At 68.8% G+C, this 55,076-nt stretch carries 56 protein-coding genes (1 of these 56 cut by a window edge); 24 read left to right on the forward strand and 32 right to left on the reverse strand.

Annotation, left to right across the window (positions count from 1 at the left end; all coding sequences use genetic code 11):
• A protein-coding gene (locus ABL838_RS28685; RefSeq protein ID WP_418123055.1) for a TPM domain-containing protein crosses the window boundary here: on the forward strand, positions 1-59 show its 3' portion. Its footprint begins 820 nt before the window's first position; only the last 59 of its 879 coding nucleotides appear in the window; its start codon lies off the left edge, out of view; its stop codon occupies positions 57-59.
• A gap of 5 nt (positions 60-64) precedes the next feature.
• Entirely contained in the window at positions 65-616 is a 552-nt protein-coding gene (locus tag ABL838_RS28690) for a TPM domain-containing protein (RefSeq protein ID WP_184642105.1), read from the forward strand.
• On the opposite strand, the gene pdeM is transcribed toward ABL838_RS28690, so the two are convergent.
• On the reverse strand, positions 613-1,215 hold the full coding sequence (gene pdeM / locus ABL838_RS28695; RefSeq protein WP_418125925.1) for a ligase-associated DNA damage response endonuclease PdeM: 603 nt from the start codon (positions 1,213-1,215) through the stop codon (positions 613-615). The genes ABL838_RS28690 and pdeM overlap by 4 nt on opposite strands.
• Before the next feature lie 146 nt (positions 1,216-1,361).
• On the opposite strand from pdeM, the gene trxC reads away from it, so the two are divergent.
• Positions 1,362-1,811 carry a thioredoxin TrxC gene (gene trxC / locus ABL838_RS28700; RefSeq protein ID WP_126025119.1) on the forward strand — a complete coding sequence of 150 codons (450 nt, stop codon included), beginning with the start codon at positions 1,362-1,364 and terminating at the stop codon, positions 1,809-1,811.
• A 2-nt stretch (positions 1,812-1,813) separates the two neighbouring features.
• Here trxC and ABL838_RS28705 read toward each other — a convergent pair whose 3' ends face one another.
• The 20 genes from ABL838_RS28705 to ABL838_RS28800 form a co-directional block, all read right to left on the reverse strand.
• Positions 1,814-4,456: a ligase-associated DNA damage response DEXH box helicase gene (locus ABL838_RS28705; protein ID WP_418123056.1), complete on the reverse strand. Its 2,643-nt coding sequence runs from the start codon at positions 4,454-4,456 to the stop codon at positions 1,814-1,816.
• Positions 4,453-6,108, reverse strand: a complete 1,656-nt coding sequence (locus tag ABL838_RS28710; protein ID WP_418123057.1) for an ATP-dependent DNA ligase — start codon at positions 6,106-6,108, stop codon at positions 4,453-4,455. The genes ABL838_RS28705 and ABL838_RS28710 overlap by 4 nt, the downstream gene beginning before the upstream one ends.
• Positions 6,105-7,235: a ligase-associated DNA damage response exonuclease gene (locus tag ABL838_RS28715; RefSeq protein ID WP_418123058.1), complete on the reverse strand. Its 1,131-nt coding sequence runs from the start codon at positions 7,233-7,235 to the stop codon at positions 6,105-6,107. Before ABL838_RS28715 ends, ABL838_RS28710 begins: the two co-directional genes overlap by 4 nt.
• A 77-nt stretch (positions 7,236-7,312) precedes the next feature.
• The gene (locus ABL838_RS28720; protein ID WP_418123060.1) at positions 7,313-7,843 is read right to left on the reverse strand and encodes a DUF3617 domain-containing protein; all 531 of its coding nucleotides are present in this window, start codon (positions 7,841-7,843) and stop codon (positions 7,313-7,315) included.
• A gap of 77 nt (positions 7,844-7,920) precedes the next feature.
• Positions 7,921-8,631 (reverse strand): phosphatase PAP2 family protein, encoded by a 711-nt coding sequence (locus tag ABL838_RS28725; protein ID WP_418123062.1) that lies wholly within the window; start codon positions 8,629-8,631, stop codon positions 7,921-7,923.
• A 25-nt stretch (positions 8,632-8,656) separates the two neighbouring features.
• Positions 8,657-9,823 carry a Gfo/Idh/MocA family protein gene (locus tag ABL838_RS28730; protein ID WP_418123063.1) on the reverse strand — a complete coding sequence of 389 codons (1,167 nt, stop codon included), beginning with the start codon at positions 9,821-9,823 and terminating at the stop codon, positions 8,657-8,659.
• Between the two features lie 167 nt (positions 9,824-9,990).
• Positions 9,991-10,953 carry a substrate-binding domain-containing protein gene (locus ABL838_RS28735; RefSeq protein WP_418123064.1) on the reverse strand — a complete coding sequence of 321 codons (963 nt, stop codon included), beginning with the start codon at positions 10,951-10,953 and terminating at the stop codon, positions 9,991-9,993.
• Between the two features lie 43 nt (positions 10,954-10,996).
• Positions 10,997-12,022 carry an ABC transporter permease gene (locus ABL838_RS28740; protein WP_418123065.1) on the reverse strand — a complete coding sequence of 342 codons (1,026 nt, stop codon included), beginning with the start codon at positions 12,020-12,022 and terminating at the stop codon, positions 10,997-10,999.
• Positions 11,985-13,529: a sugar ABC transporter ATP-binding protein gene (locus ABL838_RS28745; protein ID WP_418123066.1), complete on the reverse strand. Its 1,545-nt coding sequence runs from the start codon at positions 13,527-13,529 to the stop codon at positions 11,985-11,987. Before ABL838_RS28745 ends, ABL838_RS28740 begins: the two co-directional genes overlap by 38 nt.
• Positions 13,526-14,695, reverse strand: coding sequence for an ROK family protein (locus ABL838_RS28750; RefSeq protein WP_126025128.1), 1,170 nt, complete (start codon positions 14,693-14,695; stop codon positions 13,526-13,528). Before ABL838_RS28750 ends, ABL838_RS28745 begins: the two co-directional genes overlap by 4 nt.
• A 229-nt stretch (positions 14,696-14,924) precedes the next feature.
• Positions 14,925-15,344: a F0F1 ATP synthase subunit epsilon gene (locus ABL838_RS28755; protein WP_019657634.1), complete on the reverse strand. Its 420-nt coding sequence runs from the start codon at positions 15,342-15,344 to the stop codon at positions 14,925-14,927.
• A gap of 12 nt (positions 15,345-15,356) precedes the next feature.
• Positions 15,357-16,757, reverse strand: coding sequence for a F0F1 ATP synthase subunit beta (atpD, locus tag ABL838_RS28760; RefSeq protein WP_126025129.1), 1,401 nt, complete (start codon positions 16,755-16,757; stop codon positions 15,357-15,359).
• Between the two features lie 146 nt (positions 16,758-16,903).
• Positions 16,904-17,299, reverse strand: coding sequence for a hypothetical protein (locus ABL838_RS28765; protein WP_418123067.1), 396 nt, complete (start codon positions 17,297-17,299; stop codon positions 16,904-16,906).
• Between the two features lie 88 nt (positions 17,300-17,387).
• The gene (atpG, locus tag ABL838_RS28770) at positions 17,388-18,263 is read right to left on the reverse strand and encodes a F0F1 ATP synthase subunit gamma (RefSeq protein ID WP_126025131.1); all 876 of its coding nucleotides are present in this window, start codon (positions 18,261-18,263) and stop codon (positions 17,388-17,390) included.
• A gap of 33 nt (positions 18,264-18,296) precedes the next feature.
• Positions 18,297-19,850, reverse strand: a complete 1,554-nt coding sequence (gene atpA / locus ABL838_RS28775; RefSeq protein WP_126025132.1) for a F0F1 ATP synthase subunit alpha — start codon at positions 19,848-19,850, stop codon at positions 18,297-18,299.
• Positions 19,851-19,888: 38 nt separating this feature from the next.
• A complete protein-coding gene (locus ABL838_RS28780) occupies positions 19,889-20,419 on the reverse strand; it encodes a F0F1 ATP synthase subunit delta (RefSeq protein ID WP_418123068.1) in 531 nt (176 codons plus the stop codon).
• A gap of 8 nt (positions 20,420-20,427) precedes the next feature.
• Positions 20,428-20,898, reverse strand: a complete 471-nt coding sequence (locus tag ABL838_RS28785; RefSeq protein ID WP_019657640.1) for a F0F1 ATP synthase subunit B — start codon at positions 20,896-20,898, stop codon at positions 20,428-20,430.
• Between the two features lie 81 nt (positions 20,899-20,979).
• Positions 20,980-21,243: a F0F1 ATP synthase subunit C gene (gene atpE, locus ABL838_RS28790; protein WP_019657641.1), complete on the reverse strand. Its 264-nt coding sequence runs from the start codon at positions 21,241-21,243 to the stop codon at positions 20,980-20,982.
• A gap of 60 nt (positions 21,244-21,303) precedes the next feature.
• Complete coding sequence (gene atpB / locus ABL838_RS28795; protein ID WP_019657642.1) at positions 21,304-22,173, reverse strand: F0F1 ATP synthase subunit A; 870 nt, start codon at positions 22,171-22,173, stop codon at positions 21,304-21,306.
• Between the two features lie 4 nt (positions 22,174-22,177).
• Positions 22,178-22,663, reverse strand: coding sequence for an ATP synthase subunit I (locus ABL838_RS28800; RefSeq protein ID WP_126025134.1), 486 nt, complete (start codon positions 22,661-22,663; stop codon positions 22,178-22,180).
• 157 nt (positions 22,664-22,820) lie between these two features.
• Between ABL838_RS28800 and ABL838_RS28805 the strand changes: the two genes are divergently transcribed.
• The 8 genes from ABL838_RS28805 to ABL838_RS28840 are packed head-to-tail and all read left to right on the forward strand — an operon-like array spanning position 22,821 to position 30,065.
• Positions 22,821-23,729 (forward strand): D-amino acid aminotransferase, encoded by a 909-nt coding sequence (locus tag ABL838_RS28805; protein ID WP_418123069.1) that lies wholly within the window; start codon positions 22,821-22,823, stop codon positions 23,727-23,729.
• Positions 23,726-24,037, forward strand: coding sequence for a YbeD family protein (locus ABL838_RS28810; protein WP_019657645.1), 312 nt, complete (start codon positions 23,726-23,728; stop codon positions 24,035-24,037). Before ABL838_RS28805 ends, ABL838_RS28810 begins: the two co-directional genes overlap by 4 nt.
• Positions 24,038-24,068: 31 nt before the next feature.
• Complete coding sequence (lipB, locus tag ABL838_RS28815) at positions 24,069-24,770, forward strand: lipoyl(octanoyl) transferase LipB (RefSeq protein WP_418123070.1); 702 nt, start codon at positions 24,069-24,071, stop codon at positions 24,768-24,770.
• Positions 24,771-24,777: 7 nt separating this feature from the next.
• Positions 24,778-25,794, forward strand: coding sequence for a lipoyl synthase (gene lipA / locus ABL838_RS28820; protein ID WP_418123071.1), 1,017 nt, complete (start codon positions 24,778-24,780; stop codon positions 25,792-25,794).
• A complete protein-coding gene (locus ABL838_RS28825; protein ID WP_418123073.1) occupies positions 25,791-27,212 on the forward strand; it encodes a glycosyltransferase in 1,422 nt (473 codons plus the stop codon). Before lipA ends, ABL838_RS28825 begins: the two co-directional genes overlap by 4 nt.
• A complete protein-coding gene (locus ABL838_RS28830; protein ID WP_418123074.1) occupies positions 27,209-27,985 on the forward strand; it encodes a hypothetical protein in 777 nt (258 codons plus the stop codon). The genes ABL838_RS28825 and ABL838_RS28830 overlap by 4 nt, the downstream gene beginning before the upstream one ends.
• Positions 27,982-28,938: a Gfo/Idh/MocA family protein gene (locus tag ABL838_RS28835; RefSeq protein WP_418123076.1), complete on the forward strand. Its 957-nt coding sequence runs from the start codon at positions 27,982-27,984 to the stop codon at positions 28,936-28,938. The genes ABL838_RS28830 and ABL838_RS28835 overlap by 4 nt, the downstream gene beginning before the upstream one ends.
• Positions 28,935-30,065 carry a DegT/DnrJ/EryC1/StrS family aminotransferase gene (locus tag ABL838_RS28840; protein WP_418123077.1) on the forward strand — a complete coding sequence of 377 codons (1,131 nt, stop codon included), beginning with the start codon at positions 28,935-28,937 and terminating at the stop codon, positions 30,063-30,065. Before ABL838_RS28835 ends, ABL838_RS28840 begins: the two co-directional genes overlap by 4 nt.
• A gap of 18 nt (positions 30,066-30,083) precedes the next feature.
• On the opposite strand, the gene ABL838_RS28845 is transcribed toward ABL838_RS28840, so the two are convergent.
• Together ABL838_RS28845 and baeS are read right to left on the reverse strand one after the other, a co-directional pair.
• Entirely contained in the window at positions 30,084-30,782 is a 699-nt protein-coding gene (locus tag ABL838_RS28845) for a response regulator (RefSeq protein ID WP_418118196.1), read from the reverse strand.
• Between the two features lie 19 nt (positions 30,783-30,801).
• A complete protein-coding gene (baeS, locus tag ABL838_RS28850) occupies positions 30,802-32,193 on the reverse strand; it encodes a sensor histidine kinase efflux regulator BaeS (RefSeq protein ID WP_418123079.1) in 1,392 nt (463 codons plus the stop codon).
• A gap of 118 nt (positions 32,194-32,311) precedes the next feature.
• Here baeS and ABL838_RS28855 point away from each other — a divergent pair, with 118 nt between their 5' ends.
• Genes ABL838_RS28855 through ABL838_RS28865 form a run of 3 tightly spaced genes read left to right on the forward strand, consistent with a single transcriptional unit; the run spans position 32,312 to position 38,094 of the window.
• Entirely contained in the window at positions 32,312-33,520 is a 1,209-nt protein-coding gene (locus ABL838_RS28855; protein WP_418123081.1) for an efflux RND transporter periplasmic adaptor subunit, read from the forward strand.
• A gap of 12 nt (positions 33,521-33,532) precedes the next feature.
• Positions 33,533-36,667 carry an efflux RND transporter permease subunit gene (locus ABL838_RS28860; protein ID WP_418123082.1) on the forward strand — a complete coding sequence of 1,045 codons (3,135 nt, stop codon included), beginning with the start codon at positions 33,533-33,535 and terminating at the stop codon, positions 36,665-36,667.
• Entirely contained in the window at positions 36,664-38,094 is a 1,431-nt protein-coding gene (locus ABL838_RS28865; protein ID WP_418123084.1) for an efflux transporter outer membrane subunit, read from the forward strand. The genes ABL838_RS28860 and ABL838_RS28865 overlap by 4 nt, the downstream gene beginning before the upstream one ends.
• Here the strand turns inward: ABL838_RS28865 and ABL838_RS28870 are convergent, their stop codons facing one another.
• The gene (locus ABL838_RS28870) at positions 38,095-38,586 is read right to left on the reverse strand and encodes a hypothetical protein (RefSeq protein WP_418123086.1); all 492 of its coding nucleotides are present in this window, start codon (positions 38,584-38,586) and stop codon (positions 38,095-38,097) included.
• Positions 38,587-38,618: 32 nt separating this feature from the next.
• Complete coding sequence (locus ABL838_RS28875; RefSeq protein WP_126025380.1) at positions 38,619-38,861, reverse strand: GlsB/YeaQ/YmgE family stress response membrane protein; 243 nt, start codon at positions 38,859-38,861, stop codon at positions 38,619-38,621.
• 234 nt (positions 38,862-39,095) lie between these two features.
• On the opposite strand from ABL838_RS28875, the gene ABL838_RS28880 reads away from it, so the two are divergent.
• The 10 genes from ABL838_RS28880 to ABL838_RS28925 all read left to right on the forward strand — a co-directional run bounded on the left by ABL838_RS28880 (position 39,096) and on the right by ABL838_RS28925 (position 49,523).
• A complete protein-coding gene (locus ABL838_RS28880; RefSeq protein WP_418123088.1) occupies positions 39,096-40,628 on the forward strand; it encodes a class I adenylate-forming enzyme family protein in 1,533 nt (510 codons plus the stop codon).
• A gap of 52 nt (positions 40,629-40,680) precedes the next feature.
• Positions 40,681-42,153: a sensor histidine kinase gene (locus tag ABL838_RS28885; RefSeq protein ID WP_418123090.1), complete on the forward strand. Its 1,473-nt coding sequence runs from the start codon at positions 40,681-40,683 to the stop codon at positions 42,151-42,153.
• Positions 42,138-43,499 (forward strand): sigma-54-dependent transcriptional regulator, encoded by a 1,362-nt coding sequence (locus tag ABL838_RS28890; RefSeq protein WP_418123092.1) that lies wholly within the window; start codon positions 42,138-42,140, stop codon positions 43,497-43,499. Before ABL838_RS28885 ends, ABL838_RS28890 begins: the two co-directional genes overlap by 16 nt.
• 175 nt (positions 43,500-43,674) lie before the next feature.
• Entirely contained in the window at positions 43,675-44,394 is a 720-nt protein-coding gene (locus tag ABL838_RS28895; RefSeq protein WP_418123094.1) for a hypothetical protein, read from the forward strand.
• Positions 44,395-44,410: 16 nt separating this feature from the next.
• Complete coding sequence (locus ABL838_RS28900; protein ID WP_418123096.1) at positions 44,411-45,670, forward strand: MFS transporter; 1,260 nt, start codon at positions 44,411-44,413, stop codon at positions 45,668-45,670.
• Positions 45,667-46,818 carry an SLC13 family permease gene (locus tag ABL838_RS28905; protein WP_221297806.1) on the forward strand — a complete coding sequence of 384 codons (1,152 nt, stop codon included), beginning with the start codon at positions 45,667-45,669 and terminating at the stop codon, positions 46,816-46,818. The genes ABL838_RS28900 and ABL838_RS28905 overlap by 4 nt, the downstream gene beginning before the upstream one ends.
• A 36-nt stretch (positions 46,819-46,854) precedes the next feature.
• Positions 46,855-47,415 (forward strand): hypothetical protein, encoded by a 561-nt coding sequence (locus ABL838_RS28910; RefSeq protein ID WP_369660567.1) that lies wholly within the window; start codon positions 46,855-46,857, stop codon positions 47,413-47,415.
• Positions 47,416-47,463: 48 nt separating this feature from the next.
• Complete coding sequence (locus ABL838_RS28915; RefSeq protein WP_184642130.1) at positions 47,464-48,171, forward strand: helix-turn-helix transcriptional regulator; 708 nt, start codon at positions 47,464-47,466, stop codon at positions 48,169-48,171.
• A gap of 84 nt (positions 48,172-48,255) precedes the next feature.
• On the forward strand, positions 48,256-49,098 hold the full coding sequence (locus tag ABL838_RS28920) for a DMT family transporter (protein ID WP_418118211.1): 843 nt from the start codon (positions 48,256-48,258) through the stop codon (positions 49,096-49,098).
• A 107-nt stretch (positions 49,099-49,205) separates the two neighbouring features.
• Positions 49,206-49,523, forward strand: a complete 318-nt coding sequence (locus ABL838_RS28925) for a hypothetical protein (RefSeq protein ID WP_126025389.1) — start codon at positions 49,206-49,208, stop codon at positions 49,521-49,523.
• 33 nt (positions 49,524-49,556) lie between these two features.
• Here ABL838_RS28925 and ABL838_RS28930 read toward each other — a convergent pair whose 3' ends face one another.
• The 7 genes from ABL838_RS28930 to ABL838_RS28960 all read right to left on the reverse strand — a co-directional run bounded on the left by ABL838_RS28930 (position 49,557) and on the right by ABL838_RS28960 (position 55,001).
• Positions 49,557-50,600: an NADP-dependent oxidoreductase gene (locus ABL838_RS28930; protein WP_369660564.1), complete on the reverse strand. Its 1,044-nt coding sequence runs from the start codon at positions 50,598-50,600 to the stop codon at positions 49,557-49,559.
• Between the two features lie 378 nt (positions 50,601-50,978).
• Positions 50,979-52,361 carry a HAMP domain-containing sensor histidine kinase gene (locus ABL838_RS28935; RefSeq protein ID WP_126025391.1) on the reverse strand — a complete coding sequence of 461 codons (1,383 nt, stop codon included), beginning with the start codon at positions 52,359-52,361 and terminating at the stop codon, positions 50,979-50,981.
• 29 nt (positions 52,362-52,390) lie between these two features.
• A complete protein-coding gene (locus ABL838_RS28940) occupies positions 52,391-53,086 on the reverse strand; it encodes a response regulator transcription factor (protein ID WP_369660562.1) in 696 nt (231 codons plus the stop codon).
• A 50-nt stretch (positions 53,087-53,136) separates the two neighbouring features.
• Positions 53,137-53,529, reverse strand: a complete 393-nt coding sequence (locus ABL838_RS28945) for a hypothetical protein (RefSeq protein ID WP_418123098.1) — start codon at positions 53,527-53,529, stop codon at positions 53,137-53,139.
• Complete coding sequence (locus ABL838_RS28950; RefSeq protein WP_418123100.1) at positions 53,523-53,885, reverse strand: DUF4260 domain-containing protein; 363 nt, start codon at positions 53,883-53,885, stop codon at positions 53,523-53,525. The genes ABL838_RS28945 and ABL838_RS28950 overlap by 7 nt, the downstream gene beginning before the upstream one ends.
• Before the next feature lie 130 nt (positions 53,886-54,015).
• Positions 54,016-54,480 carry a Spy/CpxP family protein refolding chaperone gene (locus ABL838_RS28955; protein ID WP_126025395.1) on the reverse strand — a complete coding sequence of 155 codons (465 nt, stop codon included), beginning with the start codon at positions 54,478-54,480 and terminating at the stop codon, positions 54,016-54,018.
• 146 nt (positions 54,481-54,626) lie between these two features.
• Positions 54,627-55,001 (reverse strand): DUF4148 domain-containing protein, encoded by a 375-nt coding sequence (locus ABL838_RS28960; RefSeq protein ID WP_369660558.1) that lies wholly within the window; start codon positions 54,999-55,001, stop codon positions 54,627-54,629.
• Positions 55,002-55,076: the final 75 nt, after the last annotated feature.

Consider the following 55,076-nt stretch of genomic DNA (forward strand, 5'->3'; position numbering starts at 1 on the left):
GCTTCAGCTCCGGCGGTGGCGGCAATTTCGGCGGCGGCGGCGCGTCGGGGGACTGGTGAACACGATGCAAAGCACCAACACGAAGCCCTCTGGCAGCGAAGCGGGCCTCTTCACCAAGCTGGGCCGCATCTGGCGCCATCGCTGGATCGATGAATCCGAGGTGCGCCGCGCGATTCCTGCGGCAGCGCTGGAGCGCCTCGCGGGCCGCGTGACCGCGAGCGAGCGGCGCCACAGCGGCGAGATCCGCATCTGCGTCGAAGCCGGCCTGCCGATGTCCTACCTGTGGCGCCATGCGCCGCCGCGCGAACGCGCCGTGACGCTGTTCGGCAAGCTGCGCGTATGGGACACCGCACACAACAACGGCGTGCTCATCTACCTGCTGCTGGCCGAGCACGCCATCGAGATCGTGGCAGACCGGGGTATCGACGCGCATGTGGACGATGCCGAATGGGCCGCCATGGCACAGCGCATGAGCGCGGCCTTCCGCGAAGGCCGCTTCGAGGACGGGCTCACGCAGGCGCTGGAAGAGATTTCCGCGCTGCTGGTCGAGCACTTTCCGCTGGCCGAGGGCGAACTCGACGTGAACGAGTTGCCCGATGAACCGGTGGTGCTCTAGCAGCCTTCGCGCGGTGGCACAGCCCACACCGCGTCGCCACCAACCGCATGAAAGCGCCGCCCCGGCGCAGATTCCATCAGCCACCCGCCCGTGAACTCGCCGAAGGCCGGCAGCACGGCCTGCTGCCCGTCGCTCGCGAAGCAGGGCAGCCGCACGCTGTCGCGCCCTCGCCCCTGAAGCCTGCAGACCGGATGCAGATGCCCCGCGAGCACGAAGTGCGTGGCATGCACCTGCGGATGGTGGCAGCAGGCGAAAGGGCCCAGCAGGAAGGGCTCGTCGACCACCTCGATGCCGAGTTCCGGCGGCGGATCGCCCGCACGGCTGTCGTGGTTGCCGCGCACCAGGGTCATGGCAATGGCCGCGTGGAGCGAACGCCAGGCCTCGACGGCGGCCAGCACCGTACGCGCCTGCGCCGCATGCAGGAAGTCGCCGAGGAAAACGATGCGCTGCGGCTCATGCTTCTGGATCAGCACATCGAGCCGCGCGAGGTTCTGCTGCGTGGTCCCGCCCGGCACCGGCTGGCCGAGCGCGCGATAGGTCGCGGCCTTGCCCAGGTGCAGGTCGGCCACGAACAGCACGCGCCGGCCGGGCCACCACAGGGCACGCTCGGGCAGCAGGTGCAGCAGTTCGCCCGCCCAGTGCACGGCGAGTGGCGAATTGGATGTATCGGGGGATGTCACCCGGCCAGTGTCGCAAAACCTGCGATTGCCTTGCAAAGGCCGTCCAGAGCCCCCATTTGCCTGCCATGACCGAATCGCCCCCGCTGCACATCGTCTGCCCGCACTGCCACACGACCAACCGCGTGCGCGCGGCGCAGCTGGGCAGCGCCCCCGACTGCGGCAGCTGCCACCGCCCGCTGTTCACCGGCCATTCGACGGCGCTGGCGGATGCCGCCACCTTCGACCGCCACATCGCCCGCAACGAGATTCCGGTGCTGGTCGATTTCTGGGCGCCCTGGTGCGGCCCCTGCCGCCAGATGGCGCCGGCCTACGAGCAGGCCGCAGCCCAGCTGGAGCCCTACGTGCGGCTCGCCAAGGTCGACACCGAGGCGGTGCCCGCGCTGGGCGCGCGCTTCAACATCCGCAGCATCCCGACGCTGGCGCTGTTCCGCGGCGGCCGCGAGGTGGCGCGGCAGGCCGGCGCGATGGGCACGGCCGACATCGTGCGTTGGGTGAAGGCGCACGGCGCGGGCTGAGACTAGAGCGGCGGCAGCGGCCTTGACGGCCGCGGCGGCCGCCGGCGGTCGCGCCGCTGGCTCACCGGCTTCGGCGGCTTGCCCGGCCCTTCTTGCCCGAAGGCCAGCGTTCCCTTCACGCGCTCCACGCCGCCGGCCGTGACCGCGCCGCCTGCGGCCTTCTCGAGCTGCTCGACCATGCGCGCGATGCGGTCGGCCACGTTCTCGTTCGACAGCTTCTCGCGGAACAGCTCCACCATCAGCGGAAACGAAAACGGCGTGGGCCGTGCGAGCGGCTTCAGCACCAGCCGCTGCGTGGCGATGCGCTCGAGGCTCGCGCGCAGGCGGCCGATCTCGAGCTCCTGCGCGAGCAGTTCCTGCTCGGCCTGCAGCAGCAGCCTGTTGCCGGGGTCGTACTTGCGGAACACCTCCCAGAAGAGCGACGACGAGGCCTGCAGCTGCTTGCTGCTGCGCTTCTCGCCCGGATAGCCCTGGTAGATGAGGCCCGAGACGCGCGCGATCTCGCGAAAGCGCCGCTGCGCCAGCTCGCCCGCGTTGAGCGATGCCAGCACCTCGTGCAGCAGCGCCGCGCGCTGGTCTTCGCCATCGCCGTGGGGCAGCGTCAGCACCCGCGGCAGCAGCGCCGGCCAGTCGACCTCGGTCGCGCTCAGCAGCTCGAAGCCGTAGTCGTTGACCGCGATCGAGAAGGTGCGCGCCTCGTGCTGCGCGACGCGCCAGGCCAGGAGGCTCGCGAGCCCGAGGTGCACGTGCCGGCCCGCGAAGGGATACAGGAACAGATGCGAGCCCTCGCGCGTGCTCAGGGCTTCGGCCAATAGCGTCTGCGGCGTGGGCAGCGCCGACCACTGCTGCTGTATCTCCAGCAGCGGGCGCACGCACTGCAGCTCGGGCGAGTCGTAGCGACCTTCGCCGGCCTGCGCGAGCTGCTGCACCACCGCGTCGGCCAGGGTGTTCGACAGCGGCATGCGCCCACCGCCCCAGCGCGGCACCGCGGCGCGCTTGCCGCTGGCGCGCCGCACCCAGGCCGTCATGTCGTGGATGCGCACGAGTTCGAGCATGCGGCCGCCGAACAGGAAGCAGTCGCCGAGCTTCATGCGGGCGACGAAGCTCTCTTCCACGCTGCCGATCTTCGAGCCGCCGACGTATTGAACCGAGATGCTCGCGTCGCTCACGATGGTGCCGATGTTCATGCGGTGCCGCCGCGCGAGCCGCGCATCGGGCACGCGCCAGACGCCCTCGGCATCGGGCACCACGCGCTTGTAGTCCGGATAGGCCGCGAGAGACGGGCCGCCCTGCGCCACGAACTCCAGGCACCACTGCCAGTTCTCGCGCGCGAGGCTTTCGTAGGCCGCCGTGCCGCGCACTTCCTCGTAGAGGTCGTCGGGCACGAAGCCGCCGCCCAGCGCGACCGTCACCAGGTGCTGCACCAGCACGTCGAGCGGCTGCTCGGGCGAATGGCGCGCCTCGATGTGCCCGGCCGCGATGGCGACGCGCGCGGCCGAGCCTTCCACCATCTCCACGCTATGCGTGGGCACGAGCGTGATGCGCGAAGGCCGCCCCGGCGCATGGCCCGAGCGGCCCGCGCGCTGCAGCAGCCGCGCGACGCCCTTGGGCGAGCCGATCTGCAGCACGCGCTCCACCGGCAGGAAGTCCACGCCCAGGTCGAGGCTGGAGGTGCAGACCACCGCCTTGAGCTCGCCGCTCTTCAGGCCCAGCTCCACCCATTCGCGAACCTCGCGGTCGAGCGAGCCGTGATGCAGCGCGATGAGGCCCGCCCATTCCGGCTTTGCTTCGAGCATCGCCTGGTACCAGATCTCCGCCTGCGAGCGCGTGTTGGTGAAGACCAGCGTGGTGCTGCTCGCGGCGATCTCCTCGATCACCTGCGGCAGCATCGTGAGGCCCAGGTGGCCGCCCCACGGAAAGCGCTCGGCGACGCCGGGCAGCAGCGAATCGATGACCAGCTTCTTCGGCACCTGCCCCTGCACCAGCACGCCCTCTTCATGGCCCAGCAGCGCATGCATCGCCTCGTGCAGGTTGCCCAGCGTGGCCGACATGCCCCAGATCGCGAGGCCCGGGTTCCAGCGCTTCAGCCGCGCGAGCGCGAGCTGCACCTGCACGCCTCGCTTGTTGCCCAGCAGCTCGTGCCATTCGTCGACCACCGCCATGCGAACGTGGCCGAGCACCTCGTGCGCATCGGCGCGCGCGAGCAGCAGCGAAAGGCTTTCGGGCGTGGTGACGAGCACCGTTGGCAGGCGCTGGTTCTGCGCGCTGCGCTCGGCGGAGGTGGTGTCGCCGCTGCGCGCGCCGGCGCTCCATGGATGCACCTCGGCGCCGAGGGCTTCCAGCGGCTGCTGCAGTGCGCGCAACGTGTCGGCCGCCAGCGCGCGCATCGGCGTGAGCCACAGCACGGTGAGCGGCTCGGCAACGGGCCGCGCGTTCGTCGATGCGGCCGCCTTGCGCGCCCGCACGAAGGCGTGCAGCGCACCCAGCCACACGGCGTAGGTCTTGCCAGCGCCGGTGGTGGCATGCAGCATGCCCGAGCGGCCATCGGCGATCGCCTTCCAGACCTCGCGCTGGAATTTGAAGGGCTTCCATCCGCGCGCGGCGAACCACGTGTCGAGCGCTGTCTTGACGATTCTGCTGCTCATTCGGGCAACAACGCAGCGAGCGTCTGCAAGGTATCGGCCTCCTCAACCGGCTTGTCCTCGCGCCATCGCAGCATGCGCGGAAAGCGCACCGCGATGCCGCTCTTGTGCCGCGTGCTGCGCGCGATGCCCTCGAAGCCGAGCTCGAACACCAGCGTGGGCTTCACGCTCTTCACCGGCCCGAAGCTCTCTACCGTGGTCTTGCGGATGATCGCGTCCACGCGCGCCATCTCGGCATCGGTGAGGCCCGAGTAGGCCTTGGCGAAGGGCACGAGCTTGCGGTCCTCCTGCCCGGGCGGGCCGTCCCACACGGCGAAGGTGTAGTCGCTGAAGAGGCTGGCGCGCCGGCCGTGGCCGCGCTGCGCGTAGATCAGCACCGCGTCGACGCTCAGCGGATCGATCTTCCACTTCCACCACACGCCCACGTCCTTGGTGCGGCCAACGCCGTACTGCGCGTCGCGGCGCTTGAGCATCATCCCTTCCACGCCCATGGCGCGCGCCGCTTCGCGCTGGCGCGCTAGATCGGGCCAGTCGGCCCCGGCGAGCACCGGGCTCGGCAGCAGCGAGGGATGGTCCATGCGCGCCACCAGCTCGTCGAGCAGCACTCGGCGCTGCGACTGCGGCAGCGCGCGCAGGTCGCGCCCCTCCCATTCGAGGATGTCGTAGGCCAGCAGCACCACCGGGATGTCGCGCAGCAGCTTCGCGCCCAGCGTCTTGCGGCCGATGCGCTTCTGCAGCTCGGCGAAGGGCTGCACGCGGCCCTCGCGCCAGACGACGATCTCGCCATCGAGCACCGTGCCGTCGGGCAGCGCCTCGCCGAGCGCGGCGAGTTCGGGGAAGCGCTCGGTCACCAGTTCCTCGCCGCGCGACCACACCCACGCCGCGCCCGCGCGCTTGACCAGCTGCGCGCGGATGCCGTCCCATTTCCATTCGACGATCCAGTCCGAGGGCGGCCCCAGCACCGCGTCGAACTGCTCCAGCGGCAGGTTGAAGGGATGCGCAAGGAAGAAGGGGTAAGGCTGGCCGCTGGTCTTCTGCTCCTGCTCGCTGCCCGTCTCGGGTGCGATGAGCGCCTGGTAGTCGTCGGCCCGCGGCCTTCCTCCGATGTGCGTGTAGCCCATGAGCCGCTGCGCCACGCGCTTGGCGTCGATGCCGCCCACCGCCGCGAGGGCCTGCGTGACCTGCAGCTTCGACACGCCGACGCGGAACGCGCCGGTGATGAGCTTGAAGTACACCAGCCCCTCCTCGGGCGCGAGCTGCCGCCACTGCGCGCGCAGGCGGTCGGGCAGCTCGTCGGGCGTGTTCTTCGCGGCATCGCGCAGCGGCAGCAGGTGCTGCTCGACCCATTCGGCAAGGCCCAGGTCGTGCGCGTCGGTGGGCGGCGGCAGCAGCAATGCGATGGTCTCGGCCAGGTCGCCCACAGCGTCGTAGCTCTCGTCGAACAGCCACTCGGGCAGGCCCGCCGCCTCCTGCGCGAGCAGCCGCAGCAGCTTGACCGGCACCAGCTGGCGCGGCTTGCCGCCGGCAAGGAAGTAGACGGCCCAGGCGGCGTCAGCCGCATCGGCTTCTCGCAGGTAGCGCTGCAGGGCGGCCTGCTTGGCGAGGTTGGAGGTGCTGGCGTCGAGCTCATGGTACAGCGCGGCGAAGGCCTTCATGGCATCTCTCCTTCCCCCTCTGGGGGAAGGTTGGGATGGGGGCTCTCGGCCTCCCCATCGAGCGCCGCCTGCCCCCTCCCCTGCCCTCCCCCGGAGGGGGAGGGAGTCTCTTGATCATCTTCATCACCGTACTCGGTTTTGAACGACTGCGCATCGAGGCCGTTCTCTCTGAGCCACCGCACCATCACCTGCACGCTGCCATGGGTGACGAAGACCCGCTCGGCACCCGTGCCGGCGATGGCCTGCTGCAAGCCGGGCCAATCGGCATGGTCGGACATCACGAAGCCCCGGTCCACGCCGCGCCGCCTGCGCGTGCCGCGCAGCTGCATCCAGCCGCTCGCGAAGGCGTCGGCGTAGTTGCCGAAGCGCTTCATCCACGGCGAACCCTGTGCCGAGGGAGGCGCGAGCACCAGCGCACGCTTCAGCAGCGCGGCATCGACGCCCTCGCCGTCGGCACGCAGGGTGGGCGGCAGCGCGACGCCGGCCGCGCGGTACACGGCATTGAGCGGCTCCACCGCGCCGTGCACGACGATGGGCCCGATGCTCGCGTCCACGCCGTGCAGGATGCGCTGGGCCTTGCCGAAGGCATAGCAGAACAGCACCGATGCGCGGCCGGCTTCGGCGTTGGCGCGCCACCACGCGTCGATCTGCGCGAACAGCACCGGCTGCGTGGGCCAGCGATAGACCGGCAGGCCGAAGGTCGACTCGGTGATGAAGGTGTCGCAGGGCACCGGCTCGAACGGCGGGCAGGTGCCGTCGGGCTCCGTCTTGTAGTCGCCCGAGGCCACCCACACGCGCCCGCCGTGCGCGAGCCGCACCTGCGCCGAGCCCAGCACATGGCCCGCAGGGTGCAGCGAGACGCGCACGCCGTGGTGCTCGATGGCTTCGCCGTAGGGCAGCGTCTGCAGCGCGATGTCGCGTCCCAGGCGCGCGCGCAGCGTGCCTGCGCTGTCGGTGTGGGAGAGATAGTGCCCGTGCCCGGCGCGCGCGTGGTCGGAATGCGCATGGGTGATGACCGCGCGCGCCACCGGCCGCCACGGGTCGATGTAGAAATCGCCGGGCGGGCAGTACAGGCCCTCGGGCCGGGCGACGACGAGGAGGTCTTCTTCCTGCTTTGCGGGAGGCATGGCACGCCATCGTAGGCGCTGCCGGGGTTTGGCGCCGCCGAACGACGGGCGCAAAGCGTTGTGGGCGGGCTCCTACCCTAGGGCCGCTTCGGGCGGTTCTTCGCCATGTCGAGCACATTCATCTTCATGCCGTTGGGCATGACCATGTCGCCCGGCTTCTGGTCGGCCTTGCAGGGGCCGATCCATTTGGCCTCCATCACGCTGTGGCCCTCGGCGCGGCCCATCAGCGGCGGGTTGTAGCTCGACTTGCTCTCCATGCGGTAGGCGGTGCCGAAATCGCCGCTCATCACCGCGTGCGATGTGGCGACGGTGTTGCCGATCTTGCAGACCGAGTCCATGACCAGCTTGCCGCCGTCCGAGCTCAGCTCCTGCTTGGAGCACAGGTCCTTGCCCATGCCCTGGCCCATGTCGCGCAGCGCCTTGTCGCTGGCCGCGTCGATGCATTGCTGCATGGTGTGGCCCGCTGCGGCGTCCTTGCCGCCGCTGCCGTCGCCCGTCCGGATCTCCCAGAGGCCTGGCTTGCGCGCGGGAAAGTCGAGCGCGAGCGCCGGCATCGCGAGGGCACCGGCCGCCAGGCAGGCCACGGCGGCGGAAAGACGGATGTTCATGGCGGGCTCCCCCGGCGGTGGACGACGATGCCCGGTTTTTACCGCGCGCGCCGCCGCGGCGGTATATCGCGATCGGCCTACGCCGGAACAGCCGCCGCGCCGCGCCGCCTCGTGGCAACGCCGAACGCCACGCCCAGGGCGAAGCCGCCGAGCACGTCGATCAGCACGTGCTGTCGCACCGCCATCGTCGAATAGACGATGCCCGCGGCCCAGGCCACGTTGATGGCGCGCAGCCAGAGCGGCGCCCCCACCGCCCGCAGTTGCCGCGCCAGCACCACGCAGCTGAACACCGAAAACGACACATGCAGCGAGGGGAAGGCGTTGCCGGCCGAATCGACCATCTTGAGGAACTGCAGCGAGGTGCCCGGCGTGGTCTCGACCACGAAGTTGGGAATCGCCGTGGGCATGAACCAGAACACGAGCAGCGCCAGCAGCGTCATGGCCGCGCAGCCCAGCGAGAAGCCGGTCAGTTCGCGCATGTCCCTGGCCAGCAGCACCGGCAGCGCGATGTAGCCCCATAGCGATAGATACACCGGCAGCAGCCACGGCCAGAAGGCGATGAGTCGGTCGACGGGCGTGAGGGGCAACACCCAGGCCTGGCCCGCGTTCTTCATGATCCAGAAGTACAGCGGGAAGAAACCGAGCGTGGCGACGGTGTTGCCGACCAGCTTCAGGGGGAACAGTGTGATGCTGCGCTTCCACAATGCCGCGAGCCATGGCGGCACCATCGAGGAAGACGATGCGGAAGAAGACGACGAGGATGTTGCGTCGGACGCGGGAGGTGTCATGGAGGCCTGGGCAGCGCGCCGCGCGCTACCAGGGCGTCCACTTTAATTCGCTTTTCGCCGAAGCCACCGTGCGCTCGATGAAGCGCACGCCGCGCGCGCCATCCTCCACGCGCGGATAGTCCGTAGCCAGCGGGTCGGCAGTACGCCCTTCGAGCCTTGCGCGGATGTCCGCCGCCACGCCCGCGTACACGTTCGCGAAGGCTTCGATGAAGCCCTCCGGGTGCCCGGCCGGCAGCCGGCTCGCGCGTTTCGCGGACTCGCACAGCCACGGCGCGCCGCGCGTGAGTACCTGCAGCGGCCCGTCGTGCGGCAGGTGCACCAGCCGGCTCGGTTGCTCCTGGTGCCATTCGAGCGTGCCAAGCGTGCCCGAAACGCGCAGGCGCAGGTCGTTCTCCAGGCCGGTGTTGATCTGCGAAGCGATGAGCACGCCGCGCGCGCCGCCCTCGAAGCGCAGCAGCAGGCTGCCGTCGTCGTCGAGCATGCGCCCCGGCACCAGTGCACCGAGGTCGGCGCACAGGCTCTCGATGCGCAGCCCGGTGACGGTGGCCACGAGGTTCTCGGCATGCGAGCCGATGTCGCCGATGGCGCCGGCCGCGCCGCTGCGCGCGGGGTCGGTGCGCCAGTCGGCCTGCTTGTTGTCGCCGCTGCCCTCGACGTGGCTCGCAAGCCAGCCCTGGTTGTATTCGACGACGACCTTGCGCACCTTGCCGATGAGGCCCGAGCGCACCATCTCGCGCGCCTGCCGGACCATCGGGTAGCCGGTGTAGTTGTAGGTGACGCCGAACACCGTGCCCTTCTTCGCGACCGTAGCGACCAGCGCGTCGGCCTGCTCGCGCGTGTGCACCAGCGGCTTGTCGCACACCACGTGGAAGCCCGCCTCGGCGAAGGCCTGCGCCACCGGGAAGTGCACATGGTTGGGCGTGACGATCGACACGAAGTCGATGCGCTCGCCCTCGGGGCGCTTCAGCTCGTCGGCCAGGAGCGCCTGCCAGTCGCCGTGGTTGCGATCGGCGGCCAGGCCGAGGTCGCGGCCCGAGGCGCGCGCCTTCCCGGGGCTGGACGAGAGCGCGCCCGCGACGAGCTTGATCTGCCCGTCGAGCGCCATGGCCTTGCGGTGCACGGCGCCGATGAAGGCATCGCGGCCGCCGCCGACCATGGCGTAGCGCAGTTTGCGGGGAGGTGTGTCGGTCATCGATCGTCTCGGCGTTTCCGGAAACTGTTCCCTCTCCCCTTGGGGAGAGGGCTAGGGTGAGGGTGGCGGCATTTGCACACGCACCGTTTTCGCCGTCGCCGCAGGCCCTCACCCCAACCCTCTCCCCGGGGGGAGAGGGAGCAAAGCAGGCCCGCCGCTTCGGGACATCAGAAAGGCGAATTGGGGTGGTAGAAGTCCTTGGCGTTTTCCTTGGTGATGAGCACCGAAGGAATGATCGTGGTCGCCGGCAGCTTCTCGCCCTTCAGGCGCGCTTCTGCCGTGAGCTTGATCGCGTCGTAGATGAACTTGGGCGAGTAGCTCACGTCGGCCGTGATGCGCTTGTCCTTGCCGTCCATGATGGTCTTGACCATGCCCTTGGCGCCCGCGCCGCCGAAGATGATCTTGATGTCGTCGCGCTTGGCCTGCTCGATGGCCTTGAGCACGCCCACGGCCATGTCGTCGTCGGCGGCCCAGATGGCGTCGATGCTCTTGAAGCGCGTGAGGTAGTCCTGCGTGACCTTGAAGGCGTCGTCGCGGTTCCAGTTGGCGTACTTGGCGTCGAGCAGCTTGATGTCGGGGCTGTTCTTGAGCACCGCGTTGAAGGCATCCATGCGCTCGTTGTCCAGCGTGGTCGCGATGCCGCGCAGCGCCACCACGTTGCCCTTGCCGTTCAGCTGCTTCACGATGTACTCGGCAGGGATCTTGCCGAAGGCCGTGTTGTCGCCGGCCACGTACGCATCCTGCGCGCTGGTGTCGGTGAGGCCGCGGTCCACCACGGTCACGTAGGCGCCCTTGGCCTTGACCTGTGCCACGGGCTTGGTCAGCGCTGCGGATTCGAAGGGGAACACGACCAGCGCGTTGATCTTGGTGACCGTCGAAAGGTCCTGCAGCTGGTTGGCCTGCTCGGGCGCGTTGGCGGCCGTCTTGATGGTGATCTTCAGGTCCTTGTGTTCCTTCTCCAGGTCCTTCTTCGCCTGGTTGGCCCAGTAGTTGATGCCGCCCATGAAGCTGTGCGTGGCGGCCGGAATCGAAACGCCGAGGTTGACCTTCTCCGCGGCGAGCGCGGGCAGGCTGGCGAACGCGGCGGCGGCAACCGCCGTGAATGCGAGGCGTCGGGTGAAAGTCGTCATGCTGGATGTCTCCTCTTGGTTGATGGAACGGAACGGGAAAGAACTAGCGCCGGCCGCGCTGCAGGAACGCGACGATGATGATCACGAAGCCCTGCACCGCCGCGTTGAGGTACACGCTGATGATGCTGGTGAGGTTCAGGATGTTGCTGATGACCGAGAGCAGCACCGCGCCCACCACCGTGCCGGTGATGCTGCCCGCGCCGCCCTTGAGCGCCGTGCCGCCCACGATCACCGCGGCGATGGCTTCGAGCTCCCACAGCAGGCCGGTGGTCGGCGAGGCCGAGCCCAGTCGCGGCACGTACAGCAGCGTCGCGATGCCCACGCACACGCCGAGCAGCACGTAGGTGAGGATCTTCACGCGGTCGACGTCCACCGCCGCGTAGCGCGCGACCTGCTCGTTGGAGCCGATCGCCTGCACGTAGCGTCCGTAGGCCGTGCGATTGAGGATGAGGCCGCCCACGATGGCGACGATCACGAACACCCACACCGGCACCGGGATGCCCGCGAGGCTCGCGTAGTACACCGGCGCGTAGAGGTCCGACAGCTCGTTGTCGAGCGTGAGCGCGCCGCCGTCGGCGAAGTACGTGAGGTAGGCGCGGAAGATGCCCAGCGTGCCCAGCGTCACGATGAAGGGTTCGATGCGCCCCTTGGTGATGAGCAGGCCGTGTGCGAGGCCGAACACCGCGCCGAGCACCACCGCCAGTACCGCGCCCATCACCACCGCCAGCAGCGGCGAGCCCGAGGCCGGGCCGGCCCAGTTGATGAACATGATCACGCTGCCCGCGATGAGCGCGGCCATCGAGCCCACCGACAGGTCGATGCCGCCCGAGATGATCACGAAGCACATGCCCACCGCGATGATGCCGATGAAGGCCGTGCGCGTGAGCACGTTCATCGCGTTGTCGACGGTCGCGAAGTCGCCGTTCAGCAGCGTGCCCGCGATGCACAGCAGCACCAGGCCGATGACCGGGCCCAGGCCGTGCAGGCGCTCGGTCCAGCGCGGCTCGGTCTCGCTGCGGTGCGCGGCGGCTTCAGGCTGCGGCTGTGGTGTCTGCTGTTCCGGTGGCATGAGCGATGAGCTCCTCTTCTGTCAAATGCTCCGCGTCAAGCGTGGCGACCAACTTGCCTGCCCGCATCACCGCGACGCGGTGGCACAGGCCGATCAGCTCCATCAGCTCCGACGAGACGACGATCACCGCGAGCCCTTCGCGGGCGAGTCGCTGGATCAGGAAATAGATGTCGCGCTTGGCGCCCACGTCGACGCCGCGCGTGGGCTCGTCGAGAACCACCACCTTCGGCCTGGGCTGCAGCACCTTCGCGAGCGCGAGCTTCTGTTGGTTGCCGCCCGACAGCGACGAGGCCTTCACGTCGAGCGAGCCGGTGCGGATGCCGTAGTCCTTTACCGCCTCGGCCAGCGCGCCGCGCTCGACCTCGGGCTTGAGCCAGGGTTGCGCGTAGCGCTCCAGCGCCATGAGCGTGAGGTTCTGCCGCAGGCCGAAGTTGACATGCAGGCCCTTGCCCTTGCGGTCTTCGCTCAGGTAGGTGAGGCCGTGCCGCGCCGCGTCGCGCGGATTGCGCCAGCCCTTGCCGTGGGGCACGGGCTTGCCCAGCATCTCGACGCTGCCGCCGCTGGCGGGCCGCAGGCCCAGCAGGCCCTCGAAGAGCTCGGTGCGCCCCGCGCCGACGAGGCCCGCGAAGCCGAGGATCTCGCCGGAGCGCACCTCGAAACTCGCGTCCTGCGCCCAGCCGGGCACGCTGAAGCCTTGCACGCGCATGGCGGGCTCGCCGGACATCGTCACCGCATCGCGCGGCGGGTACAGGTCGGCCAGCTCGCGGCCCACCATCAGGTTGGCCATCTGCTGGCGCGTGACATCGGCCGTGGGCGCGCGCGCCACGAAGCGGCCGTCGCGCATGACGATGACTTCGTCGGTCACCTGCTCCACCTCGTCGAGCTTGTGCGAGATGTAGACGATGGTCACGCCGTCGGCGCGCAGCTGGGCGATCAGCTTGAAGAGGCGCTCGGTCTCGCCGGGCGTGAGCGTGGCGGTGGGCTCGTCCATGACGAGCAGTCGGGCGCGGCGGGCGATGGCCTTCGCGATTTCCACGAGCTGCTTCTCGGCGACGATGAGCTTGCGCACCTTGGTGCGCGGGTCGATGTTCAGGCCTACGGCCGCGAGCGCGGAGGCGGCGTCGCGCTCCATGGCGGCATCGTCGAGCAGCCAGCCTTTCTTCTTTTCATGGCCGAGAAAGATGTTCTGCGCCACGTTCAGGTCTTCGGCGAGGTTGAACTCCTGGTGGATCAGCACGATGCCCAGCGCCTCGGCGTCGCGCGAGCTCGCGAACTGCCGCGGCTGTCCGTTGATCTTCAGAGCGCCGCCGGTCGCCGACTCGTAGCCCGACAGGATCTTCATCAGCGTGGACTTGCCCGCGCCGTTCTCGCCGAGCAGGCCGTACACGTGCCCGGGCGCGAGCGCGAAGCTCACGCCGTGCAGCACCTGCACCGGGCCGAAAGCCTTCACGATGCCGTCGAACTCGACAGCGACGCTGCCTTTGCCGCTCATGCCCGCGTCGGTCATGGCGCCACCCCGCGTGCCTTCAGCGTTTCCTGCATCGCGAGCACGCCCGCGCCGATCAGGCCGCCCTGCATGCCCAGCGGCGTGTACTGGATCTCCAGGTGCCGCGTGGAAAGCGCCAGCGAGCGCTGGTACACGCTCTGCCGCACGGCAGCGAGGAACAGCGGCCCGATGCGCGTGATGCCGCCGCCGATGAACACGTGCGACGGATTGAAGAAGTTGACGACCGAAGCGAGCATCTGCCCGATCAGGCTGCCGGCGCGCTGGATGATGGCGTTGGCAGCCGTGTCGCCGCCGCGGCTGGCCTGGCCCACGTCGATCGCGTCGATGCGGCCGTGCTGGCGCAGGACTTCGGCCAGCGCGGCGCTCTCGCCGGCCTCGGCGGCCTGCACCGCCATGCGAGTGATCGCCGGGCCGGCGGCCATCGCCTCGACGCAGCCGAGGTTGCCGCAGTGGCAGCGCGGGCCTTCCTGGTCGACGCAGATGTGGCCCACGTCGCCGGCCGAACCGGCGGCGCCGCGGTACACCTCGCCATGGCAGACGATGCCGCAGCCGATGCCCGTGCCGATCTTGATGACGAGGAAGTTCTGCAGCGAGCGCCTCAGACGCCACAGCTCACCGAGCGCCATGAGGTTCACGTCGTTGTCGACGAAGACGGGGGCGGCATAGTCCTCGCGCAGGTAGTCGCGGATCGAGAAGCTGTCCCATGCCGGCATCAGCGGCGGGTTCACGAGCTGGCCGATCTCGAAGTTGACCGGGCCGGGCACGCCGATACCGATGCCGAGCACGTCCTTGGGGCCGTGGCCACAGCGGGCCAGCAGCTCGCGCATCAGCACGCGCACACGGGCCAGCACGACCGCTGGGCCCTCTCGCACGTCGGCGGGTTCGTCGTGCTGGGCGAGCACGCTGAGGTCGGGCCGCAGCACGGCCACGTCGAGGCTGGTGGCGCCGATGTCGACGCCGACGAGCACGCCGAGTGCGGCATGCAGCTGGAGGTTTTCGGGGCGTCGTCCGCCCGACGAGCGCTGCAGGCCGGCTTCCGCCAGAAGGCCCTGGTCGACGAGGCCGGCGATCAGCCCGTTGGCCTTGCTCTTGGAAAAGCCCAGCTGCTCCGCCATGGCATGGCGCGAACCGCCGGCCGACCAGAAGGTCGTTTCCAGCAAACGCATTTCGTCCGCAGTGATGCCACTCCAGGGTGCCACGCGCCTTGTCTCCGGTGTTCTTTGTCTTGCGCCAGCGGTCATTGCCGCTGGACGAAGGCGAATACTAGGTGGCGGGCTTCAGCCGGACAAGGCCGAACTTCGACCTAATTCAGGCCAAATGACAACGATGCCAGGCGCACGGTGGACGAAAAAAAGCCGCCTCGAAGGGCGGCTTCTTGTGCTCCGACGAAGGAGCTTATTTTTTCTGACGGTACTTGCGCAGCGCCGCGATCTGGGCGGCCATCACGGCCAGCTCGGATTGGGCCATCGCGATGTCGATGTCGCTCTTCGCGTTCTTCAGCGCTTCTTCTGCTGCGGCCTTGGCCTGATTGGCCTTCTCGTCGTCGAGGTCCTTGCCGCGGATCGCGGTGTCGGACAGCACGGTGACTGCGTTGGGCTGCACTTCGAGAATGCCGCCGGCCACGAAGACGAACTCTTCCTTGCCGTCGGCGGTTTCGATGCGCACGGCGCCGGGGCGGATGCGCGTGATCAGCGGGGTGTGGCGCGGGAAGATGCCGAGCTCACCGGCTTCACCGGGCAGCGCGACGAACTTGGCTTCGCCCGAGAAGATCGACTCTTCCGCGCTGACCACGTCCACATGGATGGTGCCTGCCATGGTGATTCCTTCTTAAGCGACCTTCTTGGCCTTCTCGAACGCTTCGTCGATGGTGCCGACCATGTAGAACGCCTGCTCGGGCAGGTGGTCGGCTTCGCCGTTCACGATCATCTTGAAGCCGCGGATGGTTTCGGCCAGCGGCACGTACTTGCCGGGCGAGCCCGTGAACACTTCGGCCACGTGGAACGGCTGCGACAGGAAACGCTGGATCTTGCGGGCGCGGGCCACGGCCAGCTTGTCTTCCGGAGCCAGTTCGTCCATGCCCAGAATCGCGATGATGTCGCGCAGTTCCTTGTAGCGCTGCAGGGTGCCCTGCACGGCGCGGGCCACGTTGTAGTGCTCTTCGCCGACCACATTCGGGTCGAGCTGGCGCGAGGTCGAGTCCAGCGGGTCCACGGCGGGGTAGATGCCCAGCGAGGCGATGTCACGCGACAGCACCACGGTGGAGTCCAGGTGGGCGAAGGTGGTGGCAGGCGACGGGTCGGTCAAGTCGTCGGCGGGAACGTACACGGCCTGGATCGAGGTGATCGAGCCGACCTTGGTCGACGTGATCCGCTCCTGCAGGCGGCCCATTTCCTCGGCCAGCGTCGGCTGGTAGCCCACGGCGGAAGGCATGCGGCCCAGCAGTGCCGACACTTCGGTACCGGCCAGCGTGTAGCGGTAGATGTTGTCCACGAAGAACAGAACGTCACGGCCTTCGTCGCGGAACGACTCGGCGATGGTCAGGCCGGTCAGCGCCACGCGCAGGCGGTTGCCCGGGGGTTCGTTCATCTGGCCGTAGACCATCGACACCTTCGAGTCCTCGAGCTTCTCGAGGTTCACGACGCCGGAGTCGGCCATCTCGTGATAGAAGTCGTTGCCTTCGCGGGTACGTTCGCCCACGCCTGCGAACACCGACAGACCCGAGTGAGCCTTGGCGATGTTGTTGATGAGTTCCATCATGTTCACGGTCTTGCCCACGCCGGCGCCACCGAACAGGCCCACCTTGCCGCCCTTGGCGAACGGGCAGACAAGGTCGATCACCTTGATGCCGGTTTCGAGCAGGTCCTGCGAAGGCGACAGTTCGTCGTACGCGGGAGCCTTGCGGTGGATGGAAGCGGTGAGCTCCTGGCCCACGTCGCCGCGCTCGTCGATCGGGCGGCCCAGCACGTCCATGATGCGGCCGAGGGTGGCCTTGCCGACCGGCACGGTGATGGGAGCGCCGGTGTTGGTCACGACCAAGCCGCGACGCAGGCCGTCGGACGAGCCCAGTGCAATGGTGCGCACCACGCCGTCGCCGAGCTGCTGCTGAACTTCGAGGGTCAGCCCGCCGCCTTCGAACTTCAAGGCGTCGTAGACCTTGGGCATCTGGTCACGCGGGAACTCCACGTCGACCACGGCGCCGATACATTGGACAATTTTTCCTTCAGCCATGGCGTTTCCTTCTGGATGGATCTCAATAAATTTGCGACAGGTTCTTGCAGAAGCGTCCTGCTGCCAAAACGGGCCGCTTTTGCAAGAAAGCCGGACAGGCCGGCATCCTTGAATTTCTCTTTGCAGTCTTCGCTGTCAGTACTTCATCAGCACTTCATGGCCGTCGCCTGTGCGGCGAAAGCGTCCGAAGCAGCCTTGCAGGCCTGGCCCAGTGCAGCCTTGTCGGCGCCCATCGAAGCCCAGGTGGCCTTCGTCTGGTCGAGGCTTGCCTTCATGGCGTCGGCAGCAGCACCGCTTTGCGAAGCGACGCAGGTCTGCACCTTGGCCAGGTAGTCGTTGCATTCCTGCGGCAGATCGGCGGCGGATGCCGTCGGAGCTGCGGCGGGAGCAGCCGCCGGCGCTGCTGCAGGAGCGGGCGCGGGTGCCGGAGCGGGCGCTGCAGGTGCAGCGGCTGGAGCCGGTGCAGGCGCGGGCGCCTCTTCCTTCTTGGAGCAGGCGGTCAGAACGGCAGCAACAGCCACCAGAGCAAGCATCTTCTTCATTTTGCGCAGAGTCCCCTAAAAAAGGCCTTGGGTTATCAGGAGCGCAGAACGCCCCTGATCAGCAACGCGGCCTGTTGCATTGCCTCGATCAAACGCCCGCGGCAGCGGCCGCGCCGGACACGATTTCCGACAGTTCCTTCGTGATGCCGGCCTGGCGGGTCTTGTTGTAGACCAGCTTCAGCTCGTTGATCACGTTGCCTGCGTTGTCGGTCGCGGCCTTCATGGCCACCATGCGCGCCGAATGCTCGGACGCCATGTTCTCGGCCACGGCCTGGTACACCAGCGATTCCACGTAGCGCACCAGCAACTCGTCGATCACGCTCTGCGCATCGGGCTCGTAGATGTAGTCCCACGAGTGATGCGCCGGATCGGCCTGCAGCGTCTCGGCCTTCAGCGGCAGGAGCTGTTCCACCATCGGCTCTTGCTTGATGGTGTTGATGAACTTCGTGTAGCACAGGTACACCGCCGACAGCTTGCCTTCGGCGTAGGCGTCCAGCAGCGTCTTGACCGGCCCGATGAGCTTGTCCAGATGCGGCGTGTCGCCCAGCTGCGTCACATGGGCCACCACGCGGGCGCCGATGCGGTTCAGGAAACCCAGCCCCTTGTTGCCGATGGCGACCGACTCCACCACGTTGCCTGCGGACTGCGCTTCGCGCAGCTTGCTGGTGACAGCACGCAGCAGGTTGGTGTTCAGGCCGCCGCACAGGCCCTTGTCGCTGGTCACGATGATGAAGCCGACGCCCTTGGCGTCGTTCGTCTTCATGAAAGCGTGGGTGTACTCCGGGTTCGCCTTGCCGAGGTTGGCTGCGATGTTGCGGATCTTTTCGCTGTAGGGGCGAGCGGCGCGCATGCGATCCTGCGCCTTGCGCATCTTGGAAACCGAGACCATTTCCATGGCCTTGGTGATCTTCTTGGTGTTCTCCACCGATTTGATCTTGCCGCGGATTTCCTTACCAGCTGCCATGAGAGCTCCTTCTTGCGTCGGTCAAGGCGTCGATCAGGCGAACGACTTCTTGAACGAGGTGACGGCGGCCAGCAGTTCGGCTTCCGATTCCTTGTCCAGAGCCTTGGCCTTCTCGATCTTGTCGAGCAGCGCGGCGTGGCTGGACTTCAGGAACTGGTGCAGGCCGTGCTCGAAAGGCAGCACCTGCTTGATTTCGAGGTCGTCCATGAAGCCCTTGTTCACGGCGAACAGCGACGCGCCCATCAGCGAGATCGACAGCGGGCTGTATTGCGGCTGCTTCAGCAGTTCGGTCACGCGGGCACCGCGGTCGAGCTGCTTGCGGGTGGCTTCGTCGAGGTCGGAAGCGAACTGCGCGAACGCAGCCAGCTCACGGTACTGCGCCAGGTCGGTACGGATACCGCCGGAGAGGCCCTTGATGATCTTCGTCTGGGCCGACGAACCCACGCGCGACACCGAGATACCGGCGTTGATGGCGGGGCGGATACCTGCGTTGAACAGGTTGGTTTCCAGGAAGATCTGGCCGTCGGTGATCGAGATCACGTTGGTCGGAACGAAGGCGGACACGTCGCCGGCTTGCGTTTCGATGATCGGCAGCGCGGTCAGCGAACCGGTCTTGCCCTTGACTTCACCCTTGGTGAAGGCTTCGACGTAGTCGGCGTTCACGCGGGCTGCGCGCTCGAGCAGACGGCTGTGGAGGTAGAACACGTCGCCGGGGTAGGCTTCGCGGCCCGGGGGACGACGCAGCAGCAGCGACACCTGGCGGTAGGCGACGGCCTGCTTCGACAGGTCGTCATAGACGATCAGCGCGTCTTCGCCGCGGTCGCGGAAGTATTCGCCCATCGTGCAGCCCGAGTAGGCCGCGACGTACTGCATTGCAGCCGATTCCGATGCCGAAGCCGCGACCACGATCGTGTAGTCCATGGCACCGGCTTGTTCCAGTGCGCGCACCACGTTCTTGATCGACGAAGCCTTCTGGCCGATCGCGACGTAGACGCAGGTCATGTTCTGACCCTTCTGGTTGATGATCGCGTCGATCGCCACGGCGGTCTTGCCGGTCTGGCGGTCGCCGATGATCAGCTCGCGCTGGCCGCGGCCCACGGGCACCATCGAGTCGATGGACTTCAGGCCGGTCTGCATCGGCTGGTCGACCGACTTGCGGGCGATCACGCCCGGTGCGACCTTCTCGATCACGTCCGTCATCTTGGCGTTCACCGGGCCCTTGCCGTCGATCGGCTGGCCCAGGGCGTTCACCACGCGGCCGATGAGCTCGGGGCCCACCGGCACTTCCAGGATGCGGCCCGTGCACTTGACGGTGTCGCCTTCGGAGATGTGCTCGTACTCGCCCAGAATCACGGCGCCGACCGAGTCGCGCTCGAGGTTCAGGGCCAGACCGAACGACGGAACGCCGTCGGCAGTGGCCGGGAACTCCAGCATTTCGCCCTGCATCGCGTCGGACAGGCCGTGGATGCGCACGATGCCGTCGGTCACCGACACCACGGTGCCTTCGTTGCGGATGTTGGCACTGACCCCGAGGCCCTCGATGCGGCTCTTGATCAGCTCGGAAATTTCTGCGGGATTGAGTTGCATGACTCTTTCCTTCTTTCTTTGTAAGGGGCCGGGAGCCGTCAGGCCACCAGCGCAACTTTCATTTGTTCAAGGCGCGCTTTGACGGAGGTGTCGAGCACCTCGTCGCCGACCACCACACGGATGCCGCCGATCAGTTCAGGCTCTTGGCGAACCGTGACCTGGAGCTTGCGACCGAAGCGCTTCTCGAGCGCGGCCGACACGTTGGCCAGTGCCGCGGCGTCGATCGGGAAGGCGCTGTAGACCACGGCGTCGGACGAACCGCTCTTCGCGTTGGCGAGTGCCCGGAACTGCTTCGCAATTTCCGGCAGCACCGAAAAGCGCCCGTTCTCGAGGAGCGCGGACAGGAAGTTCTGGGCAGGAGCGGCCAGCGGTGCACCGAATGCACCGGCGACCACGCCGATCACCTGGTCGGCCGTGGCCTTCGGGTTCTCGGCGAACTGCTGGAGCTCCGGATTGGCCGCGATGGCGGCAATCTTTTCGAGCCAGGCGCTGGTTCCGGCAACGTCGGACGACGAAGCCTTGAAGAGCGCCTCGGCGTAGGGGCGTGCAATGGTGGCGAGTTCTGCCATGGCTTCTATCAGAGTTCGGTCTGCAGACGGGCGAGCAAATCGGCGTGAACGCCCGCATTCACTTCCTTGCGCAGAATCTGCTCCGCGCCCTTGACTGCCAGTGCCGCGACCTGCTCGCGCAGGGCTTCACGGGCCTTCAGTGCCTGCTGTTCGGCTTCGGCGCGTGCGGCTGCAACGATCTTGTTGCCTTCCTCGGTCGCGCGGGCCTTGGCCTCTTCAACGATGGCCTGGGCGCGACGTTCGGCGTCGGCAAGACGTTGTGCGGACTCGTTGCGGGCCTGGCCCAGTTCGGCTTCCACGCGCTTGTTGGCGGCGGAAAGCTCGGACTTGGCCTTGTCGGCTGCAGCGAGGCCTTCGGCGATCTTGGCAGCGCGTTCGTCCAGCGCCTTCGCGATCGGCGGCCACACGTACTTCATCGTGAACCCGACCAGGATCAGGAACACGATCATCTGAACGATCAGGGTACCGGTAATGCTCACTTTTCACCCTCTCTATGGGATTGAATCGAAGCCATTCGCTAGCAGGCTAGAGAACGACGACGCAGGTCCGACGAGAAAGACTTACTTCGGCAGGTTGGCGATTTGCGACAGGAACGGGTTGGCCGTTGCGAACCACAGGGCGATACCGGTGCCGATAATGAACGCGGCGTCGATCAGACCAGCCAGCAGGAACATCTTGGTCTGGAGTTCACCCATGAGTTCGGGCTGACGTGCGGCCGACTCGAGGTACTTGCTGCCCATGATGCCGATGCCGATACATGCGCCCACAGCGCCCAGACCGATGATCAGGCCGGCGGCCAGTGCAACAAAGCTAATAACTTCCATGATGACTCCTAGAGGACTTTGGTTGAAGAGAAAAACAAAAACAAGAACGAAAGCGGCTGATCAGTGGTGATCGTGGGCCTGGCCGATGTAGACCAGCGCCAGCATCATGAACACGAAGGCCTGCAACGTGATGATCAGGATGTGGAAGATGGCCCAGGCCGTACCCGCGATGATGTGGCCGATGGCCAGGCCGATGCCGGTGGCCGAGAGCGACCAGGCACCGCCCATCAGGGCGATCAGCAGGAAGATCAGTTCGCCGGCGTACATGTTGCCGAACAGACGCATGCCGTGCGAGACCGTCTTGGCGACGAACTCGATCAGCTGCATGGCGAAGTTGAAGGGGTACAGCGCCCAGTGGTTGCCGAAGGGTGCGGTGAACAGCTCGTGCACCCAGCCGCCCAGGCCCTTGATCTTGACGTTGTAGTAGAGGCAGACCAGCAGCACGGCGACCGACATGCCCATCGTCACCGAGAGGTCGGCGGTGGGCACGACGCGCAGATAGGCGTGATGCGGATCTTCACCGGCGAGGTGGAAGATCTTGGCCCAGATCGCCGGGAACAAATCGACCGGGAACAGGTCCATTGCGTTCAGCAGGAAGATCCACACGAAGATCGTGAGCGCCAGCGGGGCCACGAACTTGCGGCTGGTGGCGTTGTGGACGATGCCCTTGGCCTGCTGGTCGACCATTTCGACGAGCAGTTCGACAGCCGCTTGAAAACGGCCGGGAACACCCGAAGTGGCCTTGCGGGCAGCCAGCCAGAGCAGCCAGCAACCCAGGATACCGAGCGTGATCGAGAAGAAGAGAGAGTCGAAGTTGAAAACCGAGAAGTCGGCCACACCTCCGGGCTTGGAGCTTTGCAGGTGCGTCAAGTGGTGAATGATGTATTCACCAGCGGTCTGACCATGTTCCGCAGCGTTTTCAGCAGCCATTCGGTTACTCGTCTCTCAGTTTCCGGCGCCGGGGCGAGAACATCACCGCCAACCAGGCCGCCTTCATTGTCACCACCAGGCCGACCAGCATTGCTGGCCAGCTCAGCGCCGTAATCAGCCTTGGCGCAGCAATCAGCATTGCCACGGACAAGGCCATCTTGACCATTTCCCACAGGAAGAACCCGAACACCGCAGTGCCCGGATTCAGGGAGGAAAACCGGCCGGTCAGCCCGCGCGCGAAGACCGCCGATGGAACAACCACCGCGATCGCGCCATATGCGGCGGACCAACCCAGATTTTGCCTCCCCGTCAGCCCCCAGGCGGCCAGAGCCACCACCAGACCGACAACCAACTGACCCGCGATCACCCGCCACGGGGAGATCGATGGGTTCTTTGCACGCAGTTCACGCGCCTCATCGGCGGTCAACGGCTTGAATTCTGTATCAAGGCCTTCAGTGGCCTCCGAGTCACGACGGGCGATTGTTTTCATTTCGAATGAAGCCCGGATGACGACCCAGAATTTCTACAAAGCCATTGATTATAAGTAAAAACCCAGCCTGTCCCGCCACCCGCGCTGTCGCGCACGCAAAACGGCGCCGCATTCCCTGACGGGAGCCCGACGTGGCGCGCGCAACCATAATTCCGGCATGCACCCTATCACCGACGCCCTGCCCGCCACGCTTTGTTACCTCGATGGCGAATACACCGCGCTGCGCGACGCGAAGATCAGCGTCCTCGATCGCGGCTTCATTTTCGGCGACGGCGTGTACGAATACGTCCCCGTCTACTTCGGCCAGCCCTTTTGCTTCGAGGAGCACATGGCCCGCCTCGACCGCTCGCTTGCCGAGCTGCAGATCGAGAACCCGCTCTCCCTTGCGCAGTGGCGCGAGATCGTGATGCGCCTCGTAGCGCCCGCAGGCGACGCACCGCAGTCGGTGTACTTCCAGGTAACACGTGGCGTAGCCCCACGCGACCACGCAATGGTGCGCGGCCTGCGCCCTACCGTGTTCGTGATGGTGAACCCGCTGCCACCCATTTCCGACGCGATCCGCGCCAAGGGCGTGGCCTGCGTCACCGCGGCCGACTTCCGCTGGCAGAAGGCGCACATCAAGAGCACCAGCCTGCTGGGTGCCGTGCTCGCTCGGCAGATCAGCGTGGAGGCCGGCGCGGCCGAGACCATCATGTTCCGCGACGACTGGCTCAGCGAGGCCTCGTCGAGCAACGTGTGGATCGTGAAGGACGGCAGGCTGATGGGCCCGCCCAAGAACAACCTCGTGCTCACCGGCATCCGCTACGGCCTCTTCGAGCGCATGAGCAAGACGCTCGGCATTCCCTTCGAACTGCGACCCATCTCGCGCGAAGAAGTGTGCGCCGCCGACGAAGTGATCATCTCCTCGGCCAGCAAGGAACTGCTGCCGGTCGTCACGCTCGATGGCAAGCCTATTGGCAATGGCCGCCCCGGCCCCATCTACGAGAGCTTGTACAAGGCCTACCAGGAGGCCAAGGTACACAACGCTCGGAAGCAGCAAGAGCAGAAACACGGAGCCCCGGCATGACCGACAGCAACACCCCCGCCACCGAAACCACCTCGATCCCCGATCCACGCAAGGAATCGCTGATCGAGTACCCCTCGCAGTTTCCGATCAAGGTGATGGGCGCCAAGGTCGATGGCTTCGTGCACGCCGTCACGCAGATCGCCGAGCGCTTCGACCCGACCTTCGACGCCACCACCGTCGAGCTGCGCGACAGCAAGGCCGGCAATTACCTTGGCGTGACCATCACCGTCACGGCCACCAGCCGCGAGCAGCTCGACGACCTGTATCGCGCGCTGTCCTCGCACCCGATGGTCAAGGTCGTGCTCTGATGCCCGGACTCTCGGTGCGGCAGGCCCTGCGATGACCGACACCGCCGCCGCAATCGCCGCCGCCATCGAGCTGCGCCCGCTGGGCCGCGTCGACTACGCCGACACCTTCGCGGCGATGAAGCAGTTCACGCTCGAGCGCACGCCCGAGACGCCCGATGCGCTATGGATTTGCGAGCACGACCCGGTCTTCACGCAGGGCATCGCGGGCAGGCAGGACCACATCCTCAACCCCGGTGCGATTCCGGTCGTGCAGACCGACCGCGGCGGCCAGGTCACATTCCACGGCCCCGGCCAAGCGGTGGCCTACCCGCTGATCGACCTGCGCCGCGCGGGCTACTTCGTCAAGGAGTACGTCTACCGCATCGAGGAATCCGTGCTGCGCACGCTGGCCCACTTCGGCGTCACGGGCCACCGCGTGGCGGGCGCTCCGGGCATCTACGTGCGCCTGGACGACCCGTTCTCCCACGCCGCGCTGACCGGCCCCATGCCCGCGGCCGACCCGTTCCGAGGGCTCGGAAAGATCGCCGCGCTGGGCATCAAGGTGAGCCGCCACGCCACCTATCACGGCGTGGCGCTCAACGTGCGGATGGACCTCGAACCCTTCTCGCGCATCAACCCTTGCGGCTACGCGGGGCTGCAGACGGTCGATCTTTCTACAATCGGCATCCAAACCACATGGGAAGAAGCCGCCACGGTGCTGGGCCAGAAGCTCTGCACCTTCCTGGCGCCTTGACACACCAATGAGCACCACCGAAGTCGTCCCCGCCCCCGTAGTGAGAGAGGCCCAGAGCGCCGAAACCTACAACCCCCTGGCCAAGCAGAAGGCGGCGGCCAAGCTGTCGCGCATTCCCGTCAAGGTGGTGCAAAGCGGCGAAGTGCTCAAGAAGCCCGACTGGATCCGCGTCAAGGCCGGCAGCCCCACCACGCGCTTCTACGAGATCAAGCAGATCCTGCGCGAGAGCAACCTGCACACCGTCTGCGAAGAGGCCTCCTGCCCCAACATCGGCGAATGCTTCGGCAAGGGCACGGCCACCTTCATGATCATGGGCGACAAGTGCACGCGCCGCTGCCCGTTCTGCGACGTGGGCCACGGCCGCCCCGACCCGCTCGACAAGGACGAGCCGATCAACCTCGCGAAGACCATCGCCAAGCTGCGCCTGAAGTACGTGGTCATCACCAGCGTGGACCGCGACGACCTGCGCGACGGCGGCAGCCAGCACTTCGTGGATTGCATCCGCAACATCCGCGAGCTCTCGCCCACGACGCAGATCGAGATCCTCGTGCCCGACTTCCGCGGCCGCGACGACCGCGCACTCGAGATCCTCAAGGCCGCGCCGCCGGACGTGATGAACCACAACCTGGAAACCGCGCCGCGCCTCTACAAGGAAGCGCGCCCCGGCAGCGACTACCAGTTCAGCCTGAACCTGCTGAAGAAGTTCAAGGCGCTGCATCCCAACGTGCCGACCAAGAGCGGCATCATGGTCGGCCTCGGCGAGACCGACGAAGAGATCCTGCAGGTCATGCGCGACATGCGCGCCCACGACATCGACATGCTGACCATTGGCCAGTACCTGTCCCCGTCGGGCTCGCACCTGCCGGTGCGCCGCTACGTGCATCCCGACACTTTCAAGATGTTCGAGGAAGAGGCCTATAGGATGGGCTTCAGCCACGCGGCGGTGGGTGCGATGGTGCGGTCCAGCTATCACGCTGATCAGCAGGCAGGACACGTTCTGGCCGGCGCGCCGGCGCTCGATTGACCCCGCCGGAGGGCGCCTCCACTCCGGACTCCACGCAGTCCGGCAAGCCCCTGCACATCCTGCTGGCGATGTGCTATCTGCTGCATCGCACGGGCGCGGAGATGTTCACGCGCGACCTGGCGATGTGGCTGCGCCGCCGCGGACACGCCGTCACCGTCTTCGCGACGGCCTTCGGCGACATGGCGAACGAACTGCGCTTCGCATCCATCGCCTGCGTCACCGACCTGGTCGACATCGGCGCGCGGCCGGACGCGATCGTCGGCAACACGCACCAGGAGACGGTGCGCGCACTGATGCACTTCCACGACGTGCCGGTCATCACGATCTGCCACGACCGCAGCGACGACCACGGGCGCCCGGCGCAGTTCGCGCAAGTCGTGCGCCACGTGGCGGTCGACGAGAACTGCGCGGAACGGCTGGTGCATGAGTTCGGCATCGAGCGCGAACGCATCGAACTGATCCAGAACGGCGTCGACCTTGCACGCTTTCCCAGGCGTGGCGAGCTGCCCTCCCGCCCCCGAACGGCGTTGGTCTTCAGCAACTACGCCTCCCACAACGACCAGCTCGAGGAAATCCGCGCCGCCTGCGTGCAACGCGGGCTGTCGCTGGATGTGATCGGCAGCGGCACGGGCAACCACCTGCCCGATCCGGCCGAGGCACTCGGGCGCTACGACATCGTCTTCGGCAAGGGCCGCTGTGCCACCGAGGCGCTGTGCACGGGCAATGCAGTGATGGTGCTAGACCCGGTCTGGGGCATGGGAGAAATGGTGACCGCGGCGAATGTGGAGCATTCGCGACGCTGGAATTTCGGCCGGGCACTGCTGGTGCGCCCCATCACGCGCGAGAACGTTGGCGCCGAGCTCGACCGCTACGACTCGGAAGACGCGGCCAAGGCCGCCGGCTGGATGCGCTCCACCGGCGGCCTGGACGTCACCCTGGGCGCGCTCGAAGACTGCGTGCGGCGCATGGTGCGGCAGCACCCCGTGATCGAAGTGCCCGCGGGCCAGCGGTCGGACGAAGCCGCGCGCTACGTCGGAGACTGGGTCCGCCGGGGCTATCCGTCGGCGGCGCACCTGAGCATCGCGTCCCTGCACCAACAGGTCGCGTGGATGCAGCAGTCCTTCAACGAACATCAGCAGATGTATCAGGCACGGATCGAACAGCTTCAGGTGGAGGCCGTCCGGCAGCAGGCGGAAGCTGCGAAATGGCAAGCCGAGACGCAGCGGCAGCTCGAACAGTCGCGCGCCGACGCCGATGCACGCGCAGCCGAAGCCCAGCACCAGACCCATCAGGCGCGCGCCGAGCTCGCGCAGCTCCAGGCCCAGTTGCGCGAGGTCTACGCCAGCCGCTCGTGGCGCGTGACCGGCCCGCTGCGCCGTATTTCCACCCTCGTGCAGCCCAACGAGCCCCGCTCATGAAATCGCTTGTGATCGCCGCCCACTCGGGCCACGAGTTGCTGCTGTGGAAATGGCTGCGCAACGAGCGGCCCGACTTCGTGGTGCTGACCAACGGCGCCGGATCGACCGGCGTGCCTCGGCTCGAGCCCACGGTGGACAACCTCTCGAAGGCAGGCGCCAACTGGATTCCCGGCGTGGTGCAGCCGGTGGCCGATGCCGACATCTACCGCTCGCTGCTCGAAGGCGACTCCAGCCTGTTCACGCAATGGGTCGAGGCACTGACCACGCACGTCGTCGAGCAGGGCATCGAATGCCTCGTCGCCGACGAGGCCGAGGACTACAACCCGTCGCACGACCTGTGCCGCCTGCTGGCCAACCAGGTCGCCGCGCACGCGTCGGCACGCGGCCGCGCGGTCGTCTCGTTCGGCTATCCCACCGTGGGGCATCCCAGCCCGCCGGCGCGGATGGCGGCCGAGCGCCACGTCATGGTCGAGCTCGACGAGCGCGAGCTGCAGGCCAAGCTCGACGACATGCACGGCTACGCGCGCAGCTTCGGCGGCCAGCTCGAAAAGGAGCTGGCGGGCTTCATCGCCGAGTTCGGCGCCCAGGCCTATGGCCGCGAATGCCTGTTCGCCGCGCAGCCCACGCGCTACGAGCAATCGGAGCCGTCCGCGACCAAGCCGGCCTTCGAGATCTTCGGCGAGCAGCGCGTGGCCGAGGGCGTCTACAGGCACGTGATCCGGGGTGCCCATCTGCAGGCAGTGGCAGACCGGCTGCGCGGCGCACCTCGATGAGCTTCACCACGTTTGCCAGCGACGACAGCGCGATCGCCATCGCAGCCGATGCGGCCGCCCCGCTCGCGCTCGACGACGCCACCCTGGCCCATGCGGTGGTCGGCCTGGGCCGCTTCGGCTGCGTGCACGCGCGCAAGCTGCTGGCGCTCGACGGCTTCCGACTGAGCGCCCTGGTGGATTGCTCGTCGTCGGCCCGCATTGCCGACGAGCTCGCCATGCTGCCGATGATGTCCAGCCTGGACGAACTGCCGCCCGGCATCGAATCGGCCACCATCGCCGCCAGCGACGACGCGCATGCCGGCCTCGCGCTCGCACTGATGCGCCGCGGCTGCCACGTGCTGGTCGAGAAGCCGCTTTGCGTGGACCGGCACGACGGCCTATTGATGATCCGCACTGCGCTCCAATGCGGCGTCACCCTGGCCACCGGTCACATCGAGCGCTTCAACCCGGTGTTCGATGCCACCGTGCTCGGCCGGCTGCGGCATGCGGCGGCAAGGCACCGCCAGGGCTCGCGCGCCTTCATGCGGTTTCGCCGCTATTCGACCCGCGCCGCAGCGGCCTCCGACAGCGTGCTCGACCTGATGGTGCACGACCTCGACCTGTTCGCCTGGCTGTGCGCCGTTCCCCCGGAGACGCCGATGGAAGTGCTCGAACGGCACATCGGCGAGCAGAACGTGCGGGCGCGCGTGCGGCTGGGCACGCTGGTCGCCGACTTCGAGAGCGGATACGGCAGCACGGCGAGCGCCCGGCTGCAGCTGTTCGAGGCCAGCCGGGAACATCTGCTCGACCTTCGCGCCGACGCGCGCTCTTCTTCGCAGGCGAACGGCGACGACGCCCTCGCGCGGCAGTACCAGGGCTTCAGGAATGCCATCCTGGGCCGGCCCAGCCGCATCGCCTCGGGTGCCGATGGCCTCGCGGCGGTGACGCGGGCCTGCCAAGTGCTGCGCGCATGAAGATTCCGCTGTTCCGGCCCGCCACGGCCGGTGAAACGGAAGCGGCGCGGCTGTCGCAGGCGCTGGCCGCGGTGCTGCGCAGCGGCGTCTACATCCTGGGGCCGCAGGCCAGGGCTTTCGAGACGCGTCTGTCGGACCTGCTCGACGGCCGCGAGACCGTGGCCGTAGGGTCGGGCTCAGAGGCGCTGCTGCTGGCCTTCAAGAGCCTGGGCGTCGGAAGCGCGGGCGGAGGCGATGCGCTCGACGAAGTGCTGCTGCCCGCCTACACCTTCGTCGCATGCGCCGAGGCGGTGATCGCAGCCGGCGCGCGCCCGGTCTTCGTCGACAGCGCACCCGGCGATTTCCTGCCCGCGCTCGCAGACTTCCGCAACGCCCGCACTCCTCGCACGCGCGCAGTCCTCGCAGTCGGCCTTTTCGGCGACGCGAGCGGCCTGCCCGAGCTGGCCGCCTACTGCCGAAGCGAAGGCCTGCTGCTGATCGAGGACGTGGCGCAATGCCTCGGCGCCCACGCCACCGACGGCGCGCGCACCGGCAACGCCGGCACCTGGGGCGATGCCGCGGCGATGAGCTTCTATCCCACCAAGACCCTGGCCGCCGCCGGCGACGCCGGCGCGCTGGCCTTCAGGGATCCGGAGCGCGCGCACAAGGCAAGGCTGTTGCGCAACCACGGCTACGACGACGGCCTGCACCACTGCCTGGGCCACAACAGCCGTATGGACGAATTGCAGGCCTGTCTGCTCAATGCCGCGCTGGACGATTTCGCACGGCACATCGAGCGGCGGCGCGACATCGCCGCGCGCTACCTCGCGGCCTGGGCGGACCTGCCGATGCGCCTGCCACGGGCCTCGGTGGGCCATGCGTGGAACTACTTCGTCGTCGGACTCGAAGGTGCGCGCGAACGCGAGGCCTTCGCGGCACGGCTGGCCGATGCCGGGGTCGCAAGCCGCGCCTACTACGAACAACCGCTGCACCGCCACGAGGCGCTGCGCCCCTGGCACGGCACCGGCAGCCTTCCGAACAGCGAGAAGCTGGCCGCTTGCTCGATCGCGCTGCCGCTCTACCCGATGCTCGACGACGACGAGGTCAGGTACGTCATCGACACAGTGCGGCGAGCCTTCCGCGCCTGAGTCGACGGCCCCACCGGCTCAGGGCAGATCCAGCCTGTACCCCACCCCATAGATCGACCGTATCAGCTCCTGCCCCTCGCCCACCGCATCGAGCTTGCGGCGCAGGTTCTTGATGTGGCTGTCGACCGCGCGATCGGTCACGGCGCGCTGGTCGGCGTGCACGTGGTCGAGCAGCTTGTCGCGAGAGAGCACGCGGCCGCGCGCGTCGGCCAGGGCCTTCAGCAGGCGGAACTCGATGGGCGTGAGCCCCAGCGGGTTGCCGTGCAGCGAGGCCTTGTAGGCCTGCTCGTCGATCTGCAGCGGCGACGAGGCTCCGCGCGCGGCGTAGCCGCTTCGCCGCAACAGCGCCTTCACGCGCGCCACCACTTCGCGCGGGCTGAAGGGGGTCTTGCAGATGTAGTCGTCGGCGCCGAGTTCCAGGCCCATCAGGCGGTCGGCCTCCTCGACGCGCGCCGTGAGCATGATGACGGGCACATCGCTGAACAGCCGCAGCTCGCGGCACACGCTCATGCCGTCCTGGCCGGGCAGCATGACGTCGAGCAGCACCAGGTCGGGCCGGCGTGCCTTCACCGCCGGCACCGCTTCCAGCCCGTTGGCGAGCCATTGCGAGCTGTAGCCCGAGGCCTGCAGGTAGTCGGCGAGCAGGGCCGCCATGCGCGGCTCGTCCTCGACGATCAGGATGTGCGCGGGGGCGGCCGCGCCGGGGGTGTCGTTCATCTTCCTCGTTCTCCTCTCCTCAAACCTTCGGCAAGCGGATCGCGATCCACACGCCGCCCAGCGGCGAGGCCTTGGCCTCGATGGTGCCGCCGTGCGCCTCCACGATGCTGCGGCAGATGGCCAGGCCGAGCCCCGCGCCGCCGCTGGCGCGGTTGCGCGAGCCCTCTCCGCGGAAGAAGCGTTCGAACAGGCGCGGCAGCAGCGCCGCGTCGATGCCCGGTGCCGAATCCATGAAGTCGATGGCGACCTCGCCGCCTTCTTCCCGTGCCTCGATGCGCAGCACGCCACCCGCGTCGGTGTAGCGGCAGCTGTTGAGCACGAGGTTGCTGAAGAGCTGGTGCATGCGCCGCTCGTCGGCGAACACCGAAAGCGGTTGCGCCGGCAGCGCCAGATCCAGCCGCAGGCCCGCCGAGGCGAGCCGCTCGCGGAACGCGTCCACGCACGGCTCCAGCAGCTCGCGCACGTCGGCGTCGGCCTTGCGGTACGCGAGTGCGCCCACGTCGGCCATCGACAGGTCGTAGAGGTCGGTCACGAGCTGGTTGAGCATGCCGACCTCGTGCTGCAGCGACCGCACGGCCTGCGCGTCGAGGCGGCGCACGCCGTCTTCCATGGCCTCCAGCTCGCCGTGCAGCACGCCCAGCGGCGTGCGCAGCTCGTGCGACACGTCGGCCATGAACTCGCGGCGCATCTGCTCGTTGCGCTGCAGCGTGTTGGCCAGCGAATTGAAGTCGCGCGCGAGCTGCCCCACCTCGTCCTGCGAGGCCACGGCCACGCGGCTTGCGTAGTCGCCCGCCGCCAGCCGGTGCGTGGCCGCGGCCACACGCTTTACGGGCGCCAGCAGCACCCGCGCGATCCACCACGCGATGCCTGCGGCCAGCAGCACGCAGAGGCTGCCGATGACCCAGCTCGCGCGCAGCTGGTTCTGCTGGAAGCGCTGGTCGCCGGCCTCGCTCACGCTCTGGAAGGGCATCATCGCGACCCAGCCCACGGTCTTGCCGTCGACCACCACGGCGCGCTCGACGGCGCCCTTGCCCACTTCCCTGAAGCCGATGATGACGCGCCTGTCGGTGTCGAGCAGCGAAATGCGCAGCACGGCGCCCGTCAGGTCCGACACCAGCGCCGGCGAGCGCCCCGGCTCGAAGTGATCGCCGAGAACGGAAGGCGCGGGCCGCATGATCTCGAACCAGGGGCGAGGGTTGTCGCGCAGGAAGTCCCAGTTGCCGTGCTCGCGGTAGGCAGCCACTGCATTGGGCACCACCGCGTCGAGCCGCTCCAAGCCCTGCTCGTTGAGGTAGCCGACGAAGCCGCGCTCGAAGTTCCAGCGCGAGGCCGCGCCCATCGCGACCACTGCCAGCACGGCGGTGGCCAGCACGGCAAGAAAGAGCTTGGTGGTGATGCTGATCTTCTTCATGAAGGCCCACAAGATAAGCCAGATGCCGTCCCATGGCCGCGCAGGCCCGGGGACCTTCAAATTGGCTCCACATTCGCTGAAGACCATGGGTTCCAACCTGATTGGAACCCCTCTGAACATGTCTTCCCGCTTCATCCGCACCGGCCTCGCGTGCGCCCTGGCCGCTGGCCTGCTGGGCGCCATCGCGGGATGCTCCGGCTCATCCGCTTCTTCATCGTCCGCCCCGCCCCAGGGCGCCCCCGCCGCTCAGGTGAGCGTGGTGACGGTGCAGCCCCAGAACCAGCCCGTGACCACCGAACTGTCTGGCCGCACCCGCGCCCGGCTGAGCGCGGAGATCCGCCCGCAGGTCGGCGGCATCGTGCAGCAGCGCCTCTTCGAGGAAGGCGCGCTGGTCAAGGCCGGGCAGGTGCTCTACCAGCTCGACCCCGCCACCTACAAGGCCGCCTACGCGAGCGCGCAGGCCAGCGTCGCGAAGGCTGAAGCGACGGTCAACGCCGCGAAGGTCACGGCGCGCCGCAACGCCGAGCTCGCGAAGATCGAGGCCGTCAGCCAGCAGACCAGCGAGGACAGCCAGGCCACGCTGCAGCAGGCCGAGGCCGACCTGGGCGTGGCCCGCGCGGCGCTCGACACGGCGCGCATCAACCTCGGCTTCACGCGCATCACCGCGCCCATCGCCGGACGCATCGAGGCCTCCACGGTCACGCCGGGCGCGCTGGTCACGGCCAGCCAGACCACGGCGCTGACCACGGTGCAGCAGCTCGATCCGATCCACGTCGACGTGACGCAGTCGACCACCGAGCTGCTGCGGCTGCAGCGCGAACTCGCGGCCGGCACGCTCAAGAGCGGCGGCGAGAAAGGCGAAAGAGGCGAAGCCTCGGTGAAGCTGCTGCTGGAAGATGGCACCGCCTACGCCCATGCCGGACGGCTGCAGTTCTCCAGCGTCACGGTGAGCGAAAGCACCGGCGCGGTCACGCTGCGCATCCTGGTGCCCAACCCCGAACGCACGCTGCTGCCCGGCATGTACGTGCGCGCCGTGCTCGAAGAGGGCGTGGCCGAGCAGGCGCTGCTGGTGCCGCAGCAGGGCGTGACGCGCACGGCCAGCGGCGACGCTTCGGCGCTGGTGGTCACGGCCGACAACAAGGTCGAGAAGCGCGCGCTGAAGGTGTCGCGCGCGGTCGGCAACCGCTGGCAGGTGACCGAGGGCCTGAAGGCGGGCGAGCGCGTGATCGTCGAGGGCTCGCTCAGGGTGAAGCCCGGCGACACGGTGAAGCCCGTTGCGGCCGACGCCACCACGGTGGCCGCGGCGGCAACTGCGACGGCGCACTGAGGAGGCCCGCGCATGGCACGCTTCTTCATAGACCGGCCCATCTTCGCGTGGGTCATCGCCATCGTCATCATGCTGGCCGGGGCGATGTCCATCGGCACGCTGTCGCTGGAGCAGTACCCCGACATCGCGCCCACCAAGGTCAGCATCAACGCGACCTACACAGGCGCGTCGGCCAAGACCATCGAAGACTCGGTCACGCAGGTGATCGAGCAGAAGATGAAGGGCCTCGACCGGCTGGTGTCGATGTCGTCGAGCAGCACCTCGTCGGGCACGGCGCGCATCGAGCTCACCTTCGAGGCCGGCACCAACGCCGACGTGGCGCAGATGCAGGTGCAGAACAAGCTGCAGCAGGCCGAGTCGCAGCTGCCGCAGTCGGTGCAGAGCCAGGGCGTGACGGTCACCAAGTCGGGCACCGACTTCCTGATGATCGTCTCGCTGGTCTCCGAGGACGGCAGCGCCTCGGCCACCGACATCGGCGACTACATCTCCAGCAGCCTGCTCGACGTGGTCAGCCGCATCGACGGCGTGGGCGACGTGCAGACGCTGGGCTCGGGCTACGCCATGCGCATCTGGCTCGACCCGGCCAAGCTGCAGAAATATTCGCTGATGCCCTCGGACGTGACGAGCGCTCTCACCAGCCAGAACACCGAGGTGTCGGCCGGCCAGCTCGGCGCGCTGCCGGCGGCCTCGGGCCAGCGGCTCACGGCAACGATCACCGCGCGCAGCAAGCTGCGCACCGCCGCGCAGTTCCGCGAGGTGATCGTCAAGTCCGACTCCAGCGGTGCCATCGTGCGCCTGGGCGACGTGGCGCGCATCGAGCTCGGCAGCGAGAGCTACACCATCGCCAGCCGCTTCGACGGCAAGCCCTCGGCCGCCATGGGCGTGAAGCTGGCCACCGGCGCCAACGCGCTCACGGTGTCGAACGCGGTGAAGGCCAAGCTCGCGGAGCTGGGGCCCTTCTTCCCCAACCAGATGAAGGCGGTGGTGGGCTACGACACCACGCCCTTCGTGCGCATCTCCATCGAGGAAGTGGCCAAGACGCTGGTGGAGGCGATGGTGCTGGTCGTGCTGATCATGTACCTCTTCCTGCAGAACCTGCGCGCCACGCTGGTGCCCGCCATCGCGGTGCCGGTGGTGCTGCTGGGCACCTTCGGCGTGCTGGCGCTGATGGGCTATTCGATCAACACGCTCACCATGTTCGGCATGGTGCTGGCCATCGGCCTGCTGGTGGACGATGCCATCGTGGTGGTGGAGAACGTCGAGCGGCTGATGACCGAGGAAGGGCTCTCGCCCAAGGAGGCCACGCGCAAGTCGATGCGCGAGATCACCGGCGCGCTGGTGGGCATCGCGCTGGTGCTGTCGGCGGTGTTCATCCCGATGGCCTTCTTCGGCGGCTCGACGGGCGTGATCTACCGGCAGTTCTCGGTGACCATCGTGGCGTCGATGCTGCTGTCGGTGCTGGTGGCGCTCACGCTGTCGCCGGCGCTGTGCGCCACGCTGCTCAAGCCGGTGGAGGCCGGCCATCACCAGGAAAAGCGCGGCTTCTTCGGCTGGTTCAACCGCAACTTCGAGCGCAACGCCGACCGCTACCGCTCGGGCGTGGGCGGCCTGCTGCATCGCGGCAAGCGCAGCCTGCTGGTGTATGCGCTGCTGGTGGCCGTGCTGGGCGTGGTCTTCATGCGCCTGCCCACCTCCTTCCTGCCCGACGAGGACCAGGGCACGCTGATGGCGCAGGTGAAGCTGCCCGCCAGCGCCACCGACGAGCAGCTGCAGCAGACCATGAAGAGCTTCGAGGCCTACCTGGGCTCGCAGAAGGAAGTGGCCCACTTCATCACGCTCACCGGCCTGAGCGGCGACCAGGCGACGGGTAACGCCTTCATCACGCTGAAGGACTGGAGCGAGCGCGGCGGCAAGGCGCAGGACGCCGCCTCGCTGGCGCGCCGCTTCACCGTGGACATGGCCGCGCGCACGAGCAACGCCAACGTGTTCGTGATGCTGCCGCCGGCCGTGCGCGGCCTGGGCTCGAACGCCGGCTTCGACGTGCAGCTGCAGGACCTGGGCGGCATCGGCCACGAGGCGCTGGTGCAGGCGCGCGAGCAGTTCCTCTCGCTGGCGCGCAAGAGCCCGGCGCTGAGCCAGGTGCGCAGCAACAACCTGGACGACACGCCGCAGTTCGCCATCGACATCGACGACCGCAAGGCCGCGGCGCTGAGCCTGTCGACCTCGGACATCAACGACACGCTTTCCAGCGCGATGGGCGGCAGCTACGTGAACGACTTCATCAACAACGGCCGCGTGAAAAAGGTCTACGTGCAGGCCGACGCGCCCTTCCGCATGCAGCCCGACAGCATCGACAGCTGGTACGTGCGCAACGGCAACAGCGAGATGGTGCCCTTCTCGGCCTTCGCCAGCAGCCGCTGGACCTATGGCTCGCCGCAGCTGTCGCGCTACAACGGCATGTCGTCCTTCGAACTCATCGGCGACCCGGCCGCGGGCGTGAGCTCGGGCACGGCGATGAACGCGGTGGAAGGCATCATGAAGCAGCTGCCGCAGGGCATCGGCTACGAGTGGGCGGGCAGCTCCTACCAGGAGCGCCTGTCGGGCTCGCAGGCGCCGCTGCTTTACGCGGTGTCGATCCTGTTCGTGTTCCTGTGCCTGGCTGCCCTCTACGAGAGCTGGTCGGTGCCGTTCTCGGTGATGCTGGTGGTGCCGCTGGGCGTGCTGGGCGCGGTGCTGGCGACCAGGCTGGCGGGGCTGTCGAACGACGTGTACTTCCAGGTGGGGCTGCTAACCACCGTGGGGCTGGCGGCGAAGAACGCGATCCTGATCGTGGAGTTCGCCAAGCAGCTGCAGGACGAGGGCATGGCGCTGGTCGAGGCCACGCTGCAGGCGGTGCGCCTGCGGCTGCGGCCCATTCTGATGACCTCGCTGGCCTTCATGTTCGGCGTGCTGCCGCTGGCGCTGAGCACAGGCGCCGGCTCGGGCAGCCGCCGCGCCATCGGCGTGGGCGTGCTCGGCGGCGTGGCGACGGCCACTGCGCTGGGCATCTTCTTCGTGCCGCTGTTCTTCGTCGTGATCAGGCGCTTCTTCGCGCCCAAGAAAAAACCCGGGGCGGCACTCACGCTGACCGCGCAGCCCGAGGCATGAAAGCCATGACATCCCTTCGTTTTAGACTCTCTTCGCTCGCCCTCGCCGCGCTGCTGGCCGGCTGCGTCAATCTCGCGCCCACCTACTCGCGGCCCGAGGCGCCCGTTCCCTCCAAATGGCCGGCCGCGGCCGCAGCCAAGGCGGACGAGGCCTCCGTCACCGCCGGCACCGGCTGGCAGGCCTTCATCACCGACGAGCGCCTGCACCGCACCATCGAGCTCGCGCTGGCCAACAACCGCGACCTGCGCGTGGCGCTGCAGAACATCGAGAAGGCGCGCGCGCAGTACGGCGTGCAGCGCGCAGAGCTGTTCCCCAGCGTCGCGGCCACCGCGGGCGGCACACGCCAGCGCACCTCGGCGTCCACGAGCAGCAGCGGCGAATCGTCCGTCGGCAGCACCTACACCGCCGCGCTGGGCTTCAGCAGCTACGAGCTCGACCTGTTCGGCCGCGTGCGCAACCTCAACGAGGCCGCGCTGCAGAGTTACCTGTCGACCGAGGCCACGACCCGCAGCACGCGCATCAGCCTCGTGGCCGAGGTCGCCTCGGCCTGGCTCACGCTGGCCGCCGACAACGAGCGGCTGAAGCTAGCGCAGAGCACGCTCGCGAGCCAGCAGCGCTCCTACGAGCTGACCAGCCGCATGAAGGCGCTGGGCGCCAGCACCGCGCTGGCGCTGGCCCAGTCGCAGACCACGGTGGATTCGGCGCGCGTGGACGTGGCCAGCTACACCGCGCAGGTGGCACAGGACCGCAACGCGCTCGACCTGCTGGCCGGCGCCACCGTGCCCGACGAACTGCTGCCGCCTGACGGCATGGCCACGGCCAGCGCGCTGGTCGACGTGCCCGCCGGCCTGCCATCGACGCTGCTGCAGCAGCGCCCCGACGTGCTGGCCGCCGAGCACACACTGCAGGGCTCGAACGCCGACATCGGCGCGGCGCGCGCGGCCTTCTTCCCGACGATTTCGCTCACGGCAAGCGCGGGCTCGTCGAGCACGGCGCTATCGGGCCTCTTCAAGGGCGGCAACAGCACCTGGAGCTTCGCACCCTCGATCAGCCTGCCGATCTTCAACGCCGGCAGCAACCGTGCCAGCCTCGATTCGGCCAAGGCGCAGCGCGAGATCGACCTCGCGACCTACGAGAAGACCGTGCAGACCGCGTTCAAGGAAGTGGCCGACGCGCTGGCCGTGCGCGGTTCGCTGGGCGAGCAACTGGCGGCACAACAGTCGCTGGTGGACGCGACGCAGAAGAGCCTCACGCTGTCGCAGGCGCTCTATCGCAACGGCAGCTACAGCTACCTGGAGGTGCTGGACGCGCAGCGCTCGCTGTACACCGCGCAGCAGACGCTCATCACGCTGCGCCTGTCGGAGCAGAGCAACCGCATCACGCTCTACAAGGTGATGGGCGGCGGAGATAACGCTTCCGCGGGCTGATCAGCCGCGCGTGGCGTTCTCCTTCATCTTCGCCAGCGCTATGGCGATGGCTGCGCCGCCCAGCGTCTTGATGAGCCCGGAGTGCTGCGCGTAGAACCTGCTTACCTCGTCGATCACGCCGGCGTGCTGCTGCTCGGCATGCGCGGCGATCTCGGTCACCTGCGCGGGCGAGAGCTGCGAGGCCTGGTCGGGCGTGATCTGCGTCTGGCCGGGCTGCAGCATGCGTCCGAGCACGCCGCCGGCCAGCGCCGAGGCGGCTGCCGGCCCGAGCGTGGCCAGTATCTGGTTGAGCACGCCGGCCTGCTGCGAGGGCGACGACTGTCCGAAGAGCTGGCCCACGGTGTCGCCGAAAGGTGGCGTCTGGTCCGAGCGCATCGCGGCCGCGAGCCCCGCGCCCAGCTCGCCGGTGGAGGCGTGCTGCGCGACTTGGTCGAGGCGGGCTTCGGCATCGTTGTTGCCGATGGCCTGCTGGAGGATGTCGAGTAAGCCCATGGAAAACTCCTTGATGAAGGGATCCGGCTGCCTCAGCGGCTCACGAGGTGCCAGGCCCCGAGCAGCACCGCCGCACCCACCACCGAGGCGATGAAGCCTGCGCCCGCGCCCGCCGCATACCAACCCATGGCCTGCCCGGCATAGGTCGCGACCAGCGAGCCGGCGATGCCGAGCACCGCAGTGAGGATGAACCCCATCGAGTTGTTGCCCGGCAGCACCGCGCGGGCCAGGAGCCCGGCGATGAAGCCGATCAGAATCGTCCAGATGATGTGCACGGAAAACCCCCTGTCGTTGGTGACAACAAGCGCCGCCGCCGCTTGGCGTGCAGCGCTCGGGGATCGTGTTCCCGCCTTCCTGAGCGCCAACTGACGGCGCGCCGTCCTGCGACCGCCCGGTCGCCAAGGCGCTGGCAGGAAGCGGGAGCATTTCGCTATCCTGCCGTTTGGCCAAGAATCTGGCCAAGAAGAAGGAAGACGACTTTGCAAACTCACCCCGCCGTCCAAGCCGCCATGGAACGCAGTTTCGGCGCCATTGCCGATCTGGTCCGCCTCCACGCGCAACACACGCCCGACCATGCCGCCCTGTCGGACGCAATCCGCACGCTGGACTACCGCGCCCTCGACGCGCTGATGGACCGCGTCGCGGCCAGCCTGCAGCGCGACGGGCTCAAGGCCGGCGACGCCATCGCCATCTGCGCCTCGTCGTCGGTGAACTACGCTGCCGTGTTCCTGGGCGCGCTGCGCGCGGGCGTCGCGGTGGCACCGCTGGCCCCCGGCTCCACGCCCGCCAGCCTGGCGCGCATGATCGAGGACGCCGACGCGCGCATCCTGTTCAGCGACGCATCGGCCGCCGAGGTCATCGGCCCCGCGAAGGAAGGGGGCATTCCGCGCGTGGCGCTCGACGGCTCGCAGATCGGGCGCGGCATCGAGGAATGGCTGGCGCCTGCCGGCGCGCGGCCCGAAGCGGTCGAGGTGCAGCCGGGCTGGGCCTTCAACATCATCTATTCGTCGGGCACCACGGGCGAGCCCAAGGGCATCGTGCAGGGCCACGGCATGCGCTGGGCCCATGTGCAGCGCGGCGCCAAGTACGAGTACGGGCCCGACACGGTCACGCTGCTTTCAACGCCGCTCTACTCCAACACCACGCTGGTGGTGTTCTTCCCCACGCTGGCCTTCGGCGGCTGCGTGGTGCTGATGCCCAAGTTCGACGCGCTGGGCTACCTGCAGCTCGCGCAGCAGCGCCGCGTGACGCACACCATGCTCGTGCCGGTGCAGTACCAGCGGCTGATGGCGCATCCGCGCTTCGACGAGCACGACCTGTCTTCCTACCGGCACAAGTTCAGCACCAGCGCACCCTTCGGCGCCGCGCTGAAGGCCGACGTGCTCAAGCGCTGGCCCGGCGGGCTGGTCGAGTTCTACGGCATGACCGAGGGCGGCGGCACCTGCATCCTGGAGGCGCACCTGAATCCGACCAAGCTGCATACGGTGGGCCGGCCCGCCGAGGGCAGCGACATCCGCCTGATCGACGAGGACGGCAACGAGCTTCCGAGCGGCAACACCGAGGTGGCCGGCGAGGTGGTAGGCCACTCGGCCGGCATGATGACCGGCTACCACCGCCAGCCCGCGAAGACGCGCGAGGCCGAGTGGTTCGACGCCACCGGCAAGCGCTTCATCCGCACCGGCGACGTGGGCCGCTTCGACGCCGACGGCTTCCTCACGCTGTTCGACCGCAAGAAGGACATGATCATCAGCGGCGGCTTCAACATCTACCCGAGCGACCTGGAGGCCGTGCTGCGCGGCCATGCGGCGGTGGCCGACGTGGCGGTGGTGGGCGTGCCCTCCGAGCAATGGGGCGAGACGCCCGCCGCCTTCGTGGTTCGCCGCGAGGGCGACGCCACCAGCGAGGACGAGCTGCTGCAATGGACCAACGCCCAGCTCGGCAAGACACAGCGCCTGGCGCGCCTGGCCTTCATCGACGAGCTGCCGCGCAGCGCGATCGGCAAGGTGCTCAAGCGCGAGCTGCGTGAGCTCGCCGGCCGTTGACAGCGCCGGGACAGGCGCGCCGTGACACGAAGACAGGGCAAGATCGCGGCGCATGAAATCCCTGCGTGGTCAACTGATCTTTTTCTGGATGCTGCTGTTCGCCATGTGCGCCGCGCTGGCGGTGGTGATGCTCACGCTCTACCGCAGCAGCGCGGGCGTGCAGGTGTCGGCGGCGCGCGCCGCCACCGAGCAGTCCTGCCGGGCGATCGCGGCGCGCTATGCCAAGTCGGCCACGCCGTCGTCCTCCTCGCTTGCCCCTGCCCGGCCGCAGGTCGACCTGCTGCAGGTGCTGCTGCAGCTGGTGCTGATCGAGGCGCCGCATGTCGAGGGCGGCGTGTGGCAGGCCGGCGGCGGCCACCTGGCTTATGCCTACCCCACCTATGAAGGCGGCGGCGTCAAGCGCGACGTGCCCGCGGCCGAGCAGCCGCTGATCGCCGAGGTGGCGCAGCTGGCCGCCCGCACGCAGCAGCTGCAGACCGATGTGGTGCGCGGCAGCCGCGAGGCGCTGATCGTCGCGGCCTGCCCGCTGGCGGCGCCGGGCAACGACCTCGCAGCCTGGACCATGACCCGCACCACCGGCGGCGCGCTGGCCGCGCAGGACAGCCTGCGCACCGGCCTTGGTGTGCTGCTGTTGCTGGTGCTGGCTTCGGGCCTGTGGCTGGGCTTCATCCTGCTGCGCGGGTTGCGCCACGTGCAGCGGCTGGAAGACCGGCTGGCCCGCAGCGATGCCGACGGCGGCGCCATGCCCGAGCTGCCCCGCACCGGCGTGCGCGAGCTCGACCGCATCGTCGACGGCTTCAATCACTATCGTGTGCGTTTCGAGGAAGCACGCGCGCGCCTTCGCGAAGCGGCCCAGCAGCGCAGCCGCGACCAGCGCCTGGCCGCGCTGGGCCGCATGACCGGGGGCATCGCGCATGAGATCCGCAACCCCATCGCCACCATGCGGCTGAAGGCCGAGAACGCGCTGGCCGCCACGCCCGGGAAGCAGGGCGACGCGCTGCGCGTGATCGTCGGGCAGATCGACCGGCTCGACGGCCTGGTGCAGAGCCTGCTGGCGCTGGTGCAGCCGGTGACGCTCGCGCCGGTGCAGGTCGACCTGCATCGCTGGCTTGAAGAACGCATCGCGAGCGTGAGCGGCAAGGCCGGCGCGGCGGACGTACGCCTGGTGCTGCAGCACGACGAGCCGCCGCAGGCCGTGTTCGACCCCGTGCATCTGGCGCGCGCTGTCGACAACCTGCTCGACAACGCGGTGCGCCATGCGCCGCGCGGCGGGCTCGTCACGCTCTCGGCCTCGGCGAACGAGGCGCGCACGCTCTTCATCCGGGTGGACGACGACGGCGGCGGCGTGCCCGAAGCCTTGCAGGCCAGCCTCTTCGAGCCCTTCGCCACGGGCCGCGCCGATGGCACCGGCCTGGGCCTCGCCCTGGCGCGCGAAGTGGCGCTGGCACACGGCGGCGACCTGCGCCATGCGGCGCTCGAACCCGGCACGCGATTCGAACTGGAGCTTCCATGGCGCGCTTCCTGATCGTCGACGACGACGACGCTTTCCGCGACACGCTGGCCGAGACGCTGCAGGGCCTGGGCCACGAGGCGCAGAACGTCGCGAGCGGCACCGAGGCGCTCGATGCGATGGCGCGCACGCGCTTCGACGCCGTGTTCCTCGACCACCGCATGCCCGGCATGGACGGCCTGCAGACGCTGGAGGCGATGCACGCCCGGCTCGCGCGCGTGCCGCCGGTGATCGTGCTCACCGCCTTCGCGAGCGCGGGCAACACCATCGAGGCGATGCGGCTCGGCGCCTTCGACCACATCACCAAGCCGATCAGCCGCGAGGCCGTGCGCGAGGTGCTCGGGCGCGTCCTGCAACAGCAGCAACAAGGCGTGGCGGCGGCGACCGCCGTGGCGGAAGACGACGACGGCGACCTCGTCGGCCTGAGCCAGGCGATGCGCGAGGTGCAGAAGCGCATCGGCCTCGCATCGGCCAGCCAGGCGCCCGTGCTCGTGCTGGGCGAGACGGGCACCGGCAAGGAAATGGTGGCGCGCGCGCTGCACCGGTATTCGTCGCGCGCGGACAAGCCCTTCGTGGCGGTCAACTGCGCGGCCATTCCGAAGGAGCTGCTCGAAAGCGAGCTCTTCGGCCATGTGCGCGGCGCGTTCACGGGTGCGACCGGCGAGCGCGCGGGATGCTTTCGCGCGGCCGACGGCGGCGTGCTGCTGCTCGACGAGATCGGCGACATGGCGCTTTCGGTGCAGGCGAAGATCCTGCGCGTGCTGCAGGAAGGCGAGGTCACGCCGCTGGGCAGCCACAAGCCGGTGAAGGTCGACGTGCGCATCGTCGCAGCCACCCACCGCGACCTGGCTGCGGCGGTCGGCGAGGGACGCTTTCGCGAAGACCTGATGTACCGGCTCGACGTGCTGTCGATACGCCTGCCGCCGCTGCGCGAGAGGCTGGCCGACGTGATCCCGCTGGCCGAGCACTTCCTGCGGCGCGCGGCACTGCCCGATGCGCCCAAGGCGCTCTCCGCGGAGGCCGCGCAGTTGCTGCTGAGCCGGCCCTGGCCCGGCAACGTGCGGGAGCTGCGCAACGTGATGGAGCGCTGCCAGGCGCTGGTGCGGCATCGCGTGATCGGCAGCGCCGACCTGGGGCTGGCGATGGGCGAGGCGCGGCCCGCGCAATCGGCACCGTCCGTCGGGATGCTGCCGGCCGAGTGGCTGGAGGGAGACCTGCCCGGCGCGGTGGAACGGCTCGAACGGCTGCTCATCGAGCACGCGCTCGCGCAGACGCAGGGCAACCGCACCGAGGCCGCGCGGCGGCTGGGCATTCACCGCCAGCTGCTGTACCGGAAGCTGGCGCAGTACGGCATCGAGTAGTAGATAAGGCGACGAAGCGATAAGGCGTCCGGGGGTGTCCGCAAAGCGGACGCCTCCTGTCCCGGTACCGGACGACTGCCGCCGTTCGGCACGCGCAAGTCGTTGATTTCAAAGGAAATGCGGGTTGGCACGTTGTGTGAGATGTCCTTGGGGCATTCATCCACAAGGAGTCACCATGACACACCGCATCGCGTCCATCGCCACCGCCGTCTGCCTGCTCGCGGGCAGCACCGCTTTCACTCCGGCCTTCGCCCATCTTCCGCCGCCGCCGCCCGTTGCCGTTGCACCGGAGGCGGACACCGTCGCCTCCGGCCGCGTGCAGCAATGGCTGCTCAACCCGAACGGCGAGGCCGACGGCCTGCTGCTGGCCGACGGAACGCAGGTCGCGTTCCCGCCGCACCTTTCGGCCGCGGTGATGCAGGCGCTCAGGCCCGGCGACACCGTGCAGGTCCGTGGCTGGCGCGCGCCGCAGGTGCCGGTGGTGCGCATGCAGTCGCTCAGCGCCAACGGCCGCAGCGTGATCGACGAGCCGCCTGTTCCCGGCATGTTCCCGCCGCGACGCGCCCACGATCCGGCCGCGCTGAGCGCCATGACGGCGGACGGGCGCATCGAGCGCCTTCTGTACAACGACCTCGGCGACGTGCACGGCGCGCTGCTGGCCGACAGGACCATCGTGCGCTTCCCGCCGCACATCGGCGCCATGTACGGCGCGCAGCTGCAGCCCGGCGCGCAGCTTTACGCGCGCGGCTGGGGCACGCGCGGTGCGCAGGGCACGGCGCTGGAGGCCACGAGCATGGGCCCGACCGCGTCCACGGCGCGCGAAGTGTTCGAGGGCCCGCACCGGGGGCCCGGACGTGGCCCGGTGGCGCCGCGTCCGCCGGTGCCGGCGTTCTGATCGGCGAGCCCCTGCGATGACCGCCCCATCCTCAGCTCCCTCCCGCCGCAGCCTGCGCTCGCTGGACGCGCTGGCCTTCCTTGCGCCAGACATCCAGGGCGGCGTCGGCCCGTTCCTGATCGTCTTCATGGCCGGCACGCTGGCCTGGGACCCGCAGCGCATCGGCACCGTGATGTTCGTCTCGGCGCTGGTGGGGCTGGTGGTGCAGGCGCCGGCCGGCGCGCTGATCGACAGCGTGCGGCACAAGCCGCGCTGGATCGCGGGGGCCATCGCGCTCATCGCGGCATGCCTCGTGGTCATGGCGAACTGGCCGGGCTACGGTGTGATCCTGGCGGGCCAGTCGCTCATCGGCGCGGCGGGCACGCTGGTGGCGCCCGCCATCGCGGCCATCAGCCTCGGCATGGTCGGCCGCGCCGGGCTGGATGCCCGCATCGGCCGCAACGCCGCGATCACCGCGGGCGGCACGGTGCTGTGGGCACTGGGCACCGGCTGGGTGGGCCACACGTTCGGCCCGCACGCCATGTTCTTCTACGCGGTGGCGATGGCGCTGCCGACCATGGCGGCGGCCATGCTGATCCGCCAGCGCGACGTCGATCCGCTCCTGGCGCGCGGCGCCGACACCGGCCACGAGCCCGATGCCGCGCCGTCCGCACGCTGGTACGACTGCCGCCTGCTTGTGCTGCTGGCCTGCGCCTTCCTGTTCCACCTGGCCAATGCCGCCATGCTCACGCTCGTGGCGCAGAAGGTCGGCACGCAGGCCGGCACCTCGGCCACGCTGTGGCTGTCGGGCGGCGTGATCGTCACGCAGCTGGTCACCGTTCCGATCGCCCTGGCGGTCGGCCGCTGGGCGCCGCGGCTGGCGCGCAAGCCCATCTTCCTGGTCGGCTTCGCGGTGCTGCCGGTGCGAGGGCTGCTCTACCTGCTGGCCGACAGCCCCGCCGCGCTGCTGTCGCTTCAGGTGCTGGACGGCATTGGCGCGGGCATCTTCGGCGTGATGCTGACCTTGATGATCGGCGACATCACGCGCGGCAGCGGCCATTTCAACTTCGCGCTGGGCATCGGCGCAGCCTGCGTGGGGCTGGGTGCGGCGCTGAGCAATCTGGCAGCCGGTGCGGTCGCGCACCTGGCCGGCTACGACGCGGCCTTCGTGATGCTGGCGGCCGTCGCGCTGGCCGGGCTCGCTCTCTTTGCCTTCGCGATGCCCGAAACCCGCTATCGTCCGCGTTCGATGCCGGACGCGCTTGCCGCCCGCGCACCGACCACTTCCGCTCCATGACCAAAGATTCCGTGTCCGCGCCTTCTTCCGCGACTTCCGATTCCGACGCTTCCTCGCCGCACGAAGGCGGCGGCAACGGCCTGCTGTGGGTGCTGGTCGCCGTCGCAGTGCTGTTCGCCTTCCTGCGCCCGCGCGCGCCGATGGACTGGCTGCGGCTGGTCGACTGGCAGACCGTGGGCGCGCTCGCCGGGCTGCTGGCCATCACGCAGGGCGTGGAGCGCAGCGGCATGCTGCAGGCCGCCGCGCAGCGCCTGCTGGCGCGCACGCACGACCAGCGCAGCCTGGCGATGCTGCTGACGGCCAGCGCGGCCTTTCTCTCGGCGCTGGTCACCAACGACGTGAGCCTGTTCCTGCTGGTGCCGCTGACGCGCGTGCTCGCCACGCAGGCGCACCTGCCGCTGGCGCGGCTGGTGGTGCTGCAGGCGCTGGCGGTGAACGCGGGCTCTGCCCTCACGCCGATCGGCAATCCGCAGAACCTTTATCTGTGGCATCGCTCGGGCGAGGGCTTCGTCGCCTTCATGGGAATGATGGGGCCGACGGTGGCGGTGATGCTGTTCTGGCTCTTCGTCGCGGTGTGGCTGCTGGTGCCGCGCACACCCATCGAGCTCAAGCCCGAGGCCGAAGCCGCGCCAGTGCAGCCGCGCATGCTGGCGCTGTCGGGGGTGTTGTTCGTCGGCTTCGTGGTCGCGCTGGACCGGCACTGGCTGCTGGCCGGGCTGGGCGTGGTGTTCGGCGTGTTCCTGGTGGCGTATCCGCGCGTGCTGCGCGGCATCGACTGGGCGCTGCTGGCGATCATCGCGCTGATGTTCGTGGACCTGCGGCAGCTCGCGGAGCTGCCCGCGGTGGTGGCGCTGCTGGGCCACTGGCCGATCACCGAGGGCTGGCGCGCCTACCTCGCGGCCATCGTGACCTCGCAGTTCATCAGCAACGTGCCGGCGGCCATCCTGCTGGATGGCCACGTGCGCGACCTGCCGGCGCTCGCGGCCGGGGTGAGCGTGGGCGGCTTCGGCTGCGTGCTGGGCTCGCTGGCCAACCTGATCGCGCTGCGGCTGGCGAAGCTGCCGAATGGGCTGCGCGAGTTCCACCGCATCAGCATTCCCTTCCTGCTGGTGTGCGCGGCCTCGGCGCTGCTGCTGCGGCTCGGCTGATCGCCCTTTCAACAACCGATCTCGAAAGGACATTCCATGCCAAGTCATCATGAATCCCACGGCACCCTCGACGTCTGGTCCGTCGAAGGCCGCTTCCAGCAACTGATCTACAGCCCCAGGGGCAGCATCGAGGGCGTGCTGATCGACACCGACGGCGTGCCCACGCAGTTCGTGTTCGACCGCCACGACGAAGGCGCCGCGCGCGCCTTCGAGAGCCTGAAGGTGGGCCAGGCGCTGGTGATCGAGGGCATCGAAGCGGGCCCCTCGCCCAAGGCGGAGAGCGAACACACGGTTTACCGCTTCGAGCGGCTGGCCTCGGTCGACGGCGAACCGCCCCGGCGTGCGCGGGCCGAAGAACGCATCGAAGGCACCGTGGTGCGCTTCAACTACGCGCGCCACGGAGAGGCCAACGGCGTGGTGCTGGACACCGGCGACTTCATCCACATGAAGCCCGACGGCCATGCGAAGCTGGCGCTGAAGGTCGGAGACAGGGTGCGGGCCGAGGGCCGCACGCAGCCGCTGGCGACAGGCCAGGGGCGTGTGGTCGAGGCCGTGCGGGTCAACGCTCAGGCGCTGCGGGACGCCGACGGAAGCTGATGCCGCTTGTGGCATTGCGGGAGCTGCGCGGACAATCCTCGACTGCCCATGCCTGTTTTCGGTTCATCCCTGCCGCCTCGCCATGAACTCGCCCTGCGCGACTACGGCCACTCGCACGGCAGCCATGCGCACGACCATTTCCAGGTGCTGATCGGTCTCGACGGCGTGCTCGATATCGAGGTGGAAGGCCGGGGCGCCGGCATCGCCGCGGGCGAAGCGCAGGTGGTCGCACCGGGCGACCGGCACGATTTCAGCGCGCGCAGGCATGGCGCGGTGTGCCTGGTGCTCGACACCACGCAGCCGGCATGGGCCCGCTGCGCCGAACGCGCGCCGCCCGATTCGGCGCAACTGCACGCGTTGGCGCGTTACCTGGCGCAATGCATGAAGCAGCCGCGAACCTCGGCCCTGGCCTTGCAGCACGGGCCGGCGCTGCTCCTGGAGGCCTGGAGCCCCGCACCGGCATCGTCGTCGGCGTCGCGCCGCCGCATCGACTGGTCCTTGCTCGCCGACTGGGCCCGTGCCCGCTGGCACGAGCCCTTGAGCGTGGCCGACCTGGCCCAGGTCGCCTGCCTGAGCCCCAGCCAGTTCGCGCAGCGCTGCCGCGACGAGCAGGGCATGGGCGCGATGCAATGGCTGCGCTCGCTGCGGTTGGCGCATGCGCGCGAGCTGAGGCTGGGCGGCATGAGCGTGGCGGAGACAGCGCGGCGCACGGGCTACCGCTCGCCTTCCGCCCTTACGGCCGCCTTGCGGCGCTGAGTCCCTTTTCCTGATCGAAAGACCGTCGTTTCTCGACGACGGACCGTCATTGCGCGACGACCGCATCGCGTAGCCTCGCCATCCATGCCATCGACCGCCTACGCACTGATCGCCATCGCCCTGTGGACCACGCTCGCCTCGCTGGGCACGGCCCTGTCGCACCTGCCGCCTTTTCTGCTCACTGGCCTCGCGCTCATCATCGGCAGCGTGCCGAGCTGGCCGCTGGTGCTGCGCGACCGCACTGCCTGGAAAGTGCCGCCGCGCACGCTGGCGCTGGGCATCTACGGGCTCTTCGGCTATCACTTCCTGCTGTTCATCGCGCTGCGCTACGCGCCGCCGGTCGAGGCCAACCTGGTCAATTACCTCTGGCCGCTGCTGATGGTGGTGCTGGCGCCGGTGCTGCTGCCGGGCGTGTCGCTGCGGCCGCTGCATCTGGTGGCGGGGCTGCTGGGTTTTGGCGGCGCGGCGGCGGCGATCCTGGGCGCGGGCGGGGGCGGCGCCGCTTCCGCCGCGGGGTACTGGGGCTTCGTGCCGGCGCTGGCCTCGGCCTTCGTCTGGGCGAGCTATTCGCTGTGGACGAAGCGCGTGCCGGCCTTCCCGACCTCGGCGATCGGCCTCTTCGGGCTGGTTTCGGGGGCGCTCGCGCTGGCCTGCCATGCGGTGCTGGAGCCCTCGGTGTCGCTGACGGCCCGTGACTGGCTGCTGCTCGCGCTGTGCGGCCTCGGCCCGCTGGGCGCGGCCTTCTTCGTGTGGGACATGGCGCTCAAGCGCGGCGACGCGCGACAGATCGGCATCCTGAGCTACATCACGCCGCTGGGCTCGACGGCGCTGCTGCTGCTGGTGACGGGCCGGCCGCTGACCTGGACCATCGCGCTGGCGGCCTGGCTGATCATCTCGGCGGCGATCATGGGCACGCGCGCACGCTGATCGCGGTGATCATGGTGATGCCTGCGTGCTGAATCAGGCTGTATCCGACGGCGCGCCTTCATCTTTTCTGGCTAGAGTGGAGGCTCAGGAAAAAGGAGCCAACCCACATGGACGACAAGAACAGGGATTTCGAGATCACGCCAAAGCTGGTGTTCGACCTGAACCTGGCGCTGTACCTCGATCTGGTGGCCGCGCTGGAGGGCGCGGGCGCCGTCACCTACCGCCAGATGGCGGCCCGGGTGCTCAACATCAGCATGGATGCGCGCAGCGACGGCGAAGCCGGCCTGTCGACGGTGCTCGAGGGCATCGCCCGGGGCTTCGCGGGCCATGGCGACGGCCTGTCGATCGAGTTGCTGAAGGCCGCGCGCGGCCTGCGCGAGGACGACGCGCTGGGCGACATCCCGATGCGTCCCGACCTGGGCTGAGCCGCGGCGTCCCTCCGGCGGCCCGCCCCGCGCCTAGTCTTCGGCGACCTGCAGCACCAGCTTGCCGAAGTTCTCGCCCGCGAAGAGCTTGTTGAGCGACTCGGGGAAGGTATCGAGCCCCTTCACCACGTCTTCCTTGCTCTTCATGCGCCCATCTTTCAGGTAACCGGCCATCTCGGCGATGGCGATGTGGTACCTGTCGGCGTAGTCGAACACCACGATGCCTTCCATGCGGGCACGATTCACCAGCAGGCTCAGGTAGTTCTTAGGGCCAGCCGAGGGCATGCTGTTGGCGTTGTTGTACTGGCTGATGGCGCCACAGATGATGATGCGGGCCTTGCGCGCGAGCCGCGCCAGCACCATGTCGAGGATCTCGCCGCCGACGTTGTCGAAGTAGATGTCCACGCCCTTCGGGCAGTGCGTCTTCAGGCCCTCGCGCACCGCGGCGGCGCCGGCCTTGTAGTCGATGCAGGCGTCGAAGCCGAGCTCCTTCACCACCCAGTCGCACTTGGCCTGCCCCCCGGCGATGCCGACCACGCGGCAGCCCTTGATCTTGGCCAGCTGGCCCACCGTCTGGCCGACGGCGCCGGCCGCGCCGGAAACCACCACCGTCTCGCCTGGCTTGGGCATGCCCACGTCCATCAGGCCGAAGTAGCCGGTCATGCCGGGCATGCCCAGCACGTTGAGCCACTGGGTGATGGTGCCCACGCGCAGGTCGATCTTCACCAGGCCGTTGCGCTTGATCTGGTCTTCGGGGATGAGGATGTATTCCTGCACGCCCAGCGTGCCGTAGACGGTGTCGCCCACGGCGAACTGCGGGTTCTTCGAGGCGATGACGCGGCCGACGCCGCCGGCGCGCATCACTTCGTCGATGCCCACGGGCGGGATGTAGCTCTTGGCGTCGTTGAGCCAGCCGCGCATGGCGGGGTCGAGCGACAGCGACAGCGTCTTGACGAGCACGCCGCCCTCGGCCGGTTCGCCGACGGGCTCGGTGGTGAACTTCCAGTTCTCGCGGGTGGCCGTGCCCTCGGGGCGCTTGGCGAGGCGGACCTGATGGTTGGTGAGTGGGGTGCTCATGGCGTCTGTCTCCTTGACCTTGAATGAGGGGGCGCTGGCGCGCAGGCGCATCGTAGCGGCGCCCCCGGGGCGGGCAGGTAGCGCAGGCGACAGCGCGCCTTTCGCCCCCGGCTAGGGCCTGTTCACACTATTTCCGGGGTCGCGAAGGGCAGCCAGGGCGGGCCAATCAAGGCGCGTGACGACGCGTGTGCATGCGCACACGCTAGGAGCGCAACGCCGAGTGGCCCGCCCTGGCTGCCCTTCCCGCAGGGTTGGCGCTCCAAGGGGCCGTCTGCGGCGTTGCCCGCGCTTGCGAGGCGAAAGCCTTGCTGCGCACGGGCGCCTTGCAGCCAGCCCCTTGGAGCGCCAACGCGACCCCGGAAATAGTGTGAACAGGCCCTAGGCCAGCCTGACGACGATCCGCAACCCCGGCTGCGCGTTGCGCACCGTGAGCTTGCCGCCGTGCGCCTCGGCGATCAGCCGGCACAGGTACATGCCCAGGCCCACGCCGCCGGTGGCGCGCGCCCGGGCGCCGTCGGTGCGGTAGAAGGGCTCTGTCAGGCGCTCGAGCTGCTCGTCGTCCACGCCGGGGCCGTGGTCGCGCACCTCGATCTCCGCGCCCTGGCTGCTGCCGTCGAGCACCGCGCGCAGCGACACGCAGGGCGGCCGGGGCGCGTCGGCGCTGTAGCGCAGCGCGTTGTCCAGCAGGTTGCGCACCAGCAGCCGGATGCGCATGCGGTCCACCGCGTGCGGCGGCAGGCCCTCGGCCAGGTCGAGATGCACATGCTCCGCTCCGGGCATCTCGGCCACGATCTCGCGGATCAGCGCCGCCAGGTCGACTGGTTCGCGCTGCAGCGCCACGTGCGGGCTGGCGAGGCGCTCGCTTTCGAGCAGGTCGCTGATGAGGTCGCGCATCTCGTTCAGGTCGCGCAGCAGCGCGTCGCGCTCGGCCTGCCCCTCGGGCGTGGTCGGCAGCAGTTCGGCGTTCAGGCGCGCGCGCGTGAGCGGCGAGCGCAGCTCGTGGCTCAGCGCCAGCAGCAGCCCGCGCTTGGCGTCGAGCATGGCCTGGATGTCCTCGGCCATGGTGTTGATGCGCTCGGCAAGGTCGCCGAGGTCGTCGTTGCGGCGGATCGGAATGGGCTGCGTGAACTCGCCGCGGCCGAAGCGCTGCGCGCCCTCGCGGATGTCGATCAGCGGGCGCAGCAGACGGCTCACGTAGGCGTAGCCCAGCAGCACGCACGACAGCAGCAGGCCCAGCGTGGCCCAGCCGATGACGCGCGGCGCCAGCTGCCAGAGCTTGGGCGACCAGCCGAAGATCACGCGGTGGCCGTCGGCCGTGGGGCGGATGAACCACTTGTCGCCGCCGAAGACGTCTTCGCGGTCGTGCATCCAGCCGCCGGGGCTGCTGGCGCCGCCGGGGTTGGAGTCCCAGTTGACCTTGGGGCCCACGATGCGGATGGTGATCGGCAGCCGCGCCACCAGTGCCTGCGCGCGCGCCACGTCGGGCGGCGTGCCGATCTCGGCGACCAGGCGGTCGGCGTAATCGGTCAGCATCGGCTTGGCGGCCTCGGCCCAGCCGGTGGAGAACGATTTCTTCATGCCGCCCATGAAGACGGCCGCCATCACCAGCGCGAGCAGCACGAACATCAGCACCAGCCGCACGCGCAGCGAACGGCGCCAGCGGCGCTTGCCCTGCACCTTCTCGTTCCAGCGCGCGTGCCACTTGGCGTGCCAGTCGCCGCGCGTCATCTCGTCGCGGCATTCCTCGCCGCGCCACCGCATCCTGCGGGACTCCCTGCTTCGGCCGAAGTTCATGCAGGTTCGCTGCGGGCGACGGCCAGCGCGTAGCCCGCGTTGCGCAGCGTCTTGATGCAGTCCAGCGGCTCGAGCTTCTTGCGCAGGCGGCTCACCACGATGTCGACCGCGCGCGTGTAGAGCTCGGCCTCGTGCCCGCGCAGGCGGTTGAGGATGTCGTCTCGGCTGAAGACCTTGCCCGGCTCGGCCGCCAGCAGCGCGAGCAGCTCGAACTCGGTGCCGGTGAGCTCCACGCGCTCGCCGTGGCGCAGCACCTGGCGCCGGTCGAGGTCGATCGACAGGCCGTCGAACACGCGGTACTGCGTGCCGCTGGCTGACGCCTGCGGCGTGCTGCGCTGGCGGCGCAGGATGGTCTGCACGCGCGCTACCAGTTCGCGCGGCTCGAAGGGCTTGGGCACGTAGTCGTCGGCGCCGAGCTCCAGCCCGACCACGCGGTCCATCACTTCGCCGCGGGCGGTGAGCATCACGATGGGAATGTCGCTTTCCTTGCGGATTTCGCGGCACAGCGCGAAGCCGTCCATCTCGGGCAGCATCACGTCGAGGATGGCCGCGTCGTAGGTGCCTGCACGCAGCCTGGCCAGCCCCTCGCTCGGGCGCACGGCGCTTTCGAGCGTGCAGCCGAAGCGTGCGAAGTAGGTGGTCAGCGGCGCGGCGAGATGCTCGTCGTCGTCGATCAGCAGGATGCGCGGCATGGCGGGATTGTGCCTCCGGACGAGAAAGTGGCGAATGACCTCGCTGACCATCAGACCCGCCGGCATCGCACCGCCCAGGTCAGGCCCGTCACGAGGATGGAAAGCAGCAGCGCGTGGTAGACCACGTCGGGCACCGTGCGCGGGCCGATGCCCGCGATGATGGTGCCGAGGCCGACCAGCGTGCCCAGCAGCGCGAAGCCCTGGCCGAAGATGGCCGCGCGGCGCGCATGGTGCGGGCGCAGCCAGGTCTCGACCGAGGCCAGCACCAGCACCGTGGCGATCACCGCCTCGGCAGTGCGCGCCGCCGGGTGCGCGTAGCCGGGCACGAGGAACCCGGCATGCACCATCGACGCGATGCCCAGCGTGAGCGCCTCCGTCAGCATCCATGCGCGCGCGGCCGGCGCGTGCACGGCATGCGAAGCCGTGGGGTCGCCGCTCACCATGGGTCGGCCTTGCCGATGCGGCCCAGGTGCGTGGCGGCGAAGCCGCTCGCGTACTTGAGCCCGTAGCCCAGCGCGTGGTCCATGCCGATGTGCGCCAGCCAGATCAGGCTGCCGGCCACCGCCCACGGCATCGCCGCGAGCACGCCCAGCGCCAGCAGCAGCACCGGACCGACGTACGAGTGCGCCGCGTTGTAGAGCGCAGCCCCCGTGCGCGGGCCCGCGAGGTAGCCCAGCAGCGAGAGATCGGGCGCGAGCAGCCACAGCGCGAACACGCCCCAGCCTGCGCCGAACTGCGCGTAGGCGGCGAGCGCCACGCCGAGCACCACGGCGCCTTCGAGGCGCAGCAGGGTGCGCACGCCGCCTGCCGCCGCTACGCCCCCTTCGGGAGACGCCGTGGAACCGGCTTTGCCGGGCCACTGGTGTCGCCCCCGGAGAGGGGGGAGGCGCAGCGACACGAAGTGCGCGAAGCCTGGGGGTGAGCCCGGTTCAGCCACGGTGGCTCCAGCGGCGGCCGCCTCGTTCCATGAAATCGCGCACCTTCTGCTGCTGCGCGGCGTTCAGGCTGTCGAAGAAGTCCGCTGCGGCGGCGATGATCTCGGGACTGCCGTTGCGCACGGCCGTGGTCTTCTCGTCGATCAGTCGGGCAGCACCGGCCTGGTCGAGCTTGTTGCCCGCGAACAGCGCCTTGAACTGCGAGCGCGGATCGCCAGAGCCGCCCGCGCCGCGCATGGCTTCACGCTGCGCCTGCAACTTCTCGGCCAGCACGGTGAGCTTCTGCTTCTGGCTCGCGTCGAGTTCGAGCTTGCTGCCCACGCGCTCGACCATCTTCGTGCGGAACTCGGCGCTGTCGCCGCCCCAGCCGTGGCGGTAGCTGCTGCAGCCAGCGATGCTCCCCGCGACCATGGCGGCGCCGGCGAAGCCGAAGAGAGTGCGTTTGATCCAGTGTTTCATGGCGATTCCTTGTGTTCCTGGTGTTGTGTTGAGGAGGAAGCTCCATGGTGCGGATTGCACCGGGCCAAGTCCTCTCGCTGCGGTTGCGGCGTGTTTCGTTTTATGGCGACAGGCGTGGCGACAGGCGTGGCGACAAGCCGGCCTGCTTAGAGGCGGCTGCTCTTGGCGTTGGCAGCCGAGGCGCGTGCGTCGACGGGGTTGGGCATGGTCGAGATGACCTGGCTGTTCACGCGCGAACTCGCCGACACGTTCTGGTCAGGCGCGGCGGCAGCGCGCACGGCTTCTGCGACGATGCGCCCGCGTTCGGTCGAGACGGCCATGGTCTCGGCACCGCGCGAGCCGCGCACCACGTTCTGGTCGGGCGCCGATGCGGTGCGCATGGCTTCGGCGTTGACTTCGGCACGGCTCTTGGCCGACACGGCGGGCTGCACGCCCTCGTAGCTCTCAGCCTTCGCGCCGGCTGCGGCGAGCATGGCGAAGGATGCGACGGCGACGATCTGGGTGAAGGAGATGGAGTTCATTTCAGGCCTTTCTTTCAGTGGTTGAAGAGAAGGCCTGATCGTGCTTGCGGGCCCCCCGCAAGTCCTTTCGCCGCA

The organism is Variovorax sp. 160MFSha2.1, from assembly GCF_048305075.1.
GTDB lineage: Bacteria > Pseudomonadota > Gammaproteobacteria > Burkholderiales > Burkholderiaceae_C > Variovorax > Variovorax guangxiensis.

Bases quoted from the DNA above. Each gene is read 5' to 3' on its own strand.
- ABL838_RS28910 (WP_369660567.1), top strand. From the start codon at position 46,855: ATGCCAAGTCATCATGAATCCCACGGCACCCTCGACGTCTGGTCCGTC.
- ABL838_RS28725 (WP_418123062.1), bottom strand. From the start codon at position 8,631: ATGACACCTCCCGCGTCCGACGCAACATCCTCGTCGTCTTCTTCCGCA.
- ABL838_RS28855 (WP_418123081.1), top strand. From the start codon at position 32,312: ATGTCTTCCCGCTTCATCCGCACCGGCCTCGCGTGCGCCCTGGCCGCT.
- ABL838_RS28900 (WP_418123096.1), top strand. From the start codon at position 44,411: ATGACCGCCCCATCCTCAGCTCCCTCCCGCCGCAGCCTGCGCTCGCTG.
- ABL838_RS28750 (WP_126025128.1), bottom strand. From the start codon at position 14,695: ATGCGTTTGCTGGAAACGACCTTCTGGTCGGCCGGCGGTTCGCGCCAT.
- ABL838_RS28960 (WP_369660558.1), bottom strand. From the start codon at position 55,001: ATGAACTCCATCTCCTTCACCCAGATCGTCGCCGTCGCATCCTTCGCC.
- lipA (WP_418123071.1), top strand. From the start codon at position 24,778: ATGAGCACCACCGAAGTCGTCCCCGCCCCCGTAGTGAGAGAGGCCCAG.
- ABL838_RS28835 (WP_418123076.1), top strand. From the start codon at position 27,982: ATGAGCTTCACCACGTTTGCCAGCGACGACAGCGCGATCGCCATCGCA.
- ABL838_RS28690 (WP_184642105.1), top strand. From the start codon at position 65: ATGCAAAGCACCAACACGAAGCCCTCTGGCAGCGAAGCGGGCCTCTTC.
- ABL838_RS28800 (WP_126025134.1), bottom strand. From the start codon at position 22,663: ATGAAAACAATCGCCCGTCGTGACTCGGAGGCCACTGAAGGCCTTGAT.
- ABL838_RS28715 (WP_418123058.1), bottom strand. From the start codon at position 7,235: ATGCCTCCCGCAAAGCAGGAAGAAGACCTCCTCGTCGTCGCCCGGCCC.
- ABL838_RS28885 (WP_418123090.1), top strand. From the start codon at position 40,681: ATGAAATCCCTGCGTGGTCAACTGATCTTTTTCTGGATGCTGCTGTTC.
- ABL838_RS28745 (WP_418123066.1), bottom strand. From the start codon at position 13,529: ATGACCGACGCGGGCATGAGCGGCAAAGGCAGCGTCGCTGTCGAGTTC.
- ABL838_RS28940 (WP_369660562.1), bottom strand. From the start codon at position 53,086: ATGCCGCGCATCCTGCTGATCGACGACGACGAGCATCTCGCCGCGCCG.
- atpB (WP_019657642.1), bottom strand. From the start codon at position 22,173: ATGGCTGCTGAAAACGCTGCGGAACATGGTCAGACCGCTGGTGAATAC.
- ABL838_RS28915 (WP_184642130.1), top strand. From the start codon at position 47,464: ATGCCTGTTTTCGGTTCATCCCTGCCGCCTCGCCATGAACTCGCCCTG.
- lipB (WP_418123070.1), top strand. From the start codon at position 24,069: ATGACCGACACCGCCGCCGCAATCGCCGCCGCCATCGAGCTGCGCCCG.
- ABL838_RS28755 (WP_019657634.1), bottom strand. From the start codon at position 15,344: ATGGCAGGCACCATCCATGTGGACGTGGTCAGCGCGGAAGAGTCGATC.
- ABL838_RS28880 (WP_418123088.1), top strand. From the start codon at position 39,096: ATGGAACGCAGTTTCGGCGCCATTGCCGATCTGGTCCGCCTCCACGCG.
- ABL838_RS28765 (WP_418123067.1), bottom strand. From the start codon at position 17,299: ATGAAGAAGATGCTTGCTCTGGTGGCTGTTGCTGCCGTTCTGACCGCC.
- ABL838_RS28925 (WP_126025389.1), top strand. From the start codon at position 49,206: ATGGACGACAAGAACAGGGATTTCGAGATCACGCCAAAGCTGGTGTTC.
- ABL838_RS28865 (WP_418123084.1), top strand. From the start codon at position 36,664: ATGAAAGCCATGACATCCCTTCGTTTTAGACTCTCTTCGCTCGCCCTC.
- baeS (WP_418123079.1), bottom strand. From the start codon at position 32,193: ATGAAGAAGATCAGCATCACCACCAAGCTCTTTCTTGCCGTGCTGGCC.
- ABL838_RS28890 (WP_418123092.1), top strand. From the start codon at position 42,138: ATGGCGCGCTTCCTGATCGTCGACGACGACGACGCTTTCCGCGACACG.
- ABL838_RS28735 (WP_418123064.1), bottom strand. From the start codon at position 10,953: ATGACGACTTTCACCCGACGCCTCGCATTCACGGCGGTTGCCGCCGCC.
- ABL838_RS28920 (WP_418118211.1), top strand. From the start codon at position 48,256: ATGCCATCGACCGCCTACGCACTGATCGCCATCGCCCTGTGGACCACG.
- atpE (WP_019657641.1), bottom strand. From the start codon at position 21,243: ATGGAAGTTATTAGCTTTGTTGCACTGGCCGCCGGCCTGATCATCGGT.
- trxC (WP_126025119.1), top strand. From the start codon at position 1,362: ATGACCGAATCGCCCCCGCTGCACATCGTCTGCCCGCACTGCCACACG.
- ABL838_RS28780 (WP_418123068.1), bottom strand. From the start codon at position 20,419: ATGGCAGAACTCGCCACCATTGCACGCCCCTACGCCGAGGCGCTCTTC.
- ABL838_RS28945 (WP_418123098.1), bottom strand. From the start codon at position 53,529: ATGGTGAGCGGCGACCCCACGGCTTCGCATGCCGTGCACGCGCCGGCC.
- ABL838_RS28955 (WP_126025395.1), bottom strand. From the start codon at position 54,480: ATGAAACACTGGATCAAACGCACTCTCTTCGGCTTCGCCGGCGCCGCC.
- ABL838_RS28810 (WP_019657645.1), top strand. From the start codon at position 23,726: ATGACCGACAGCAACACCCCCGCCACCGAAACCACCTCGATCCCCGAT.
- ABL838_RS28860 (WP_418123082.1), top strand. From the start codon at position 33,533: ATGGCACGCTTCTTCATAGACCGGCCCATCTTCGCGTGGGTCATCGCC.
- ABL838_RS28740 (WP_418123065.1), bottom strand. From the start codon at position 12,022: ATGCCACCGGAACAGCAGACACCACAGCCGCAGCCTGAAGCCGCCGCG.
- ABL838_RS28710 (WP_418123057.1), bottom strand. From the start codon at position 6,108: ATGAAGGCCTTCGCCGCGCTGTACCATGAGCTCGACGCCAGCACCTCC.
- ABL838_RS28930 (WP_369660564.1), bottom strand. From the start codon at position 50,600: ATGAGCACCCCACTCACCAACCATCAGGTCCGCCTCGCCAAGCGCCCC.
- ABL838_RS28905 (WP_221297806.1), top strand. From the start codon at position 45,667: ATGACCAAAGATTCCGTGTCCGCGCCTTCTTCCGCGACTTCCGATTCC.
- ABL838_RS28730 (WP_418123063.1), bottom strand. From the start codon at position 9,823: ATGACCGACACACCTCCCCGCAAACTGCGCTACGCCATGGTCGGCGGC.
- atpD (WP_126025129.1), bottom strand. From the start codon at position 16,757: ATGGCTGAAGGAAAAATTGTCCAATGTATCGGCGCCGTGGTCGACGTG.
- atpA (WP_126025132.1), bottom strand. From the start codon at position 19,850: ATGCAACTCAATCCCGCAGAAATTTCCGAGCTGATCAAGAGCCGCATC.
- ABL838_RS28805 (WP_418123069.1), top strand. From the start codon at position 22,821: ATGCACCCTATCACCGACGCCCTGCCCGCCACGCTTTGTTACCTCGAT.
- ABL838_RS28720 (WP_418123060.1), bottom strand. From the start codon at position 7,843: ATGAACATCCGTCTTTCCGCCGCCGTGGCCTGCCTGGCGGCCGGTGCC.
- ABL838_RS28870 (WP_418123086.1), bottom strand. From the start codon at position 38,586: ATGGGCTTACTCGACATCCTCCAGCAGGCCATCGGCAACAACGATGCC.
- atpG (WP_126025131.1), bottom strand. From the start codon at position 18,263: ATGGCAGCTGGTAAGGAAATCCGCGGCAAGATCAAATCGGTGGAGAAC.
- ABL838_RS28895 (WP_418123094.1), top strand. From the start codon at position 43,675: ATGACACACCGCATCGCGTCCATCGCCACCGCCGTCTGCCTGCTCGCG.
- ABL838_RS28840 (WP_418123077.1), top strand. From the start codon at position 28,935: ATGAAGATTCCGCTGTTCCGGCCCGCCACGGCCGGTGAAACGGAAGCG.
- ABL838_RS28830 (WP_418123074.1), top strand. From the start codon at position 27,209: ATGAAATCGCTTGTGATCGCCGCCCACTCGGGCCACGAGTTGCTGCTG.
- ABL838_RS28935 (WP_126025391.1), bottom strand. From the start codon at position 52,361: ATGCGGTGGCGCGGCGAGGAATGCCGCGACGAGATGACGCGCGGCGAC.
- ABL838_RS28845 (WP_418118196.1), bottom strand. From the start codon at position 30,782: ATGAACGACACCCCCGGCGCGGCCGCCCCCGCGCACATCCTGATCGTC.
- ABL838_RS28705 (WP_418123056.1), bottom strand. From the start codon at position 4,456: ATGAGCAGCAGAATCGTCAAGACAGCGCTCGACACGTGGTTCGCCGCG.